43 protein-coding genes and 1 pseudogene (1 of these 44 running past the window's edge) are annotated in these 57,671 nt (G+C 69.2%); 21 read left to right on the forward strand and 23 right to left on the reverse strand.

Annotation, left to right across the window (positions count from 1 at the left end; translation table 11 throughout):
- A partial coding sequence (locus WEF05_01380) for a hypothetical protein (GenBank protein ID MEX1100551.1) occupies positions 1-296 on the forward strand: 296 nt, incomplete at its 5' end.
- Between the two features lie 124 nt (positions 297-420).
- Positions 421-2,385 (forward strand): PAS domain-containing protein, encoded by a 1,965-nt coding sequence (locus WEF05_01385; protein ID MEX1100552.1) that lies wholly within the window; start codon positions 421-423, stop codon positions 2,383-2,385.
- A gap of 6 nt (positions 2,386-2,391) precedes the next feature.
- Here WEF05_01385 and WEF05_01390 read toward each other — a convergent pair whose 3' ends face one another.
- Both WEF05_01390 and WEF05_01395 read right to left on the reverse strand, forming a co-directional pair.
- On the reverse strand, positions 2,392-3,453 hold the full coding sequence (locus WEF05_01390; GenBank protein MEX1100553.1) for a metallophosphoesterase: 1,062 nt from the start codon (positions 3,451-3,453) through the stop codon (positions 2,392-2,394).
- 19 nt (positions 3,454-3,472) lie between these two features.
- Complete coding sequence (locus WEF05_01395) at positions 3,473-5,002, reverse strand: phosphodiester glycosidase family protein (GenBank protein MEX1100554.1); 1,530 nt, start codon at positions 5,000-5,002, stop codon at positions 3,473-3,475.
- Positions 5,003-5,216: 214 nt separating this feature from the next.
- Here WEF05_01395 and WEF05_01400 point away from each other — a divergent pair, with 214 nt between their 5' ends.
- Both WEF05_01400 and WEF05_01405 read left to right on the forward strand, forming a co-directional pair.
- Complete coding sequence (locus WEF05_01400; protein ID MEX1100555.1) at positions 5,217-6,932, forward strand: PAS domain-containing protein; 1,716 nt, start codon at positions 5,217-5,219, stop codon at positions 6,930-6,932.
- Between the two features lie 124 nt (positions 6,933-7,056).
- On the forward strand, positions 7,057-8,526 hold the full coding sequence (locus WEF05_01405; protein MEX1100556.1) for a D-alanyl-D-alanine carboxypeptidase: 1,470 nt from the start codon (positions 7,057-7,059) through the stop codon (positions 8,524-8,526).
- Positions 8,527-8,586: 60 nt separating this feature from the next.
- Here WEF05_01405 and WEF05_01410 read toward each other — a convergent pair whose 3' ends face one another.
- The 7 genes and pseudogenes from WEF05_01410 to WEF05_01440 all read right to left on the reverse strand — a co-directional run bounded on the left by WEF05_01410 (position 8,587) and on the right by WEF05_01440 (position 16,834).
- Positions 8,587-9,072, reverse strand: a complete 486-nt coding sequence (locus WEF05_01410) for a pyridoxamine 5'-phosphate oxidase (GenBank protein MEX1100557.1) — start codon at positions 9,070-9,072, stop codon at positions 8,587-8,589.
- Between the two features lie 58 nt (positions 9,073-9,130).
- Entirely contained in the window at positions 9,131-10,756 is a 1,626-nt protein-coding gene (gene cimA / locus WEF05_01415) for a citramalate synthase (GenBank protein MEX1100558.1), read from the reverse strand.
- The gene (locus WEF05_01420) at positions 10,753-11,790 is read right to left on the reverse strand and encodes a 3-isopropylmalate dehydrogenase (protein MEX1100559.1); all 1,038 of its coding nucleotides are present in this window, start codon (positions 11,788-11,790) and stop codon (positions 10,753-10,755) included. Before WEF05_01420 ends, cimA begins: the two co-directional genes overlap by 4 nt.
- Positions 11,791-11,807: 17 nt before the next feature.
- Positions 11,808-13,439 carry a 2-isopropylmalate synthase gene (locus WEF05_01425; GenBank protein ID MEX1100560.1) on the reverse strand — a complete coding sequence of 544 codons (1,632 nt, stop codon included), beginning with the start codon at positions 13,437-13,439 and terminating at the stop codon, positions 11,808-11,810.
- Positions 13,426-14,448 carry a ketol-acid reductoisomerase gene (gene ilvC / locus WEF05_01430; protein MEX1100561.1) on the reverse strand — a complete coding sequence of 341 codons (1,023 nt, stop codon included), beginning with the start codon at positions 14,446-14,448 and terminating at the stop codon, positions 13,426-13,428. Before ilvC ends, WEF05_01425 begins: the two co-directional genes overlap by 14 nt.
- A gap of 62 nt (positions 14,449-14,510) precedes the next feature.
- Positions 14,511-15,074 carry an acetolactate synthase small subunit gene (gene ilvN, locus WEF05_01435; GenBank protein ID MEX1100562.1) on the reverse strand — a complete coding sequence of 188 codons (564 nt, stop codon included), beginning with the start codon at positions 15,072-15,074 and terminating at the stop codon, positions 14,511-14,513.
- Positions 15,071-16,834, reverse strand: a pseudogene (locus tag WEF05_01440) (acetolactate synthase large subunit). The gene ilvN and the pseudogene WEF05_01440 overlap by 4 nt, the downstream one beginning before the upstream one ends.
- Before the next feature lie 345 nt (positions 16,835-17,179).
- Between WEF05_01440 and WEF05_01445 the strand changes: the two are divergent.
- A complete protein-coding gene (locus tag WEF05_01445) occupies positions 17,180-18,397 on the forward strand; it encodes a saccharopine dehydrogenase C-terminal domain-containing protein (GenBank protein MEX1100563.1) in 1,218 nt (405 codons plus the stop codon).
- Between the two features lie 63 nt (positions 18,398-18,460).
- Here the strand turns inward: WEF05_01445 and thrC are convergent, their stop codons facing one another.
- Together thrC and ilvD are read right to left on the reverse strand one after the other, a co-directional pair.
- Complete coding sequence (gene thrC, locus WEF05_01450) at positions 18,461-19,708, reverse strand: threonine synthase (GenBank protein MEX1100564.1); 1,248 nt, start codon at positions 19,706-19,708, stop codon at positions 18,461-18,463.
- Positions 19,709-21,391 (reverse strand): dihydroxy-acid dehydratase, encoded by a 1,683-nt coding sequence (ilvD, locus tag WEF05_01455; protein ID MEX1100565.1) that lies wholly within the window; start codon positions 21,389-21,391, stop codon positions 19,709-19,711.
- 82 nt (positions 21,392-21,473) lie between these two features.
- Between ilvD and WEF05_01460 the strand changes: the two genes are divergently transcribed.
- Positions 21,474-22,895, forward strand: coding sequence for an FAD-binding oxidoreductase (locus tag WEF05_01460; protein ID MEX1100566.1), 1,422 nt, complete (start codon positions 21,474-21,476; stop codon positions 22,893-22,895).
- Between the two features lie 24 nt (positions 22,896-22,919).
- Here WEF05_01460 and WEF05_01465 read toward each other — a convergent pair whose 3' ends face one another.
- Complete coding sequence (locus WEF05_01465) at positions 22,920-24,317, reverse strand: amidase (GenBank protein MEX1100567.1); 1,398 nt, start codon at positions 24,315-24,317, stop codon at positions 22,920-22,922.
- 11 nt (positions 24,318-24,328) lie between these two features.
- Positions 24,329-25,972, reverse strand: a complete 1,644-nt coding sequence (locus WEF05_01470) for an NAD(P)/FAD-dependent oxidoreductase (protein ID MEX1100568.1) — start codon at positions 25,970-25,972, stop codon at positions 24,329-24,331.
- A gap of 73 nt (positions 25,973-26,045) precedes the next feature.
- Here WEF05_01470 and WEF05_01475 point away from each other — a divergent pair, with 73 nt between their 5' ends.
- The gene (locus WEF05_01475; GenBank protein MEX1100569.1) at positions 26,046-27,188 is read left to right on the forward strand and encodes a hypothetical protein; all 1,143 of its coding nucleotides are present in this window, start codon (positions 26,046-26,048) and stop codon (positions 27,186-27,188) included.
- 15 nt (positions 27,189-27,203) lie between these two features.
- Positions 27,204-28,382: an acyl-CoA dehydrogenase family protein gene (locus tag WEF05_01480; protein MEX1100570.1), complete on the forward strand. Its 1,179-nt coding sequence runs from the start codon at positions 27,204-27,206 to the stop codon at positions 28,380-28,382.
- A gap of 4 nt (positions 28,383-28,386) precedes the next feature.
- Here WEF05_01480 and WEF05_01485 read toward each other — a convergent pair whose 3' ends face one another.
- The gene (locus tag WEF05_01485) at positions 28,387-29,058 is read right to left on the reverse strand and encodes a hypothetical protein (protein ID MEX1100571.1); all 672 of its coding nucleotides are present in this window, start codon (positions 29,056-29,058) and stop codon (positions 28,387-28,389) included.
- A 70-nt stretch (positions 29,059-29,128) separates the two neighbouring features.
- Between WEF05_01485 and WEF05_01490 the strand changes: the two genes are divergently transcribed.
- A complete protein-coding gene (locus WEF05_01490; GenBank protein ID MEX1100572.1) occupies positions 29,129-30,559 on the forward strand; it encodes an alkaline phosphatase family protein in 1,431 nt (476 codons plus the stop codon).
- Between the two features lie 99 nt (positions 30,560-30,658).
- Entirely contained in the window at positions 30,659-31,621 is a 963-nt protein-coding gene (locus tag WEF05_01495) for an ROK family protein (protein MEX1100573.1), read from the forward strand.
- 9 nt (positions 31,622-31,630) lie between these two features.
- Here WEF05_01495 and WEF05_01500 read toward each other — a convergent pair whose 3' ends face one another.
- On the reverse strand, positions 31,631-33,781 hold the full coding sequence (locus tag WEF05_01500; GenBank protein ID MEX1100574.1) for an acetate--CoA ligase family protein: 2,151 nt from the start codon (positions 33,779-33,781) through the stop codon (positions 31,631-31,633).
- Between the two features lie 22 nt (positions 33,782-33,803).
- On the reverse strand, positions 33,804-35,423 hold the full coding sequence (locus WEF05_01505) for an NAD(P)/FAD-dependent oxidoreductase (protein ID MEX1100575.1): 1,620 nt from the start codon (positions 35,421-35,423) through the stop codon (positions 33,804-33,806).
- Between the two features lie 260 nt (positions 35,424-35,683).
- Between WEF05_01505 and WEF05_01510 the strand changes: the two genes are divergently transcribed.
- Positions 35,684-36,319: a TetR/AcrR family transcriptional regulator gene (locus WEF05_01510; GenBank protein MEX1100576.1), complete on the forward strand. Its 636-nt coding sequence runs from the start codon at positions 35,684-35,686 to the stop codon at positions 36,317-36,319.
- Positions 36,320-36,409: 90 nt separating this feature from the next.
- On the forward strand, positions 36,410-37,939 hold the full coding sequence (locus tag WEF05_01515; protein ID MEX1100577.1) for a serine/threonine-protein kinase: 1,530 nt from the start codon (positions 36,410-36,412) through the stop codon (positions 37,937-37,939).
- On the opposite strand, the gene WEF05_01520 is transcribed toward WEF05_01515, so the two are convergent.
- Positions 37,936-39,099 (reverse strand): acyl-CoA dehydrogenase family protein, encoded by a 1,164-nt coding sequence (locus WEF05_01520; protein ID MEX1100578.1) that lies wholly within the window; start codon positions 39,097-39,099, stop codon positions 37,936-37,938. The two genes, WEF05_01515 and WEF05_01520, sit on opposite strands and share 4 nt — an antisense overlap.
- A gap of 210 nt (positions 39,100-39,309) precedes the next feature.
- On the opposite strand from WEF05_01520, the gene WEF05_01525 reads away from it, so the two are divergent.
- The 4 genes from WEF05_01525 (at position 39,310) to WEF05_01540 (ending at position 43,923) form a co-directional block, all read left to right on the forward strand.
- A complete protein-coding gene (locus WEF05_01525) occupies positions 39,310-40,638 on the forward strand; it encodes a phosphodiester glycosidase family protein (GenBank protein ID MEX1100579.1) in 1,329 nt (442 codons plus the stop codon).
- A 126-nt stretch (positions 40,639-40,764) separates the two neighbouring features.
- Entirely contained in the window at positions 40,765-42,063 is a 1,299-nt protein-coding gene (locus WEF05_01530) for a substrate-binding domain-containing protein (protein MEX1100580.1), read from the forward strand.
- Between the two features lie 19 nt (positions 42,064-42,082).
- Complete coding sequence (locus WEF05_01535) at positions 42,083-42,997, forward strand: ABC transporter permease (GenBank protein MEX1100581.1); 915 nt, start codon at positions 42,083-42,085, stop codon at positions 42,995-42,997.
- On the forward strand, positions 42,994-43,923 hold the full coding sequence (locus WEF05_01540) for an ABC transporter permease (protein ID MEX1100582.1): 930 nt from the start codon (positions 42,994-42,996) through the stop codon (positions 43,921-43,923). Before WEF05_01535 ends, WEF05_01540 begins: the two co-directional genes overlap by 4 nt.
- 1 nt (position 43,924) lies before the next feature.
- Here WEF05_01540 and WEF05_01545 read toward each other — a convergent pair whose 3' ends face one another.
- Positions 43,925-44,962 carry a PLP-dependent cysteine synthase family protein gene (locus WEF05_01545; protein ID MEX1100583.1) on the reverse strand — a complete coding sequence of 346 codons (1,038 nt, stop codon included), beginning with the start codon at positions 44,960-44,962 and terminating at the stop codon, positions 43,925-43,927.
- A complete protein-coding gene (locus WEF05_01550; GenBank protein MEX1100584.1) occupies positions 44,959-45,747 on the reverse strand; it encodes an IclR family transcriptional regulator in 789 nt (262 codons plus the stop codon). Before WEF05_01550 ends, WEF05_01545 begins: the two co-directional genes overlap by 4 nt.
- 160 nt (positions 45,748-45,907) lie before the next feature.
- Here WEF05_01550 and WEF05_01555 point away from each other — a divergent pair, with 160 nt between their 5' ends.
- The 5 genes from WEF05_01555 (at position 45,908) to WEF05_01575 (ending at position 52,030) form a co-directional block, all read left to right on the forward strand.
- Positions 45,908-47,125 carry a sarcosine oxidase subunit beta family protein gene (locus WEF05_01555; GenBank protein MEX1100585.1) on the forward strand — a complete coding sequence of 406 codons (1,218 nt, stop codon included), beginning with the start codon at positions 45,908-45,910 and terminating at the stop codon, positions 47,123-47,125.
- Positions 47,126-47,138: 13 nt separating this feature from the next.
- On the forward strand, positions 47,139-47,399 hold the full coding sequence (locus WEF05_01560; protein MEX1100586.1) for a sarcosine oxidase subunit delta: 261 nt from the start codon (positions 47,139-47,141) through the stop codon (positions 47,397-47,399).
- Positions 47,396-50,065: a 2Fe-2S iron-sulfur cluster-binding protein gene (locus tag WEF05_01565; protein MEX1100587.1), complete on the forward strand. Its 2,670-nt coding sequence runs from the start codon at positions 47,396-47,398 to the stop codon at positions 50,063-50,065. The genes WEF05_01560 and WEF05_01565 overlap by 4 nt, the downstream gene beginning before the upstream one ends.
- Positions 50,055-50,603 (forward strand): sarcosine oxidase subunit gamma family protein, encoded by a 549-nt coding sequence (locus tag WEF05_01570; protein ID MEX1100588.1) that lies wholly within the window; start codon positions 50,055-50,057, stop codon positions 50,601-50,603. Before WEF05_01565 ends, WEF05_01570 begins: the two co-directional genes overlap by 11 nt.
- Before the next feature lie 62 nt (positions 50,604-50,665).
- Positions 50,666-52,030, forward strand: coding sequence for an ATP-binding protein (locus tag WEF05_01575; GenBank protein ID MEX1100589.1), 1,365 nt, complete (start codon positions 50,666-50,668; stop codon positions 52,028-52,030).
- Positions 52,031-52,321: 291 nt separating this feature from the next.
- On the opposite strand, the gene WEF05_01580 is transcribed toward WEF05_01575, so the two are convergent.
- The 4 genes in view from WEF05_01580 to WEF05_01595 are tightly spaced (each overlapping or abutting the next) and all read right to left on the reverse strand, a layout consistent with a single transcriptional unit that may run on beyond the window.
- The gene (locus tag WEF05_01580) at positions 52,322-53,200 is read right to left on the reverse strand and encodes a methylenetetrahydrofolate reductase (protein ID MEX1100590.1); all 879 of its coding nucleotides are present in this window, start codon (positions 53,198-53,200) and stop codon (positions 52,322-52,324) included.
- Positions 53,200-54,741 (reverse strand): trimethylamine methyltransferase family protein, encoded by a 1,542-nt coding sequence (locus WEF05_01585; protein MEX1100591.1) that lies wholly within the window; start codon positions 54,739-54,741, stop codon positions 53,200-53,202. The genes WEF05_01580 and WEF05_01585 overlap by 1 nt, the downstream gene beginning before the upstream one ends.
- The gene (locus WEF05_01590; protein ID MEX1100592.1) at positions 54,738-56,777 is read right to left on the reverse strand and encodes an ASKHA domain-containing protein; all 2,040 of its coding nucleotides are present in this window, start codon (positions 56,775-56,777) and stop codon (positions 54,738-54,740) included. The genes WEF05_01585 and WEF05_01590 overlap by 4 nt, the downstream gene beginning before the upstream one ends.
- A protein-coding gene (locus WEF05_01595) for a dihydropteroate synthase (protein MEX1100593.1) crosses the window boundary here: on the reverse strand, positions 56,774-57,671 show its 3' portion. It continues 26 nt past the right edge of the window; only the last 898 of its 924 coding nucleotides appear in the window; its start codon lies off the right edge, out of view; its stop codon occupies positions 56,774-56,776. Before WEF05_01595 ends, WEF05_01590 begins: the two co-directional genes overlap by 4 nt.

Raw genomic sequence — 57,671 nt, forward strand, 5'->3', positions numbered from 1 at the left:
ACTGCCCCGGCAACGGGGACGGGAACCACTCGGGCAACCCGCACTGCGACGACGATGACGACTGCCCCGGCAACGGGGACGGGAACCACTCGGGCAACCCGCACTGCGACGACGATGACGACTGCCCCGGCAACGGGGACGGGAACCACTCGGGCAACCCGCACTGCGACGACGAGGACGATGACGACGACGGCTACGATCGCCGGGTCCTGCCGGGGCTCGTGCTCGCGCTCCTCGGGACCGCGGTGATCCCGGTTCCGCTCCGGGTCCTCCGTCGTCGATCCCGGCGCAACTAGCCCATACCTGCGCACCTACGCGACGCGCGGGGCACGGAGAGACCACCCTCGCACCCCGCCCGGCCTGGAGGCACTTTCCACGGACATCAAGCGTCCCGGGCACCCGGCCGATGCCTCAGAGGTCATGGCGATCGATCCGGCCGGCGAGGCATCCGGCGCCGCTCCCACACCCCGGCACGCGGGGACCGAGGCGGCGGTCCTGTTCTCGCACCTGTTCCACGGAACCGCGGAGGGCCTCGCGGTCGTCCGCCACCGAGATGGGGTGTTCCTGGAGGCGAACGACGCGTTCCTGCGCCTGCTCGGACTCGACCGCGACGGCGTGGTGGGATCGTCATCCTTCGAGCTCGGCCTCTGGGCGGACCTGGGCGGCCAGGGAGCGGCGCGGGCGATCCTCTCCGAGCGCACCTGGGTCGAGGATCTGCTCGCCCATGTCGTCCACCCGAACGGCGAGGTCTCGACGCTGCGCGTCGCCGCCGAGATGCTCCGCACCACCGACGAACCGACGATCCTCGTCCGCGCGACCGAGGCCTCGACCCTGGTTGGATCCGACCGCTTCCGCGTGCTTCGCGAAGCCGAGGCACGGTATCGAGCGCTCGTCGAACAGCTCCCGGCGATCGTCTACAGCGAGGTGCCCGACGAGAACAGTCCCACCGGCTTCCGTGACGTCTACATCTCGCCACAGACCGTGGACAAGCTCGGGTACACCGCAGCGGAATGGCAGAACGATCCCACTCTGTGGCAGAAGGTCGCGCATCCCGACGATCTCCCCGACCTCCTGGTTGAGGAGGAACGCTCGAACGACACGGGCGACGCGTTCTCGAGCACCTACCGCATGGTCGCGCGCGATGGCGGTGTGCTCTGGTTCCACGACGATGCCGTGCGCGCGACCGATCCGGAGACCGGACTCGAGACGTGGAAGGGCATCATGCTCGACATCACCGAGCAGAAGCTGGCCGAGGAGCACCTGCGCGAGGCCGAGGCGCGGTACCGCACGCTGATCGAGCAGATCCCCTCGATCGTGTACCGCTCGGAGTTCACGACGAACGGAAGGTGGCTCTACGTCAGCCCCCAGATCGAACGGATCCTCGGCTTCACCCCGGAGGAGTGGCTGCTCCACCCCCATCCGTTCGCGACCTTCTGCCATCCCCACGACCTCGAGAGGATCAACGAGGCGGAGGAACGGTCCCACCTGACGGGCGAGCCCTTCAAGGCCGAGTACCGGCTCCGCGCCAACGACGATCGCTGGCGATGGATCCTCGACGAGGCCGACGTCGTGCGTGGACCGGAAGGGGAGCCGCTCCACATGCAGGGGCTGATGTTCGACATCACCGATCGCAAGGCGGCGGAGGAGCGCGTGCGCGAGGCCCTCGAACGCGAGCGCGCCGCGAACCAGCGGCTCGAAGCGCTCGACGTGCTCAAGAACACCCTGCTGCACACCGTTTCTCACGACCTGAAGAACCCGCTCACCGCGATCCACGCGGCGGCGAGCACGCTCCGCGACCTCGGCGACAAGCTCGCCGAGTCAGATCGCGGGGAGCTGATCGGCACCCTGATCTCCCGGTCCGAGCGGATGAACGAGCTGCTGAGCGATCTCCTCGACCTCGATCGGCTCGATCGCGGGGCGCTCGAGCCGAGACGCGCCCCCCTGGAGACCGCCGCGTTGATCGAACGGGTCGTGGCCGAGTGCGACGCCGCGAAGGGTCGCGCTGTCGAGATCGAGGCCTCCGTCGAACCGGTATCGCTCGACCGCACGAAGGTCGAGCGCATCGTCGACAACCTGCTCCGCAATGCCCTGCGCTACGCGCCCGCGAACACGCCGATCCGGATCGAGGCGACCGTCGAGGGCGACGCCCTCACGCTCGCGGTCGAGGACCGGGGACTCGGCGTGCCCGACGCAGAGAAGGACGAGATCTTCCGAGCGTTCCGGCGTGGTGCCGGTAGCCAGGCGTCACCGGAGGGAACGGGGATCGGCCTGTCGCTCGTGGATCGCTTCGCCGAGCTCCACGGCGGCCGGGCGTGGGTGGAAGACCGCGAGGGCGGCGGGGCGAGCTTCCGGGTGCTGCTCCCGGGGCACGAAACCTCGGCGTGAGCGGCGTCAGGCGAGACAGCCGGCCGAACCCGCGTCACGGACCCGCTCGGGCCCGATGCCACGGAAGCGCCACCCGTACGCGTCCGGTTCGAGGGTGAGTTCGAGCACCCCGAAGCTGCCCTCTCCCCGCACCTGACTGCCGGGCTGGGCGCGATCGAACTCGTAGAGCTGGTCCCCTCCCGTCCCCACGACGAACTGACGGACCCCCTCGGGATCTCGCCGCCCGCCGACGCCGAGCGGAGCGAACCGTTCGTAGGTTTCGTCGTGTGCGCTCAAGACCAACTCGACCCGGGCGTCGACGAGCAACCGCCACAACGGTTCGAGCCGGCCGTAGGGACCGTGCGGACCGGAGCTGAACCGGGGCTCGTGCCACATCGCGAGCTGGCACGTCGCCTCGCTGGTCCGAAGGCGATCGCGGAGCCACGTCCACTGCTCGCTCCCCGGTTCGCACGACGGCGAGCGGAAGAACGGATACGCGCAGTTCGCGTTCAGCGCGTAGATCTCCCACTCACCGACGCGGACCATGTACCAGCCCTTGTCGCGGGCGCCGGCTCGCTGCTTCCAGTAGTCGAAGTATCCGTCCGGCGACCCGGACCAGTACTCGTGGTTCCCGATCGCCGGGTAGGTGATGTCCTTGAACCGTCCCCAGCTGTCGTCGTAGACCTCCCGGAACTTCGCGAGCGTCCCGTCGTCGTTCTGCAGGTCTCCGAGACCGAGGACCGCGTCGGGGTTCAGTTCCTCGACGAGCTTGGCGGTGCGGTGCTGGGCGCAATGGCCGGCCGTGCCCCGACCATCGCGAAGGAACGGATCCTCCGTGTCGCACGCCACGTCGCCGGCGGCAACGACCGTCGCCGTCGTTCCGGCCGGCTCGGGGGCCGGGGAGTCCTCCGACGTCGGGCTCCCGGACGCAGAAGCCCCCGGGGCCGACGCAACGGTCGTCGGGACGGAGGTCGGGTCCGGCCCTGCCGCGGAACTCTGCACGCGCGAGGTGGGCCACAGAAGGATGCCGGCCACCACGAGCGCAACGAAGGTTGCGGAGGCGCCGGCGACCCGATGGGCGCGGGTCACGAGGGCCTCGGGGCGCCGATCAGGCGCCCGGCTCCGTCCCGGTCGCGGCTCGGTACGTGGCAAGGGCGTCCTGGAACTCGGTCGTCGTCGTCACGCCCGCCGGCACCGGACCGAAGACGCCACGGGCGAGCGCGTCGTAGTAGCCGCCCGTGGAACCGGGGTCGGTCAGGGCCTGCTGCTCGAGCACGCCGGCCATGTCCGGCGGCAGGAGGGTTGCCGAGCTCGTGGAAGCGGTCGTCCGTGCCGGTTCCTGGGGATCCGCGTGCGGCAGCACCATCAGGGCCGACACCGCCCACCGCTCGGGCGCGTCGGTCGGCCGGTTGACCAGGCAACCGGTCGAGCGGGGGACCTCACAGTACGGACCCCGAGGGCGGACCCACATCGTCGCCCCGCCCCCGCCGTCGAGGTTGATCGCCCAGGTGGCGCCGAGCTTGCGGAACTCGTTCGCGAACCGCTCGAGGTTGACGCCCACCGACCACCCCCGACGTCGTCCGTCGACGACCACGATGAAGGTCTTGCAGGTGTCGGTCGTGCGCTCGGTCGTGCAGCCGCGATTGATGCCGACGCCGGTGCGTGGGTTCTTGGCGCAGAAGTACGCGAGGGCGCATCCGCCCTTCGGAGCGACGTTCCGCGGCTTGCCGTCGCCGTCCGGATCGGTCAGCAGCTGCGGGGCGCCGCCGATCACGTCGGTGACCTTCGGGAAGCCCACGGTCCAACGCACGTCGGCCGTGTCGCCGACCTCGAGCGGCTTGATGAAGTTGTTCGCCTTCGTCGATCCGCGCTTGGTCCCGACCACGACAGCTCCGTCGCCGGCGAAATTCGTCGGGTTGCCGTCCGGGCAGGGGTCGTTCCACGTCTCGGCGACGCGCATCGTGCGCACGACACCCTCGGTCGTGACCCGTCGACGTCCCTCGGAGCCGTCCACGGGCACCAACCGCACGGAACACAGCCTCTTACCCGGATGTTGCTTCTGACCGCCCACGGGCGTCCAGCCCGCGACGTGCCCGCCTTTGCCGTCGCCGGAGTTCCATCGATCGACGATGAAGTTGACGCCGTCGCCGGTGAGGGGCTGCACGATCGCCTTCGCGCCGGGTCGCTTCGCGAACCCGCGCAGCTCGTCCTGCTGCATCGAGAAGGCGACCCCGGCCTGCCGTCCGGCGGTCCGAAGATCACCGTCCTCGGCGCTCACGTGGACGGGATAGCCGTCCTTGGCGAAGTCGCCGTTGACCGCGGCGAGCGCCCCGTAGGACGTGCCGATGTCGCTCGTCTTGCGGTAGCCGCCGAACACGTTGCTGGCCGCACCCACATCGAGCATCGCGTTCTGACGCTGCGGGTCGATGACCGTGAGGATCCGCATGCGGACGGGCCCCGACGAATAGGTCTTCGTCGAGAGAAAGACGCCCGGCTTCAGCTTGAACGAACGTTTGGAGACCCTTGCCGTCGCCCCGGTTGCCGGACCGAGCACGACCAGTGCCATAGCGAGCGCCAGACCAGCTCCCAGGATCGTTCGGGCCGCGGTCCGGCGTGGGAGGAACTCGTTTCGGCCCACGGGGTGATCCCTCCTGACTCCGGGGTCGACTGCCACACCAGATGGAAGCACCGAGGATAGCGATGATGGACTAGTCCGTGAACCCCGACCAAAGTCCTAGTCGCTGCGCCGGCCCACCTGCCCTGCCTGGCTCCCGCTCCGTCCGTTCCCTCAGGTCGAGCCGCGTGCCGCCGATATCCGGGGTACCGGAACGGTTTGGGGATCCTCTTCGTCGATGCCCGAGGGAAAGAAGGAAACTCTCGTGATCTCCGCCAGCAGACCGAACGGCGCCGGCCCTGCCGTGCCCAGGGGAACGAGCCCGATCCTGCCTGCCACGCCCGCCGCTGCTGCTGCGGCTCCCGGCGACACGGCCTCCCCCGGCGAGCGGCTCCTCGAGGCTGTTGCACGCACGGCGGAGCGGTTCCTGCGCGCCGAGGACTGGGCCGAACCGGTCCAGGAGGTCCTCGCGGACATCGGAGAAGCCACGGGCGTGGGCCGCGTGTACATCTTCGAGAACCACCGGGCTCGCGACGGCACGCTCCTGCACAGCATGCGGTGGGAATGGTGCGCGCCCGGCGTCCGAGCGACGTTCGGGGATCCCGATCTGCAGGATCGTCCCTACCCCCGGAGCGAGTGGAAGCGCTGGTTCGCGCGGATCGAGGCCGGAGAGACGGTGTTCGCCCACCACTCCGACGAGGCGAGCGAGGCGTCCAAGCGTGCGATGACGGGGTGGGGGATCGTGTCGATCGCGGTCGTGCCGATCCACGTCGGCGGGTCGTGGTGGGGATACATGGCCTACGACGACGTCGTGGAGGAACGGCCCTGGGCGGACGGTGAGCTCGAAGCCCTGCGGGCGGCGGCGGGGATCCTCGGCGCGGCGATCGAGCGCGACCGCGCCCGGTCGGAGGGCCGCGAGGCCGAAGCTCGGTACCGGGCGCTCGTCGAACAGATCCCCTCGGTCGTCTACACGGAGTACCTGGACGGCCCCGACGGCGAAGCGCAAGGCGTTTCGTACATGAGTCCGCAGGTGACGGCGCTGTTCGGATACACCCCCGAGGAATGGCTCAACCCGAGGGTCTACTGGGATCGCATCGTGCATCCGGACGATCGGACCCGGCTCGACGGGCTCGCGGACCGCTCGATCGACGAAGGCGTCCCGTGGCACGTCGAGTACCGCATCCGGACGGCGGACGGGGCCGAGCGCTGGGTGCTCGATGACTCGGTCATGCTCCGTGGCAAGGACGGAGAACCGCTCGTCTGGCAGGGAACCGTCACCGACATCAGCGCCGCGAAGGGGGCACAGGCCGAGCGCCGCAAGCTGCTCGCCCGCGTCGTCGAAGCGCAGGAAGAGGAACGACGCCGGATCGCCTCCGACGTCCACGACGACCAGATCCAGAAGCTCACCGCCGTCAGCCTGCGACTCCAGACCTTCCGCCGCCACGTCGAGGACCCGACGGCGCTCGAGGACCTCGACCGGCTGGAACGTACCGTCGGTCGTGCGATCGAAGGCTTGCGCCACCTCCTGTTCGAACTTCGGCCCAAGCTGCTCGACGATGCCGGACTCAGCGCGGCCCTCACGCAGTACTGCCGTCGCGCCGAGCTCGAATCCGGGATCGAGCACCTCGTCGACGGCGATCTGGAGTCCGAACCCTCCGCCCAGACCCGCGGCGTCGCCTACCGGATCGCCCAGGAGGCACTGACGAACGCGCGGCGCCACGCGAACCCGACGCGGATCACGGTACGGATCAACGGCAGCGAGGAGGCGATCGTCGTGCGGGTTATCGACGACGGCGACGGCTTCGAGGAGGGGCCCGGCCTCGCAGGAGAGGGCCACCTCGGACTGTCCTCGATGCGCGAGCGCGCCGAGCTGGCGGGCGGCACGTGGCAGCTTCGTTCGTCTCCCGGCCGCGGGACCACCGTCGAGTTCCGACTCCCGGTCCAACCGCGGTAGCCTGGCCCGACCCGTTCAGATCGGTGACCCACTGAACGCTCCTCCTCGATCCCTCACCCGGCAACCTCCTCGCCGCCCGCACCGTGCCCGCGGGCTCGTCGCGCTCGCGCTCGTCGCCTTCTGTGTGGCGTCGTCCCTCGCGTCCGCGGCATCGGCCGGCGTACCGGATCCGGCGACGGTCACGCTCGCACTCAGCACGCGGAAGCTGCCGGCCGGTTCCTGCCTCGACGCGACGATCACCGTCGGTCCGGACCGCACGGGCCAGGACGTCCAACTGCAGCGGGCCACCCGGGAGGGATGGAGAACGATCGCGCGGATCCCGCTCGGACCGGGTTCACAGGCCCTCGTCCGAACCTGCATGCACTGGAGCGACCTCGGAACGGTGCGGCTCCGATCCCGCTGGCCCCGGCAGGACGCCGACAACGAGACGGGCGTCAGCGCGATCAAGGACGTCAAGGTCGTGAAGGCACGATGGATGCGCAAGATCGATCGCCTCGTGCGGAAGCGCTCGATCGGGGTGTCGGTCGGCGCCGGAGCGGTGGGCGGCGATCCGGCGGCGCACACGTTCCTCTACCGGCGCGCCGATGCCACCCGGCGAGCCCCCGCCTCGAACGAGAAGCTCCTGCTGTCGATGGCGCTGCTCGACCGGCTGGGACCGGACGCGCGCTTCGCGACGAAAGCCGGCGTCACGCGATGGCGCAACGGGGTCTCCGGCGACCTGTGGATCACGGGGGCCGGCGACCCGGAGGTCGGCCCGGGCAAGATCCGCTCGCTCGCGACCCGCCTGGTCGACGCGGGCCTGCGGCGGGTCCGCGGGCGCGTCCTCGGCAACCGGGGCGGCTTCGCTCGCGACTGGTGGGCGCGAGGATGGAAGCGTTCCTACCGCGACCTCTACATCCCCCTGCCGACGGCGCTGACGTGGCAGGGCAATCGGGCCGGGGGGCGGCACATCCGCGACCCCGAGCGGCGCGCGGCGGCCTCGCTGCACGAGCAGCTCCGCCGCATGGGGGTGCGGATCGGAGGCCGCCCCGGGGACGGGCGCCCGAAGCGATCGCTCGACACGGTCGCTCAGGTGGGGTCGGCCCCGCTCGAGGACCTGTTGCGCCGTCAGAACGTGCACTCGAAGAACTTCTTCGCCGAGGTGCTCGGCAAGGCGCTCGGTGCGGCGCGAGCGGGCGCACCGGGAACGATCGCGAAGGGGGCACGATCGATCGAAGCCTTCACGAAGGGTCTGGAGGTGCGGGCGCGTGCGTACGACTCCTCGGGGCTGTCCTCGGCGAACCGGATCGCGCCCGGCGGGATCGTCCGGCTCCTGCTCGCGGCCGAAGACGCGAGCTGGTACGAGCCGCTCCGTACGAGCTTGCCTTCGGCGGGTCAGGGGACCTTGCGCGGCCGGCTGCGGGGCGTCGGGGTGCGGGCCAAGACCGGCACCCTGTCGGGCATCTCAGCATTGTCGGGGTGGGTCTGGCTCGAGCAGGAGGATCGCTGGGCCACGTTCTCGATCCTGTCGCGCGGCATGTCGAAGTCGACCGCGGTCGCGATCGAGGACCGCATCGTCCGTGCGATCTCGAACGGGGCCCGGATCCCCGACTGAGCGACGACGCTTGCGCTCGAGCGCCCCGCTCGCGGACACGCCTGATCGCCGGCACGCAACTCAAGGCGACGCGTCTGCGTGCCACACCGTGTGTCTCGGCTCCGGATCCCCATGACCTCGCGTCTGTGTGAGCAGACACCTACGGATGTCGAACGCGAACAGCATCTGAGGTTCGAGGTCCACGGGAGAAAGCTCGAGATCGGGGCGCTCCCGAACGTAGGTCGCAACGACCCCCTCCCGCACGGTCTGATCGTCGACGGCCAGAGCCTCGCCGGAGACGTAGAAGGCGTCCTCGTCCTTCTCCGCAGGGAAGGAATGCATCGAGAACAGCCGATTGCGAAGCAGGTCTGAACGCTTCGGCGAGGGGACGATCAGCGCGAAGAGCCCCTCATCGTGGATCACGGGACACATCGGATGGACGCGCGGGCCGCCATCGGCCCGTACGGTCGCGAGGAACGCCAGCCCGACGCCGTATTGGTACAGCAATGCCGCACCCGCATCGGCGAGATCGGGCCGCGCCGCCTTGAACGAGCCCCAATCAACCATGCACGGTGAGTGTCGGCGGCCGAAATCAGCAGGTCAAGGGCTCGAAGGAGGCCGAGCCTCAGCCGTCGGCGTGTTCGCGGGGATGGAGCAGACCGAACGTGTAGCCCTCGACCAGGGCCTCCCACGACGCCTCGATGATGTTGTCGCTGACCCCGACCGTGGTCCACTCGTGCTCGCCGTTGCTCATGTCGATCAGGACGCGCACGACGGCGCCCGTGCCGATCGTCTCGTCGAGCACGCGGACGCGGTAGTCCTCCAGCGTCATGTGGTCGAGCTCGGGATAGGCGTTCGCTAGCGCCTTGCGCAGGGCGTTGTCGAGTGCGCCGACGGGGCCGGCACCTTCGGCCGTCTCGATGTGCCGCTCCCCGTCGACGACGGCCTTCACCGTCGCCTCCGCGATCGCTCCAGCGTTGCCGCGCTCTTCGACCTCGGCCTTGTAGCTCTCGATCTCGAAGTAGGCCTGTGTCCATCCCTCGGCCGTGCGCATCAGCAGCTCCAGCGACGCATCGGCGAGATCGAAGGTGTAGCCCCTCGACTCCAGCTCCTTGAGACGGCCTACGAGCGTGCGCACCGCGTCGTCGTGCAGCTCGACCCCGTACTCGCCCGCCTTCATCTTGAGCGTGGAGCCACCACCGAGGTCGCTGGCCACGACGCCGCGATGGTTGCCGACGAGCTCGGGACGGACATGCTCGTAGGCCTCGGCGAAGCGAGCGATCCCGCTGGTGTGCAAGCCGGCCTTGTGGGTGAACGCGTACCGCCCGACGTAGGGCGCGTGCGACTGCGGCATCACGTTCGCGACCTCGGCGACGTAGTGCGAGAGCTCGGTGAGGCGCTCGACCGCGCCGTCCGGAAGACACTCGGCACCCAGCTTGAGGACGAGGTTCGCGCTGATCGGCACGATATCGGCGTTGCCGACACGCTCGCCGTATCCGTTGACGGTGCCCTGCACCTGGAACACGCCGTGTTCGACCGCGACCAGGGAGTTGGCGACCGCGCAGCCCGCGTCGTCGTGGACGTGGATCCCCAGCTCGACGGACGCCTGCTGCTTCACCTCGCCGACGATCCGCGCGATCTCGTGGGGAAGCATCCCGCCGTTCGTGTCGCACAGCACCAGGCGTTCGGCGCCTGCCTCCTCGGCCGCGGCGAGCACCGCCAGCGCGAAGTCGCGATCGCCGCGGTAGCCGTCGAAGAAGTGCTCCGCGTCGAAGAACACCCGCCGCCCCTGCCCGGCGAGGAAGGCGATCGAGTCCCCGACCATCCGGACGCCCTCGTCGAGGTCTGTCCGCAGCGCCTCGGTGACGTGCACGTCCCAGGACTTCCCGACCAGGCACACCACCTCGGTGCCGGTGTCGAGCAACTGGCGCAGTACGGCCGAGTCCTCGGCGCGCTCCCCGGCCTTGCGGGTCATGCCGAAGGAGGTCAGCGTCGCGTGCTTCAGCGGCTCCTTCGTGGCGACCTTGAAGAACTCGGTGTCGCGCGGGTTCGCGCCGGGCCAGCCGCCCTCGATGTAGGGGAACCCCACCTCGTCGAGCTTGTGGAGGATCCGCAAGCGGTCCTCGATCGTGTACGACAGGTCCGAGCGTTGCGCGCCGTCGCGCAGCGTCGTGTCGTACAGCTCGACCTTCAGCGTGTCGTCCGTGCGATCCCCAAGCGACTCAACCCCTTCTGTCTGCCTCGTGTTCATCCGGAAGCCCCGTCGACGACGAGGTCACCGACCTCGCTCGTCGAGTAGCCCATCTCACCCGCCCGCATCGACTTCATCTTGCCGGTCGCATGCCGGATGCCCCGGTCGACCTTCGCGGCGGCCTCGGTCTCACCGAGCTGGCCGAGGAGCATCTGCACCGCGCAGATCGCGGCCAGCGGGTTGATCGTTCCCTTCCCGATGTGATCGGGAGCGGTACCACCGATCGGCTCGAACATCGACACGCCGACCGGATTGATGTTCCCTCCCGCGGCGATCCCCATCCCGCCTTGGATCATCGCTCCGAGGTCGGTGATGATGTCGCCGAACATGTTGTCGGTGACGATCACGTCGAAGCGCGCGGGCCAGTCGAGGAAGTAGATGCATGCGGCGTCGACGTGTACGTAGTCGGTCTCGACCTCGGGGAACTCTGACGCGAGCTCGTCGACGACGCGTTGGTAGAGATCACCGGCGAAGGTCAGCACGTTCGTCTTGTGCACGAGGGTCAGCTTGCGTCGTCGATCGGGACGCATCGCGAGCTCGAACGCGTAGCGCACGATCCGTTCGACGCCGTGGCGCGTGTTGATGCTCTCCTGCACCGCGACCTCTTGCGGTGTTCCCTTCCGGTGGAAGCCGCCGGCACCCGAGTACAGGCCCTCGGAGTTCTCGCGCACCACGACCATGTCGACGTCGTCCTCCGTGTGGGACGGCACGAGTGTCTCGACCCCGGGGTAGCGCACGATCGGGCGCAGGTTCACGTACTGATCGAGCTCGAACCGCAGGCGCAGCAGCAGATCGCGTTCGAGGATGCCCGGCTTGACGTCGGTGTGCCCGACCGCGCCGAGGAACACGGCGTCCTTGTCCCGGATCCGGTCGAGATCGGCGTCGGGAAGCACCTCGCCGGTTCGCAGGAATCGTTCGCCGCCGAGATCGAACTCCTCCAGGCCGACCTCGAACCCGTCGCGAACCGCCTCGAGGACCTTGAGGCCCTCGCGGACGACCTCGGGGCCGGTGCCGTCACCGGGGAGCACGCCCATCCGGTAGGTGCGGTCACTCACGGCGTCACCTCGCTGCTCGGGTCGACCTGCGGAGTCGACTGCACCCGGAGGGCTCGGTTGATCGCGGCGAGGAACGCGCGCGCCGAGGCCTCGACGACATCGGTCGCCACCCCCCGGCCCGACACCCGCCGTCCGTCGACGTCGATCTGCACGACGACATCGCCGAGGGCGTCGGTTCCTCCGGTCACGCTCGAGACGTTGAAGCTCACGAGTCGGCCCTCGACGCCGGCGGCCCGTTGGATCGCGCCCATCGCGGCGTCGATCAAGCCGTCGCCCATCGCGGACTCCTCGATCACCTCCTCGCCCTTGCGCAGGTGCACGGTGGCGCGCGGTTCCAGATGCGTGCCGCCGCCGACCTGCAACGACTCGAGCACCAACAGATCGCTGTCGGCCGCCCCGAGCTCCTCGGCGACGATCGCCGCCAGGTCCTGATCGGTGATCTGCACCTTGCGGTCGGCGAGGTCTTTGAACCGCGAGAACGCGCGGTCGAGGTGTTCCCCGTCGACGTCGATCCCCATCTTGTCCAAGGCGTCGGCGAACGCGTGACGCCCGGAGTGCTTGCCCAGGACGATCTGGTTGCCCTCGAGGCCGATCTCGACGGGATCCATGATCTCGTAGGTCGCCCGGTTCGAGAGCACGCCGTGCTGATGGATCCCGCTCTCGTGGGCGAACGCGCTGGCGCCGACCACGGCCTTGTTCGCCTGCACCGAGTAGCCCGTGGTCATCGCGACGAGCCGCGACGTACGGACGATCTGGTTCAGGTTCAGCTGGTGGGTGACGCCGAGCGCAGCACCGCGGGTGCGAACGATCATCGCGATCTCCTCGCCGGCACAGTTCCCGGCGCGCTCGCCGATCCCGTTCACCGCGACCTCGATCTGCCGGGCCCCGTTGACCATGCCCGCCAGCGAGTTCGCCACCGCCAGGCCGAGATCGTTGTGGCAGTGCGTCGAGATCGTGACGCGCTCGGGAGCGTGCTCGCGGACGATCCGCACGAGCTCGCCGAACTCGTGCGGCATCGCGTACCCGACGGTGTCGGGCACGTTCAGGGTGGTCGCCCCCGCGTCGACCGCGACCCGGAAACACTCGAGCAGGAAGTCGAGGTCCGTGCGGGTTGCGTCCTGCGCGCTGAACTCGACGTCGTCGGTGTAGCCGACGGCGCGCTTGACCCCCTCGCGGATCGCCTCGAGCGCCTGGTCGTGCGACATCTTCAGCATCGCATCCAGCTGGATGTCGCTCGTCGAGATGAACGTGTGGATGCGCCAGCGATCGGCGCCCTTCAGCGCCTCGGCCGCGCGATCGATGTCGCCGGGCGTCACGCGAGCGAGCGCAGCGATCACGGGACCCTTCACGGTCTGCGCGATCTCTCGGACGGCGTCGAACTCGCCTTCGGAGCTGACCGGGAAACCCGCCTCGACGATGTCGACGTTCAGCCGCGCGAGCTGTTCGGCGATCTCGACCTTCTCGGCCTTCGTGAGCGCGATGCCGGGTGCCTGCTCCCCGTCGCGCAGGGTCGTGTCGAAGATACGGACGTGGTCGCCGCCGGCGGCGACACCTCCCGCGCCGACGCCGAACTCCGTCCCCTCGGGTACGTCTCCTACGTTTCCTACGTTTCCGTCATCGTTCGTCACCGGGAACCACCTTCTTGTCGGACTCCAACCAGGGCATCATCTGCCGCAGCTCGCGTCCCACCTGCTCCAACTGGGAGGAGCGAGCTGCGCTCCTAAGTCGGAGGAACTCCTCGAAGCCGGCGTCCGCCTCGCCGATCCAACGCTTCGCGAAGGTGCCGTCCTGGATCTCGGTCAGCACCTGCTGCATCTGGGCGCGCGTGTGGTCGTCCACGATCCGCGGGCCGCTCTGGTAGTCGCCCCACTCGGCCGTGTCGCTGACCGAGTAGCGCATCCACGACAGACCACCTTCGTAGATCAGATCGATGATCAACTTCAGCTCGTGCAGGCACTCGAAGTAGGCGATCTCGGGCTGGTAGCCCGCTCCGACGAGGGTGTCGAACCCGCTCTTGATCAGCTCGGAGATCCCGCCGCACAGGACGGTCTGCTCGCCGAACAGGTCGGTCTCGGTCTCCTCTTTGAACGAGGTCTCGATGATCCCCGGACGCGCGCAGCCGATCGCCGCTCCGTAGGCGAGCGCGCGGGCCTTCGCCTTGCCGGTGGCGTCCTGGTGGACGGCCACGAGTCCGGGCGTGCCGTTGCCTTCTTCGTAGGTCCGGCGCACCAGGTGCCCGGGGCCCTTCGGGGCGATCATCGTCACGTCGACGCCCGTCGGTGGCTGCACCGTTCCGAAATGGATCGAGAAACCGTGCGCGAACATCAGCATGTCGCCGTCGGACAGGTTGGGCTGGATGTCGGAGGTGTACACGGCTCCGTGGGAGGTGTCCGGCAACAGGCACATCACGACCTCGGCCTCGCGCACGGCCTCGGCCGTGTCCACGACGCGAAGTCCGGCGGCCTCGGCCTCGGCACGCGAACGAGATCCCGGACGCAGACCGACGCGCACGTCGAGGCCCGAGTCCTGCATGTTCAACGCGTGCGCGTGCCCCTGGCTGCCGTATCCGAGCACGGCGATCTTCTGGTCCGAGAGGACGGCGGGGTCGGTGTCCTTCTCGTGATAGATCGTCGCCATGGTCTCGTTCTCCCTCTCCGGGGCCCTCTATCGAGCCCCGGCTCGTGATGGTCTGTGTGCGGTCAGACTCCTCCACCGGTCCAATCCGGTGAGGAGCGGTCCTCGCCTGAGACGCGCGCCGCGCGGAGCACCCGTTCCCGGATGCCGCGGTCACCGCGGGTGAGCGCGATCCGTCCGGTACGCGACAGCTCGACGATCCCGAAGTCCGACAGCAGCTCGAGCAGCGCCTCGACCTTGTCGGGCGCGCCCGTCGCCTCGATCGTCAGCGTGCGTCGCGAGACGTCGATGATCTTCACGCGGAACACGTCGGCGATCTCCATGATGCGGGCCCGGGCGTCACCCTCGGCGCGCACCTTGACCAGGACGAGCTCGCGCTCGACCGAGTCGCGATCGGTGTGTTCGAGGATCTTGATGATGTTGATCAGCTTGTTCAGCTGTTTGGTGACCTGTTCGAGCGACTTCGACGCCACGTCGACGACGATCGTCATCCGGGACAGCCCACCCTCCTCGGTCGGGCCGACGGCGAGCGATTCGATGTTGTAGCCGCGGGCCGCGAACAGCCCCGCCACCCGGGTGAGCACACCCGGTTTGTCTTCCACCAGGACGGACAGCGTGTGTCTGCTCATGCGATCGGTGCCTCCGCGGGATCCTCGACGGGCTGGAGCTGCTCGGGGCCGGTGATGATCTCGTCGTTCGACGCTCCTGCCGGGATCATCGGGAAGCAGTTCTCCGACTCGTCCACGCGGAAGTCGATCACGACGGCTCGGTCGTCCACGGCCAGCGCCTTGTCGATCACGGTCTCGACCTCTTCAGGCCGCTCGGCCCGAAGACCCACGGCCCCGTACGCCTCGGCGAGCTTGACGTAGTCGGGCACGTCGTAGCCGAGGTGCACCTGCGAGTAGCGCTCGTCGTAGAACAGCTCTTGCCACTGCCGCACCATGCCCAGCGACGCGTTGTTGATGATCGCCGTGATGAACGGGATCTTCTCGGTCTGGGCGGTGGCGAGCTCCTGGCAGGTCATCTGGAAGCAGCCGTCGCCGTCGATCGCGACGACGCGCTTGTCGGGGACGCCGGCGGCCGCACCCAGCGCGGCGGGCACCGCGAATCCCATCGTTCCGAGCCCCCCGGAGTTGATCCAGGTGCGCGGATGGTCGAACTTCCAGAACTGCGAGGCCCACATCTGGTGCTGCCCCACCCCGGCCACGACCACCGTTTCGCTGCCGGCGGCCTCGTACAGCCGCTCGATCGCGAACTGCGGCTTGATCGGACCGTCGGGCTGCTGGTCGTAGCGCAGGGGCTCGTCCCGCTGCCAGCCGCGCAGCGTGTCGAACCAGGCCGAACGATCGGCGAGCTCGCCGCCCTCGGCGAGCTTGGCCTCGAGCTCGTGCGCCATGCGCCCGGTCACGTCCTTCGCGTCGCCCACGATCGGCACGTCGGCGTTGCGGACCTTGCCGATCTCGGCGGGATCGATGTCGGCGTGCACGATCTTCGCGTGCGGCGCGAACCCCGCCACCTTGCCGGTTACGCGGTCGTCGAAACGAGCACCCAGCGCCACGAGCAGATCGGCCTGCTGCAACGCCATCACGGCCGTGTAGTTACCGTGCATGCCGGGCATCGCCAAGCACAGCTCGTGGCTGTCCGGGAACGCTCCGCGCGCCATCAGCGTGGTGACGACGGGCGCGTTGGCGGCCGTTGCGAGCTGCATCAGCTCCTTCGTGGCGCCGGCCTTGATCACGCCGCCGCCCACGTACAGCACCGGCTTGCGCGCCTTCATCAGGAGCTTCACGGCCTCGCGGATCTGCCGCGCGTTGCCCTTGGTCGTGGGCCGGTAGCCGGGCAGATCGACGTGCTCGGGCCACTTCCACGTCGTCTCGCTGACCTGGACGTCCTTCGGCAGGTCGATCAGCACCGGCCCGGGGCGCCCCGTACGAGCGATGTGGAACGCCTCACGTACCACCTCGGCGACCTCGCCGGGGTGGGTGACCAGGAAGTTGTGCTTGGTGACCGGCATCGTGAGTCCGGTCATGTCCGCTTCTTGGAACGCGTCGTTGCCGACGACGGGCGTCGGCACCTGCCCGGTGATCGCCACGATCGGGACGGAATCCATCTTCGCGTCGGCCAGCGCCGTCACCAGGTTGCAGCCGCCCGGTCCGGAGGTCGCGATGCAGACCCCGACCTTCCCGGTGGCCCACGCGTAGCCCTCGGCGGCATGACCCGCGCCCTGCTCGTGGCGGCACAGCACGTGACGGACGCTCGACTCGATCAACGGGTCGTAGGCGGGCAGGATCGCACCGCCGGGGATACCGAACACGGTGTCGACGCCCTCCAGCTCGAGGGCCTTGAACATCGCCTGCGCTCCGGTCAGCTTCATCTCTCGCAACCTCCTCCACCTGCGATCCCCGTCGTCCGGCGGCGACGGTGTGTCGCTCGCCGGTCGGTTGCGGCGATCCCCCGACCGTTCGGGTTCCGCCGCTTCCGTCGATCCGCTCCCGGTCCGGTGGTGTGGTGTCGGACCCGGGAAGAGAAAACCCCCGCCGGTCGGCAGGGGCGTCTGGCGCGGTCCTCCGGGCCTTCACATGGCCCGGCCGCGCCTAGCGGATAAGTACGAGGGTCTGCTTGCTGCAGGGACTCGTGGTCGACATAGCCCACCGAGTGTACCGGCGTGACCTGCGGTGTCAACCCGAACCCGCAGGTCGTACGGGCCGCTCGCGTCCCCGGTACACTCGCCGCCATGAAGATCCTGGTGACCGGAACCGGGGGCGTGGGGTCCGCGTTCGCCGCCATCGCCGCCCGTCGTGACTTCTACGAACGCATCGTCCTGACCGACATCGACGAGGCTCGGGCCCGAGCGGTCGCCGACAAGCACGGCGAACGCTTCGAAGCCGCACGGCTCGACGCATCCGACTCAGCGGGGATCGCTGCGTTCTGCAAGGAACACGCGATCACCCACGTGCTGAACGCCGCCGACCCGCGGTTCGTGATGCCGATCTTCGACGGAGCCTTCGAGGCCGGCGTGACCTACGTCGACATGGCGATGTCGCTCTCGGAACCCGATCCCGCGCAGCCGCACGCGAAGGTCGGCGTGAAGCTCGGCGACGAGCAGTTCGCCAAGGCGGATCAGTGGGAGGAACGCGGCCAGCTTGCGCTGGTCGGCATCGGCGTCGAACCGGGCATGTCCGACGTGTTCGCGCGGTACGCGGCGGACGAGCTGTTCTCGCGGATCGACGAGATCGGGGTCCGCGACGGCGCCAACCTCGAGGTCGAGGGGTACGCGTTCGCGCCGACGTTCTCGATCTGGACGACGATCGAGGAGTGCTTGAACCCACCCGTGCTCTGGGAGAAAGAGCGGGGCTGGTACACCACCGCCCCGTTCTCCGAACCCGAGGTCTTCACGTTCCCCGAGGGGATCGGACCGGTGGAGTGCGTCAACGTCGAACACGAAGAGGTCGTTCTGATCCCCCGATGGATCGACAGCAACCGCGTCACGTTCAAGTACGGCCTGGGCGACGAGTTCATCAACGTCTTGCAGGTGCTGCACATGACCGGTCTCGACTCGACCCGGAAGGTGACCGTCCGCGGCGCGGAGGTCGCGCCACGCGACGTGGTGGCCGCGACGCTGCCCGATCCACTCACCCTCGGCGACAAGATGAAGGGCAAGACGTGCGCGGGGACCTGGGTGACGGGAACCGGCAAGGACGGCAAGCGACGCGAGGTCTACCTGTACCACGTGGTCGACAACGCCGAGACGATGGGGCGCGACGGATCACAAGCGGTCGTGTGGCAAACGGCGATCAACCCGGTCGTCGCGCTCGAGCTGCTCGCCAACGGCAGCTGGGAAGGAGCGGGCGTGCTCGGCCCGGAGGCGTTCGCTCCGACACCCTTCCTCGATCTGCTGAAGGGCGAGTACGACTCACCGTGGGGCATGGAGGAGCGCACGCCCGCTGTGTAAGAACCGACCGTGCTGGCTGAGCACGTCCTGAAAGAGGCCTTCCATCCGCGCGGGCGGAACCGCCTACCCGTTGAGCGCGGCGAGGAACTCGTCGAGGTCGGCAGCGACGTTGTAAGTGGCCTCGAGGTGGCCCTCGAGGGCCTCGATCGTCTTGTAGCCGTTGCCGGTGACGTAGGCGACGGTCTCCTCGTCCGAGCGGATCACGCCCTGCTCGACCAGACGCTTGAGGTTCGCGATCGTCACTCCTCCGGCGGTCTCGGTGAACACGCCCTCGGTCTCGGCGAGCAGCGTGATGCCCTCGACCACCTCGTCCTCGGTGCAGTACTCGATCGCTCCACCGGTCTCGCGGGCGGTCTGGATCGCGTACCACCCGTCCGCCGGGTTCCCGATCGCGAGCGAGCGGGCGATCGTGTTCGGCTTCACGGGGGTGACCTCGGAGGCGTTCTCCTTGAAGGCCTTGGCGACCGGGGAGCACCCTTCCGCCTGCGCGCCGGAGATCCGGTAGGTCGTATCGGCGACGGCACCGATCGCGGTCAGCTCACGGAACGCGCGGTGGATCTTCGTCATGAGTGCTCCCGAGGCGATCGGCACGACCACGTGGTCGGGCAGGCGCCATCCCAGCTGCTCCGCGGTCTCGAACCCGAGGCTCTTGGAACCCTCCGCGTAATACGGACGCATGTTCACGTTCACGAACGCCCACGGGAGGGCTTCGGCGACCTCCGAACAGAGGCGGTTCACATCGTCGTAGTTGCCCTTGACCGCGATCACCTTCGCGCCGTACGCCTCAGTCGCGAGGATCTTCGCGCGTTCGAGATCCTCGGGAACGAACACGTACGCCGGCATCCCGGCCTTCGCCGCGTGCGCGCCGGTCGCGTTCGCGAGGTTGCCGGTCGACGCGCAGCTGATCGCCTCGAACCCGAACGCGCGCGCCATCGTCGTCGCCACCGACACGACCCGGTCCTTGAACGAGTTGCTCGGATTGACCGAGTCGTCCTTGATCCACAGTCGCTCGAGCCCGAGCCGCGCGGCGAGGTTGTCGGCGCGGCGCAGCGGCGTGAATCCGGCGCCGAGGTCGATCCGGGGCACGTCGGGACCCCCGGGGAGCAGGGACTCGTAGCGCCAGAGGCTCGCGGGCCCGGCTTCGGCCTGCTTGCGGAAGTCGACGCCATCGACCGCGTCGAGATCGTAGGCGGGCTCGAGCGGGCCGAAGCACGCCTCGCAGATCGTGAGCGGCGCGACGGGGTAGCGGGCGCCGCACTCGCGACAGGCGAGCGCCGCAGGCGTCGTGATCGTCGTCTCGGGAGTGCTCATCTATCCGGTCACCGCCCCGTGGTCGGCACTTCCGACAAGCTTGGCGTACTTCGCGAGTGCTCCACGCTCGTAGCGCGGCGTCGGTGGCGTCCACCGGGAGCGGCGGTCGGCCAGCACGGTCTCGTCGACCGACACGTCGATCGTGCGCCGGTCGACGTCGATCACGATCTCGTCGCCCTCCTCGATCAGGCCGATCGGTCCACCGACGGCGGCCTCCGGGGCGATGTGGCCCACCGAGAAACCCTTCGTCGCTCCGCTGAAACGTCCGTCGGTGATCAGCGCGACGTCGTTGCCGAGGCCGGCCCCGGCCACGGCCGCCGTCACGGCGAGCATCTCGGGCATCCCGGGCGAGCCCTTCGGACCCTCGTAGCGGATAACGATCACGTCGCCGGCGACGATCGAGCCGCCGGTGAGCGCATCGAACGCCTCCTGCTCGGAATCGAACGGGCGCGCGCGTCCGCGGAAGACGGTTCCCTCCGCGCCGGCGGCCTTGACCACGGCGCCATCGGGCGCGACCGAGCCGCGCAGGATCGCGATGCCGCCCCACGGATGGATCGGGTCGGACATCGGGTGCACGACGACGCCGTCGGGCTGCGCAGGAACCAGGTCCGCGAGGTTATCCCCCAGCGACTTCCCCGTGACGGTGAGGCAGTCGCCGTCGATCAGATCGGCGTCGAGGAGCTCCTGCAGCACGACCTGAACGCCTCCGACCCGGTCGAGGTCGGTCATGACGAACTTGCCCGCCGGCCGGACGTCGACGAGGTGGGGAACCCGCCGGGCGATCCGATCGAAGTCGTCCAGCTGCAGGTCGACGTCGATCTCCCGTGCGATCGCGATCAGGTGCAGCACGGCGTTCGTCGACCCCGCGATCGCCATCACGACGGCGATCGCGTTCTCGAACGCCTGCTTGGTCAAGATCCGTCGCGGGGTCAGCTCCTGCTCGAGCGCGTACGTCAACGCGAGGCCGCTCTCGCGGGCGAGGATCTCGCGGCGCGCGTCGACCGCCGGTGGCGAGGCCGCCCCCGGCAGGGACATCCCGAGAGCCTCCGCCGCGGCCGCCATCGTGTTCGCCGTGTACATGCCGGCACACGAACCGTAGGTGGGGCATGCGTTGCGTTCGATCCCCTTCAGGGTCGCGTCGCTCATCGTCCCCTTCGCGTGCGCACCCACGGCCTCGAACACGTCCTGGATCGTGATGTCGCGATCCTCGTAGGTTCCGGGGAGGATCGTTCCGCCGTACAGGAACACCGACGGGAGATCGAGCCGTGCCATCGCCATCAGCATCCCCGGCTCGGACTTGTCGCACCCCGCGATCCCGAGCAGCCCGTCGAAACGCTCCGCGTGCATCACGATCTCGACGGAATCGGCGATCACCTCCCGGGAGACGAGCGAGGCCTTCATGCCCTCGTGGCCCATCGCGATGCCGTCGGAGATCGCCACGGTCGTGAACTCGATCGGGACGGCACCACCCTGACGGACGCCCTCCTTACCGAGCGCCGCGAGCTTGTCGAGGTGGTAGTTGCACGGCGTGACCTCGTTCCAGCTCGACGCAACCGCCAGCTGCGGCTTGCTGAAATCGTCTTCGGACAGGCCGACCGCGCGAAGCATCGCGCGGGCCGGGGCGCGTTCGGGCCCCTCGGTGACCTGCCAGCTCCTCGGTCGATTACCCTGCCTGCGACTCACGTGGGTCCCCCGGTGGTCGGACGCGCGTTGGACAGGCACGATACCAACTGCAGGTGAAGCGAAAGAAAGGCTCCTTCCTCCGATGCGTACATCGCCCGACCTCCCACCCGACCAGGGACGCAGTTGGTGGCTGCGTGAAGCGCTCGAGGACGATCCCGGAACGTCCTGTCCGCCGATCGAGGGCGACCACGAGGCGGATGTCGTCATCGTCGGCGGAGGCTACACGGGGATGTGGACGGCCTGGAACCTCCTGGAGCGCGACGCCGGTCTCGACATCGTGCTGCTCGAGCAGGACATCTGCGGTGGGGGGCCGAGCGGACGCAACGGCGGGTTCACCAACGGGTGGTGGACGAACCTGGAGAGCCTGATCGAACTGTTCGGACCCGAGCACGCGATCGCGCTGTGCGAGGCCGGCGACGAGAGCACGATCGAGATCGGGACCTGGTGCACATCCAACGGCGTCGATGCCTGGTACGAACGCAGCGGCGACCTCGGCGTTGCCACCTCACCCGCCCAGGAGGGCCGTTGGATCGAGCCGGTGGAGACCGCGCGGCGCCACGGGCACGGCGACAAGGTCGAGGAGCTGTCGGCGGCGCAGGTCGCGGAATGGATCTCGAGTCCTGTGTTCGGCGGCGGGTTACGCAACGTGGTCGCGGGAACCGTGCAGCCGGCGCGGCTCGCCCGCGGACTGCGCCGAGTGCTGCTCGACAAGGGTGTGCGGATCCACGAGGACTCTCCGGTCCGTCGGTTCTCACCCGGACCGCCGACGTTCGCCGAGACGCCCGCCGGGCGGGTCCGCGCCGGAGCGGCCGTGCTCGCCGTGAACGCATGGGCCGGTCACTGGAAGCAGTTCCACTCGCGGGTCACGGTGCGCGGCAGCTACATCGTGCTCAGTGCGCCCGCTCCCGATCTGCTGAAGGAGATCGGATGGACGGGCGGGGAGGGCCTGTGGAACTTCCGCGCGTCGGTCAACTACGTGTGCACGACGCCCGACGGGCGGATCGCGTTCGGTGCGGGTGGCATGCAGCCCGACATCGCGCGACGGATCGGTCCGCGCTTCTCCTTCGACCCGGGATTCGTGGCGCGGACGACCGAACACTTCCACCGGATGTTCCCGACGTTCCGCGACGTCCCGATCGATGCGGCGTGGGGTGGGCCGATCGACGTGTCCGGATCGCACATGCCCTCCTTCGGAACGCTGCCCGGCACGCGGACCCATTTCGGGTTCGGCTACACGGGCAACGGCGTCGCCCCCAGTCACCTCGGCGGCAAGATCCTCGCCTCGCTCGTGCTCGGCACCGACGACCGATGGAGCCGGCTCCCGCTTGCCGGTCATCGCCCCCGGCGCTTCCCGCCCGAACCGATCCGCTCCGCAGGGATGTTCGTCGCGAACAAGGCGATCCTGCACAAGGACGATGTCGAGGACGCCGGGCGCCACTCGAACCGGCTCGTCAACCTCGTCGCAACGCTCCCTCGGCGACTCGGCTACCACCTCGGTCCGTAACGCGAGGTTCGGACCGCCCGGCCTTCACCCGTCGAACGGCTCGTAGCCCGGTGCGACCGATCGCCAGGGGTTGGCCGACTCCCAACGCGCGCCGAACTCGAGGACGAGGCCGTCCCGGAATCGAGGTCCGGTGACCTGCAATCCGAACGGCAGGCCGTCGGGGAGTGTTCCGGCGGGGACCGACAGCGCCGGGTGACCGGTGATGTTGGCCGCCTGGGTGTTGTACGCGGTGGCCGATCCGGCGGCGGCGGGATCATCGGGCGTCGCCCCCGACGGATCCCACCCCTCGGTCGGCATCGTCGCCTGCAGCAGCAGGCCGTCCTCCCCGAGCAGATCGTCGAGCGCCCGACAGAACGCGAACCGGCGGCGGCGCGCGGCAAGGTAGGTCTCGCTGTTGATCGACAGGCCCTCCTGCATCGCCTCCAGGAACCCGGGATCGAGTCGGTAGGCGTTCTCCTCGATCGTCTCGCGCCCAAGGTAGTGCGCGTGTTCGGTGGCGACCGTCGTGAACCAGTCCTCGTCGATGTTGCCCGCGTCGAAGACGCGCTCGTGCGAGATCGCCTCGACCTCGATCCCGAGCTGGCTCTCCACGTGCCCCAGGGCGTCCGCGAACGCGTCGGCGACGGGAGCGGGCAGCGGACCGGCGGGCGAGTTGCGCTCCATCGCGTAGACGCGGTGCGGCAGCAGGGTGAGGCCCGGCATCGGGATCCACGAAGGCAACGCGCCGGGGTCGCCCGCCGCCGGTCCGGCGATCGTCGACAGCAGCAGGCGCACGTCCGCGATCGAGGTTGCAAGCGGGCCGGGCGTCGAGAAGTCGAGCCAGATCGGGATCGGATCACGGCCGACGATCCCTGCCGTCGGCTTCAGCCCCACGAGGCCGCAGAACGAAGCCGGGATCCGGACCGACCCCCCGCCGTCGGTAGCGGTCGCGATCGGCGCGAGTCCGGCGGCAAGCGCGGCGCCGGCGCCCCCGGAGGAACCACCCGGCGACCGGGTCGGCGCCCACGGGTTACTCGTCGCTCCGAACACCCGGTTCGCGGTGAAACCGTGGAAGGCGTACTCGGGGGTGTTCGTCTTGCCCACGACGATCGCGCCCTCGGCCCGCAGCCGCCGGACCGTCGCCTCGTCGGTCGCTGCCGGCGGATCGTCCGCGTGCAGCAACGATCCGTGCGTCGTCCGCATCCCGGCAACGTCTTCCACGTCCTTGACGAGCACCGGCAGACCGGCGAGCGCTCCGACCTCTTCCCCGGCGGCGATCCGCTCGGTGAGCTCGACCGCCTCAGCGAGGGCCTCGGTGTCGCGCCGGGCGACGACCGCTCCGATCGCGCCGTCGAGGGCGTCGATCCGGTCGAGGCTGCGGCGGACGAGCTCGGAGGCGGACACCCGCCGTTCTCGGACGTCGGTGGCGAGTTCGACGAGCATGAGGGCTCGTCCTAGCTTCCGTTGCGACGCGGCAGGAACGGAAGACCGCGGACGCGATCGACGAGGTCCTCGCGCTTGTGATCGCGGACGATGACGCTCGCGGCGTTCTTCCCGCTCACGCCCATCACGCCACCTCCCGGGTGGGTGCCGGCTCCGCAGAGGTAGAGGTTCTTCACAGGCGTCCGGTAGTCCCCGTAGCCCGGGACCGGGCGGAACGAGAACAACTGATCGGGGCTGAGCTCGCCCTGCATGATGTTCCCGCCGAGCAGGCCGTAGCGCTCTTCCATGTCCTTCGGGCTCAGCACCTCCACATGCTCGACGAGGGTGCGCAGTCCGGGGGCGTACTCCTCGATCCCGGCGAGCACGCGGTCGGCGTAGGCCGCGCGCTCGTCCTCCCATGTTCCGTCCCGCAGCTCGTAGGGGGCGTACTGCGAGAAGCCGAGCATCAGGTGCCTCCCGTCGGGAGCGAGGCCCGTCGGCTCGTGTGCCGTCGGGAAGACGACCTCGACGTAGGGATGCTCGGCCGCACGGCCGTACTTGCAGTCGTCCCAGGCTCGCTCGAGGAACTCGATCGACGGGGACACGGCCATGAGTCCCTTGTGGAGCTCCCCGGGCTGGTCCCACGCGGGGAAGGTCGGGAGCTCGGACAACGCGACGTTCACCTTCACCGAACCCGACCGCGTGCGGAACCGTTTGATGTCGCCGGCTACCTGCGGCGGCAGCCAGCCCTCACCGACGAGATCGAGGTACGTGGTCTTCGGGTGCGCGTTGGACACGATGCGTTTCGCGCGGATCTGCGATCCGTCCTCGAGCTCGACGCCGGTCGCACGGCCCTCGGAGTTGATCAGCACGCGGGCGACGGGCTCGGAGACACGAACGTCGGCGCCGTAGGCGCGTGCGGATGCAGCGAGCGCCTCCGACACCCCGCCCATGCCGCCCTTGACCCACCCCCACGCGCCGAAGTGACCGTCGATATCGCCGATCCAATGATGCATCAACACGTAGGCGGAGCCCGGGGACATCGGGCCGCCCCACGCGCCGACGACGGCCTGCGTCGCGAGCGCGCCCTTCACGCGATCGTCCTCGAACCACTCGTCGAGGAAGTCGGAGGCACTCATCGTGAACAGACGGACGAGCTCGAAGAGATCGCGGCCGCTCCAGCGACGGAACTTGCCACCCGCGGCAGCGAGCTTGGGCAGTTCCTTGATCGAGATGTTCGGCGGGATCACGAACAGCAGTTCCTTCACCTGCTCCGCGATCCGCTCGAAGTAGGCGTCGAACGCCGTGTAGGCATCCGCGTCGCGCTTGTTCAGCTTCGCGATGTTCGCGACGTCTCGCTCCAGATCGCCCCACAACGTCAGCGAGCTGCCATCCGGATACGGAACGAAGTAGTCGGGCGTGATCAACGAGACCTCGTAACCGAACCGCTTCAGCTCGAGATCGGACACGACCTGCGGCGGCATGAGGCTCACGACGTAGCTCGCCGACGACACACGGAAGCCCGGCCAGGGCTCCTCGGTGACGGGGGCCCCGCCGAGGACCTCACGCCGCTCGAGGACGAGGACGTCGAGTCCGGCCCGGGCGAGGTAGCCGGCGCACGCCAAGCCGTTGTGGCCTCCGCCGACGATGACCACGTCGCGTTCGAACCCGCTCACGAACGGGACCGTACCGATGCCTCCACCGAGCTGCAAGCGACCCGGTCCGCGACCTTGATAGGTTGCCGCCTCGATGGACGAACGCCACCGGCAAGCCCTGATCGCGGGCGCGGCGACTTCCCTCGTCGTCGCCGCGATGGGGTTGTTGTTCTTCGGTCCGAACCGAGACGCCGACCGGCCGAGCGCCGCTCCAACGGGCCCGGAGATCACCTGCGAGGACTGGCACGTCGTACCCGTGCACGTGCTCGGCCCCGGTGCGAGCGCGCTCCACGACGTCGACGGAACGCCGGGCGATGTCTGGGCGGTCGGGACTCAAGGCACCGGCCCGCTCGTGCTGCATGGGGTGGACGGTGCGTGGGAGCTCGTCGTCCCGGACCTGCGGGGCGTTCGCGGTCAGGTGGAGTTGAGCGGAGTGTCGGTCCTCGCACCTGACGATGTCTGGATCGTCGGTGCGGCCCGAACCGAGCGAGCGGGGCAGAGCCCCGTTCTCCTCCACTGGGACGGGAGAACCTTGCAACCGGACCCGGGTCCACGACGACCGCCCGACGACACTGCGCTGCTCGCCGTGGGCGCGACCGACGACCTCGTCGTCGCCGTCGGCGGGACGGGGGACATCGCGAAGGGCACAGGGACCCCGGTGATCTTCACCTCGCAGGGCCGCGCCTGGAGCGTCGAGCGGACCGACTCGGAGACGGGGGTCCTGCGCGACGTCGTCGTCGATGCTCGAGGATCGATCGTGGCCGTCGGGTTCCGGGGCGACCCGGTCGAGCGAGTGAGCATCCCCTTCGCCGAGGCTCGCAGCGGGCCGCGCTTCCGGGAGTTCCTCGCGGAGGAACGCGCGCGCAACGCCCTGTACGCGGCCGGTGAGGCGACGGGCGGAGACGTCTGGACTCTCGGAACGATGGCCGCCCTGTTCGACGGACGGAGGTTCCGGCGCGTGCCGGTCGCGCTCGCGGGAACGACGGTCCTCGGCGTGAGTCAGCCCTCGGCCAAGCGCGCGGATGCGGTCGGCGTGAAGCAGACGCAAGCAGGCCCGAGGCCGGTGTTCGCGCGCTGGAACGGACGCCGATGGCAACCGTTGAAGGTTCCGGCGACCAGCGAGTTCCCGGGCAGCCTCGAGGCGATCGTGACGGCCCGCAGCGGATCGGGCTGGGTCGTCGGTACGCGCGAGACGGCCGAGGGCGGCGAGGCGCTCGTGCTTCGCAAGGGCTGCTGAGGAGATGGGACGAAGATGGACCTACAGCTGACCGACGAGGATCTCGAACTCCAACAACGGGCGCGTGCCTTCACCGAGGAAGTCCTGTTCCCGCTCGAGGACGAGTGCGAGGAGCTCGACGGCCTCACTCCCGAGAGCGCGAGCGGCGCGAAGCAGGCCGTGCTCGACTGGAACTTCAACGGGATCAACCACGCGGTCGCCGACGGTGGGCAGGGGCATGACCTGTTCCGCCAGCTCCTGATCGAGGAGCAGTGGGGGAAGGCGACGGGGGCGCTGTGGGACATCCCCTGGCGTCCCTCGATCCCGCTTTCGCTGGGAACGGAGGCCCAGAAAGAACGGTTCCTGCGTCCGGCGATCCGGGGAGAGAGGCGCGACGCGTACGCGATCACCGAGTCCGGAGCCGGTTCGGACCCGTCGATGGTGCAGACCTCGGCGGTCCGCGACGGCGAGGATTGGGTGCTCAACGGCACGAAATGGCACGTGACCTCCGGCGACGTCGCGGACTTCTTCCTGGTCCACGCGCACGTGGACGGCGATCCCGCAAAGGCGACCGTGTTCCTGGTCGACAAGGACACGCCGGGGGTCGAGCTCGTCCGAACGCCGAAGTACATGCACACCTTCGTGTTCGAGCACCCGATCTTCGCCTTCCACGACGTGCGCGTCGGGGACGACCGGGTCCTCGGCGAGGTCGGCGGCGGCTATGACCTCACGAAGGACTGGTTCGTCGAGGAGCGGCTGATGATCGGCGCGCGGACGATGGGAGCATCGACGCGCGCGCTCGACCTCGCGCTCGCGTTCGCGTCGCGCCGGGAGCAGTTCGGAACGCCGATCGTCGCGTTCCAGGCGATCGAGTTCATGCTCGCCGACATGGCCGCGGAGATCATGGCCGCGAAGTCGATGCTGTACCGGGTCGTGTGGCAAGCCGCGCGCGGCGATGCCGCACGCAAGGAGATCCATGCGATGTCGAGCGCGGTCAAGCTCGTCTGCTCGGAGACCGCGGGGCGCGTGATCGACAAGGCCGTGCAGATCTTCGGCGGCCGAGGCTATATGCGCGAGTACACGGTCGAGCGCCTCTACCGGGAACTGCGCGTCGACCGGATCTGGGAGGGCACCTCGGAGATCCAGCGGCTCGTGATCGGCAACGAGCTCCGCAAGCGCGGCGCGGACGTGTACACGGGATGGCCCTCGCGCTGACCGGCTACGAGTCGGAAACGCAGCCCACGACCTCGGGGGGCATGCCGGGGAGCGTCAGGTCTTCCCCGCCCTCGACGAAGTCGTAGGGGATGCCGGGCCACTCGCCGGGAAGTCCCGGATAGACCTTCGCCTGGGGGTCGCTCGTGTCGAGCTGGAACCCGATCCAGTCCGGCGATCGCCACCCTTCCGAGTCGTAGGGAGCCACGGCGGACACGCCGGAGCCGAACACGCGGTTCTCGATCAGGAACCGTCCCTGGAGCTCGGGGGCGCGGCGCTGGTAGCCCTTCACGTACCAACGCTCGACCACCCGCAGGTACCCCTTGTCCGGATCGGGAGGGGACTCCGGCCCCGAGAAGAACCGAAGGTCGTGCACCACGAAGGGGCCCTTCCAGGCGGTCTCGCGCCGGAGCACCCGCAGGGCCTCGCCGTACTCGGGGTCGCGGGGGTCGGGGGTGACCCACCCCTCGACGCAGTCCTGGGAGACCTTCCCGCGGGTCGGCGGTCTCGGTTGCGGCTCGTCGGGTGGCTGGGCGTCAACGGGGATCGCTGCTGTGGAGTCCGCGGTGATGACGGGAGCCGGGGCCGGGGTGGTCGCGGTCTCGTCCCCGTCGCAGGCGGCGAGCACGAGGACGAGCGAACCCGTCGCGAGCATGAGTCGAAGGGATGTATGCACCATGTGTGGAGATGTGTCGGAAACGACGCCGGGAGGATACCGTCCTCGAACACCGTTGGTAGGGTCCTGACGCATGACGCAACGCGAAACACATATCGAAGATCTGCACGAACGCAGCGTCCACAAGCCCGTCTCTCGCAGGGAGTTCCTGAGCACCTCCGCGATGGCGTTCGCCGGTGGAGTGCTCTACGCGTGCACCGGCGACGAGCCGCGCGGCGCGCGCGTCACGCCGTCGCCCAGCGCCACCGTCGCCGCGACGCAGACCCGGTGGCCGATCAAGCGCGTCGTGTACGTGATGCTCGAGAACCGCAGCTTCGACAACATCTTCGGTCGCTACCCCGGTGCGAACGGAGCGCGATCGGGCGACAACCTCGGAACCGAGGTGCCGTTGATCGATTGTCCCCAATGGCTTCCCGGCGATCTTCCCCACGATCACTCGGCGGCGTTGAACTGCTTCAACGACGGCAAGATGGACGGGTTCGGCGGCGGCGCGTTCAATTTCGGCTACGGGTACTCCTCATTCTCGCGGGGTGATCTGCCCAACTACTGGCAGTGGGCCGACGACTACGTGCTGTCGGACAACTTCTTCGCGAGCGCGTTCGGACCCAGCTACCCCAACCACATGTACTTCGCGGCGGGAACGGCGGCCGGCGTGATCGACAACCCGGAGAACATCCTCGTCCGCCGCGAGGACGGCAGGGCGATCAAGAGCTGGGGATGCGACGCGTTCGGCGAGGACGTCTACGTGTTCACGATGGACGAGCGGGGAAACCTCGGGAAGCACTCCACCTGCTTCCCGAACCGAACGGTTCCCGAACAGCTCAGCGAGGCGGGCGTGGACTGGGCCTACTACGCGCCGGAGCCGGCGCAGTCGGGCTACATCTGGTCGGCGCTGTCGGCCTTCGAAGGCGTCTACCACACCGACCTGTGGCCACGACACGTCAAGCCGGTCGACGACCTGGTGCGCGACATCGAGGACGACCGGCTCCCGGCGGTCACCTGGGTCGTCCCGCGGTTCGAGCTGTCCGATCACCCGCCCTGGAACTCGCGATACTCGATGAACTGGGTGACCGACCTGGTGAACGGGCTGATGGCGAGCCCGGCATGGGAACACACGGCCGTGTTCGTCACGTGGGACGAATGGGGCGGCTTCTTCGACCATGTGGAACCGCCGATGGCCGACAAGCACACGCGGCTCGGGTTCCGCGTTCCCCTGCTGACGATCTCGCCCTGGGCGCGTAAGGGCATGGTCGATAGTGAGCCGACCGAGTTCACGAGCCCGCTGAAGTTCGTCTCCGACAACTGGGGCCTGGACTACCTCACGCCGCGGATCGCGGACACGAGCAACCTCGAGCATCTCTTCGATTTCAAGGGCAAGCCTCGCCGTGACGCCCGTCCGCTCCGGAAGGTCAAGGCCGAGGGAAAGCCGTTCACGTTCCCCTCCGACTACGAGGGCTGGGGTACGGACGTCGTGCCGGACGAACAGTTCATACCCGACAACTGACGCTTCCGATCCCGGGCCACGCACCGTCTCCGCGTGCGACGCGGACGCGGATACGGCATAGTCCGTCACACGGTGCGTCGCACGGGGGAGGAACGGCGCGTGGCGAAGCTGACGGCGGGGATCGACCTGGGGGGCACGAAGATCCAGGTGGTCGTCCTTCGCGCGCGGAAGGTCGCCGGGCAGGCCCGTATCCCGACCCCGCACTCGGGGGTCGACGACGTCGCCACGGCGATGGCCGAGACCGTGCGGGACGCCCTGGCCGAGGGTGGACTCGCGGCGTCCGACCTCGCGGCGGTGGGGGTCGGAAGCCCGGGCGAGATCGGCCAGGAGAAGGGAACCGTGGCGCGTTCGCCCAACGTTCCCGGCTTCGAGGGGGCCGACCCCGTGCCGCTGGCCGGCACGCTCTCGCGCAAGCTCCGGCGGGTACCGGTGAAGATAGACAATGACGTGCGCGTCGGCATGCTCGGTGAATGGAAACGTGGCGCGGCCCGCCCGTACCAGGACGTGATCGGCGTGTTCGTCGGCACCGGCGTCGGCGGTGGGCTCGTGCTCGAGAACCGCATGCGTCGTGGACGCGGTTCGGCGGGCGAGATCGGACACACGATCGTCAAAGAGGGCGGACGGACATGCTCGTGCGGCCGTCCCGGCCACCTCGAGTCGTACGCGGGTCGCGCCCGTATCGAGGCGCACGCGCGCGACCTCGTGAACAAGGGCAAGAAGACCGACCTGTTCGACATCATGGCCAAGCGGGGCCGTGACCGGGTGACCAGTGGCGTGATCGCGCGCGCGATCGATCACGGCGACAAGCTCACGATCAAGCTGATCGACGAGGCCGTCTGGGCGCTCGGCATAGCGCTCTCGAACGCCCAGAACCTGCTCGACGTCGAGGCGGTCCTGATCGGTGGGGGTCTCGGCGACCGGCTCGGCGCGCCCTTCGTTCAACGGATCGCCGACGCGATGGCGCCGCAGCTGTTCGCTCCGGACCGCGCGCCGGCGATGCTCACGACCGAGCTCGGCGACCTCGGCGGCGCCGTCGGAGCAGCGGTCCTCGCCGGCGGATAGGCCTCAGCATCATCCGCGCGGGATCACGAGCGCGTCGACGGCGACGCAGCCGTCGGGACCGGCGATGATCGGGTTCACATCGAGGGCGGCCAGACGGTCCCCGAGGTCCGCGGCGAGCACCGAGAGCGCGGCGACGGCGCGCGCGACGGCGTCGACATCGGCGGCCGGAGCCCCGCGGAACCCGTCGAGCAGCGCGCGGGAGCGCAGGCCGTCGATCATCCGCCGCGCGCCGGCCTGGTCCAGCGGCGGCAACCCCAGACGGCGGTCCTTCAGCAGCTCGACGAGCACCCCGCCGGCCGCGACGAGCACGAGCGGCCCGAACTGCGGGTCGCCGACCACGCCGAGGGCGAGCTCGACGCCTGCGGGCGCCATCGCTGCGACCGACACCTGCGGGCCGAGGCGCGCGGCGAGATCGTCGTAGGCGCCGCCGACCGCATCCTCGTCGACGAGACCGAGCTTGACGCCGCCCACGTCAGACTTGTGCGCGACCCCGGGGGCGGCGGTCTTCACCACGACGGGGTACCCGATCTTCGCCGCGGCAGTCAGCGCCCCCTCGCGCGTCTCGGCCCGCTCGGCGCCGATCACCGGCACGCCGTAGTCGGCGAGGAGCTCGAGCCCTTCGAGCTCGTCGAACCCCGTTCCAGACGCGAGCCGCGCACGCCAGCGCTCGCGGACCTGCGCGTTCGGTGGCGAGGGAGGCCGAACAGGAGCGCGTTCGCGGATCGCGTGATCGTCGAGCAGGTGGCGCAGCGCACGGAGGGAGGACTCCGCCCCCTCCAGGACCGGGATGCCGAGCTCGCGCAGGTACCGCGCCTCGTCGTTGTCGACGGCGCTCGCGAGGTTCGACTGCACGCAGAACGGTTTGTCGGTCTGCTCCCAGACCTGCTTCGCGACTTCGAGGTACCCGGCCTCGTACGGCTGGCCCTGGCGCGTCATATCGACCGAGAACACGAGCACGGCGACGTCCGGATCGTCGTGCAGCGCCCGCAGGCAGTCGACGAAGATCGCGTCCGCGTCGATCCCCGTTCCCCATGCGTCGAGCGGGTTCGCGGCGATCAAGCCGGGGTCGAGCCGCTCCTGGATCACGGCGGTCGTCGCACCCGAGATCTTCGCGAACGGGACCCCCGCGTCCGCAGCGAGATCGACGAGCAGCACGCGCTCCCCGCCGGAGTCGTGGAGCGAGGCGATCCCGCTGCCCGATCGCACCCGTCGCGGGGAGCTGAATAGCTCGAGCGTGTCGGCCATCTCATCGAGGCTCGCGACGCGATGAACGCCAGAGGCGTCGAAGAGCGCCTCGTACGCGCCGTCCTCGCCGGCGAGCGCTCCCGAGTGCGCGGCCACCATGGCCTGGGCGCCCTCAGCTCTGCCGACCTTGCACACGATCACCGGGATCCCGCGTTCCGCCGCGCGTTCGAGCGCAGAACGGAAGTGCTCGGGCCGGCGGATCGTCTCGAGGAACAGCCCGATCACACGCGTGGAGTCCTGGTCGAGCGCGTAGTCGAGGTAGTCGGGGACGCCGGTGACGATCTCCTGTCCGCTGGAGACCAGGATGTTGAAACCGATCCCGCGATCGTTGAACGCGACCGCCGCGAACGCCGAGCCCGAGTGGGAGACGAACGCGACGGGTCCCGGACGCATCGCGTCCGGCGTCGGGAACCCGGTCGCGCGAAGCTTCGTCTCGAGGTTCAGGAACCCCATACCGTTCCCACCGCAGAACGCCATGCCGTTCGCGTCGGCGATCGCCGCGAGCCGCTCGGTCAGGGGCGGCGCTCCTGGCTCGGGGTCCTCCTCATGGAGGCTCGAGAAGGTCGCCCCGGATCTGGCACCGGCCTCTGCGACGTCCGCCAGCGCCCGCTCGATCCGGTGGTTCGCAACGCCGAGGATCGCGAGGTCGACCGGTTCGGGCACCTCGGCGATGCTCGGATAGCACCGGTAGCCGTCGATCTCGTCGTAGCCGGGATTCACCGGATACACCGCCCCGGCGTACCCACCGCGACGGAGCTCGAGCATCATCGACTCGCCGAGGGATCCGGGTTTCACGCTCGCACCGACGACCGCGACCGAGCCCGCCTGCAGCATCGTTGCCACCGCCCGCCGGCGCGGATCGGCCACGGCGGGGGTCGGGGTGGCTCCGCTCTGCGTGCTTCCGGAACTGCTCACGGCGAGATGTCCGGCGGCCGGATCAGGTGCCGGACTTCACCATCCGGTCCTTCTTGGCCTGTCGGAACGCCTGCCAGCCGGGGATCCCGCAGACACCTCCCCCGCCGTGGGTCGCCGACGAGCCGTGGTACAGCCCCTTGATCGGCGTGCGGAAGTCCGCGTAGCCCGGTGCCGGACGCATGTGGAACAGCTGCTCGACCGACAGCTCGCCGTGGAAGATGTTCCCGCCGATCAACCCGAGATCCTGTTCCATGTCGTATGGCCCGATCACCTGACGGTCGATCACCGCACCCTTGAAGTTCGGCGCGAGCGAGGTGTACATGTCGATCGCGCGGTCGGCGTAGGCCTCGAGCTCGTCGCGATGCGGCTCGGTGTTCCAGTCGTCGGGCACCCACTGGCTGAACATCGAGAAGATGTGCACGCCCTCGGGGGCCAGCTCCTTGTCGAGCGACGTCGGGATCGTTCCGTCGACGAAGGGGCGCGTCGCTCCCTTGCGCCCCATGTGGGCGTCCTGGAACGCCTCCTCCGCGTAGCCCGGCGAGAAGCACAGCTCGACCGAACCCGTGTGATGGTCCTGGAGGTCCTTACCGGGGTCGGCGGTGAAGTCGGGGAGCTCGGAGAGCGCCACGTTGATCTTCACCACACCAGAGCGCGTCTTCCACCGTTCGATGTCCTGGACGAAGTCCGCGGGCAGCTCGTGACGGTCGAGCAGCTCGAGGAACGACAGCTGCGGGTGGATCGTCGTGACGACGACCGGCGCTCGCAGCTCGTCGCCGTTCTCGAGCACCACACCGACCGAGCGCCCGTTCTGCACGAGGATCTTCTTGACCTTGGCTTCGGTGCGGATCTCCGCGCCGAACGACTCCGCCGCACGTCGGCAGGCGTCGGACACGCCGCCCATGCCCCCTTGTTGGAACCCCCACGACCCCAGGTGCCCGTCGCCGACGTCGCCGATCGAGTGATGGAGCATCACGTAGGCTGTGCCGGGCTCGTCCGGCCCCGCCCAGGTCCCGATCACACCGTTGACCGCGAGCATGCCCTTGATCTCATCGGACTCGAACCAGTCGTTCAACAGGTCCGAGACACTCATCGTGAACAGGCGGGTGACGTCCGCCACACCGCGGACCCCGAGCTTGCGCATCTTCCAGCCCGTCCGCGCCTGGTCGAGGAGGTCGCCGAACTGCATCGAGCCGACCTTGGGCGGCACGTTGAGCAGGAGCGGACCGAGCACGTCCGCGACGCCCTTCAGCCACTGCTCCCACTCGGGCAGGGTGTCGGCATCCTTCTTGGAGAACTGGGAGATCGACTCGTAGCTCTTCTTCGCGTCGTCCGCGTAGACCTTGATCGAACGACCGTCCGGGTAGGCCTGGTAGTACGGGCCGAACGGCGTGACGTTGTAGCCGTGCTGCTCCAGGTTGAGCTCCCGGATGATCGTGGGGGGCATCAAGGACATGACGTAGGAGTAGGTCGTGACGTTGATGTCCGGGTTATCGGGGAACGGAGCGCTCGTGTCGGCCGCGCCGCCGGTCTTGTTCCGGGCCTCGAGGACGACGGTCTTCGCACCGTTCTTGGCGAAGAATCCCGCGCTTATCAACCCGTTGTGCCCGCCGCCGATCACGATCGCGTCGTACACGTTCGCCATGTCTCGCACACACCCTTCCCTCTCGCGGTCCCGCTCCGGACCTGGCACCCTCTCGCGTCGCGGTCGACGTGACCACGCGGCATACCGCCCGGGATGCTGCCACATGGTTGAACCGTCAGTCAAGTCGAGATCCTGGGCGTCCGGCGGTTGACACCGCAGGTAGAGGCCGTAAAGTCTCCTGAACGGATATTCAGTTCGGGCGGCCCCGCCGGCCGCCCTCTGAGCGGCGTTCAGGGCGCAGCGCCCTCGCGGAGGTGGCGGTGGCCAGCAACCGGCAGAAGCCAACGAAGGACCGGCACACCGAGATCCTCGATGCCGCGGCGAAGGTGATCACCGACCGCGGTCTGGCCGAGACACGGATCTCCGACATCGCCGAGCGCGCCGGTGTGTCGCCCGGCCTGATCCTCTACTACTTCGAGTCGAAGGATCGCCTGCTCTCGGACGCGCTCACGCACGTGAACGATCGCTACTACCTGCAGATGTCTCGCGAGCTGCGTCGGATCGACTCGGCCCGCGAGCAGCTCGAGCGTCTGATCGGCCTGTCGGTGCCGGGGCTGCTCCCCGAGTTCGACCGGCTCGAGGAGTGGGCCCTCTGGATCGAGGTCTGGGTCCGGGCCCTGCGCGACCCGGAGATGGCCAAGGAGCGGGAGGTCCTCGACCGCCGCTGGCGGGACGCGATCAGCGACATCATCCGCCACGGGCAACAAGCCGGAGAGTTCCCGGCCGAAGGAGATGCCGATGAGCTCGCCCTGCGACTAAGCTGCATGATGGACGGGCTGGCCATCCAAGTGATCATGAACGACTCGGCCGTTCCGCCCGACCGTATGAAGCGCACCTGCATGGAGGTCGCTGCAAACGAGATCGGAGTCGCCTTCGATCGCGCCGAGGCTCCCTGAGGGGAGCCACGGAGCCACCCCCCCATCTGGACCCCTCCCCTCGTCCGGCCCGATGAGGCCTGCCCCTCGCCGGCCAGAAGCGACATCGCGATGGTGACCCAGCAGCACACGATCGGCGGCCGCTACGAACTCGGCGCGCTGATCGCTCGTGGTGCGGGCGTGGATGTCTACGAGGCCCGCGACCTCCAGCTCGACCGCGATGTCGCCGTGCGGGTGCTCCATGCGGACGTCGCCGCCGACCCTACCCAGCAACAGCGGCTGCGGGCCGGCACGCGCCGGGCCGCTCGACTGCTCCACCCGAACGTCGTCACGACCTTCGACGGCGGTATCGCGGACGGGCAGACCTTCTTGATCACCGAACGCGTCCGCGGATCGAGCCTGGCCGAACTGCTCCACGGGTCACCGATGCCGCGCGACGAGCTGCTCCGGCTCGGACTCGATGTCCTCGCGGGGCTCGAAGCGGGTCACGACGGGGGCATCGTCCACGGGGATCTGGGACCCCACAGCGTGATGCGATCCACGGACGACGCGCGCTGGAAGATCTCGGGATTCGAGAGCGCCGGTGTTCCCGACTCGATGTCGACTCCGGCGGCGGGCACCTCCTTCCGGGCTCCGGAGCTCGAGGTGACCGGACCCACGAGACGGAGCGATCTGTACTCGGTCGGTGCGATCCTGTTCACCGCGGCGATCGGGCGCGGCGGAGGCGAACGGTCCGAAGGGGAGACAGCGAGCATCCGGCAGCTGCGTCCCGACATCGACCCTCACCTGGCCGACGTGATCGAACGGGCGATGGCGCCCGAACCCGAGGCGCGATTCGATACCGCGGGTCTCATGAGCGACGCCCTGCGCGCGAGCAAGCGGGCCCTGGCCCGGTCGGCTCCCGTGATCGACCTCGCCGCACCGGCGGTGCCCGCCACGCCGTTGGTCGATCTGACGTCGGCGACCCCGGTCGTGGACCTGACCCCACCGCGCCAGCCATACGAACACGCGGACGATCGCGCGGCGGCGATCGGCGAGACGAACGAGAGATGGGAGATCGCCGACGAGCAACCGCACGATCCGTCGCAGGCTCCGGGGACACGCCGACGTCGAGCGGTCGTCGTCGCCGCTGCAGGCTCGGTCGTCGCGGTCGCCCTCGCGTTCGGCGCCACCCGATTCGCCGACGACGACCCAACACAGGCCGCACCCGCGCGACAGCAGCCGGTCGTCCAGCTCGAACCTGCCGGTTCGGCCGACCCACTCGACCGGCTCGACGTGATCGTTCCCACGGACGAGCCGGCGAACGACCGGCCCGACACCGACAAGGATCGGCGGAAGGAACGGGGCGACCGCAAGGACGACCGGCGCCGCAACGATGAGGGCGATCGGAACGGAACCGACGGCGGCGGCCGGGGTGGGGCGGGGAACACCGCCGACGACGGCGGGACGGGCAGCACGACGGACGGGGGAGGCGGCACCTCCGGCGGAGGCGGCTCGTCCGGTGGCGGTGGCGACGGTGGCGATGGCGGCTCGACGACGCCCGGCGGCGATGATGGTGGCACGGCCCCCGGGGACGGCGGCGGTGCCCCCGACGGTGGCGGAAGCCCCGGGGACGGAACCGATCCGCCGCCGACCGGCTAGCCGACCAAGGGGTCGACGCCGCGCTTGAAGAGCTGCGCGGCGATGATCGAGCGCTGGATCTCCGAGGTTCCCTCCCAGATGCGGTCGACGCGAACCTCCCGGTAGAACCGCTCCGCGACGTTCTCCCGCATGTATCCGCGCCCGCCGAAGATCTGTACCGCGCGGTCGGCCACACGGCCCGCCATCTCGCTCGCGTAGAGCTTCGCCATCGAGCAGTACGCGTGTTGCACCTTCACGTCGACGCCCTCGTCGATCGCCTGCGCGGTCCGGTAGGTCATGAGGCGGGCGGCCCAGAGCTCGGTGAGGGAGTCGGCGAGCATGAACTGCAGAGCCTGGAACTGTGCGATCGGCTGTCCGAACTGCTCACGCTCCTGTGCGAATGCGCTCGCCTCGGTGATGAGTCGATCCGCCGCGCCGCAGCAGCGGGCGGCGATCATCAACCGCTCGTAGCGGAACCATGCGTGGGTGAACGACATCCCGTCTCCCTCGGAGCCGACGAGGTTCGCGGCAGGGACCCGGACCTCTTCGAACGCAACGAGCGGATGGTGATCCGCGTACGTGTGGGAGTAGGCGGGGTTGCGGACGACCCGGATGCCCGGCGTATCGAGGTCGACGAAGAACAGGACGTGCTCGCCCGCGTGCGGTCCGTCCGTCAGCTTCGCCTGGAAGAAGCAGTAGTCGGCATGGTTGAAGCTCGTCACGTGCATCTTGACGCCGTTCAGCACGTACTCCTCGCCATCGCGGCGCGCCGTCGCGGCGAGCGCGTCGACGTCCGAGCCCGCTCCTTCCTCGGTGATCGCGTAGCACTCGTGCCGGTCCCCCACGATCGAGGGCTTGATCCACGTGTCGAGCTGATGGTCGGAGACGACTCCCGGCGCCCACCCCGGCGGCGTGTGCACGACCCACCCGAGCGCATTGGTCACACGGCCGATCTGCTCGGACACCAGCGCCTGCTGGAACATCGTGAATCCGCCGCCACCGAGCTCGGTGGGCATGTTCATCGCGTAGAAGCCGAGTTCCTTCACGAGGCGGTCGTGTCGCTGCTTCACCTCTGCGGGAAGCTCGCCGGCGTTCAGCTCCGCCTCGACCTCGTGCGGGATCAGCTCTTCGTCGACGAACCCGCGGGCCGCGTCCTGGATCCGCCTGTCGTCGTCGCTCATCGGGTACATCGGTCGGCTCCCGTTCTGGTGGGCGTCCGTCGCCGAGCCTACCCTCGCCTTGAACGACGGTTCAACCCTCGTCTCAGCTGGTCCACCCCCGCCGGCCGGGGCGGTAGCATGCGGCGCAGTCTCGATCCCGACCCAAGCACGGAGGGAGCCATCCGGAACCGCCCGCACCCGCGGCGCGTCACACGCGCAGGCGCCGGCCTGGTGCTGCTCGCGTGTGTAACGGCTTCGGTCGGAGCGTCCCTCGCGCTCGCGGGCGAGGTTGGGTCCAGCCGATCCGACGGGCCCGTCCCTGCGCGTGCCGAAGCGATCGCGCCGGGCGTCTCCCTGCTGAAGTACAGGGTCAGCGGTCCCAACCGGGTTCGGGTCCTTCGGATCGACCCGACGCGCGCATCCGTCGACGTTGGACTCGCGGGCAGCGTGTGGCCCGCGTATGCGACCACCTCCGAGATCGCCCGCGCCCATCGCGCCGTCGGTGCGATCAACGGCGACTTCGCCATCGACGGGCATCCCTTCCATCCCTACGCGGAAGACGGCGCGGTCGCGACGACCGGTCGCAAGACGGGGTTCGGCTTCAACGTGCGGCTGGACGGCACCGACCCGGGCGCCGGCAAGTTCCCGTTCCGGATGTCCGCGACCGACGAGGCGGCCGGGGCCTCGCGGTCGGTGGAACGCTTGAATGACGGTCCGCCGCCGGCCGGGGCGCTCGGAGGATACACACGGACGGGCGGCAGCGTGGAACGACCGCCGACGAACACGTGCGCGGCGCGGCTCGTACCCGCGGCCGCCCCGGCGTGGGAACCGGGAGGCAACGGGGTGGTCCGCTCCTATTCGGTCGACGCGCGACGCTGCGCGAAGGACCGTCTCAAGCCGGGTACCGCGAAGCAGGTCGTCCTCGCCGCCCCGTCCTCGAGCGGGGGCTCGGCCGGCTGGGTCCGTGCCCTGGCGGTCGGCGGCGAGGTGACACTCTCCTGGCGCGTCCCGGATCGACCGTACGTGACCGACCAACAGGGCGGATCCCCCTTGCTGCTCGATGACGGCGACATCGTGGCTCCTGCGACCTGCGGTTCGTACTTCTGCGGCAAGAACCCGCGCTCGGGGGTCGGGTACGCGCCCGACGGCACGGTGTTCTTCGTGACCGTCGACGGACGGCAGACGGGCTCGGTCGGCATGACCCTTCCGCGGTTCGCGGAGGTGTTCCTCGATCTCGGCGCGACCTGGGCGGTCAACATGGACGGCGGCGCATCGACCACGATGGTCGTCAAGGACGGCGCCGGCTACGACGTCGTGAACTCGCCTGCGACCTCGAACGGCGCCCAGCGGCTGATCGTCAGCGCCTATCTCGTGCACGCCGGCACCGACGGCGGCGAACCCCCGTCACTCGCGAACGGGCTCGCGGCACGGACCCTGTCCTCGCCGCCGGCCGACCCGATCGAAGCCGCATCCCACGCGGCGATCGCGGCCGCCGAGCGCTCCGCGCTGGGCGATCCGGGTTCGACCGGCGGCCTGCTGGAGGCCCGCCTGCGGGGCTGAACGCGGCCCCAGAACCACCCCCGGCCGACCCGGGGTCACGGCGATTCACCCGAACGTGCCTTCCCTTCCGGCCTCCGACCCGCTACAAGGGGGACGATCGAGAGAGGGCGACCCGCAGGAGGAGCCATGTTCGGCCACCCGAAGGAACGACCGACCGCAGACCAACTCAGCCGACGGGAGTTCCTCCGGCGCGCAGCCGCCGCGGGCATCGCCCTGCCGAGCGCCGCCGCGATCCTCGCCGCGTGCGGCAGCTCGGACGAGGGAGGCGGAGGCCCGGGCGGCGGGGACGGCGAGGGCACGGAGCCGTTCCCCCTGGCACGGAAGGACAACCCTGTCTCGCTCCCGCTCTACGACGACAACCCGGCGATCGCGGACGGCATGCAGCCCGAGTCCGGACCGCTGAAGATCTTCGGCTACAACGACTACATCTGGAAGAAGGTCCGCAACCGGTTCGAGGACCAGACCGGAGCCGCGGTCGAGTACACCGTGTTCGACACCCCCGAGGAGATGGTCTCCAAACTGCGCAGCGGCGCCTCGGACTTCGATCTGATCGTGACCGTGACGCTCGACAACGTCAGCAAGCTCGCCTACAGCAAGCTGGTCCAGCCGCTGAACCACACCTACCTGGGGAACGTCACCTCGAACGTGTGGCAGACGCTGCAGGATCCCTTCTACGACCAAGGGCTGCGCTACACCGTTCCGTACGTGATCTACTCCACGGGCATCGGATGGCGCAACGATCTCGTCGACGTCGACATCGCCGCGATGGACAACCCCTACGAGGTCCTGTGGGATACGAAGTACGCGGGGAAGACCCACGTGCAGAACAACAGCCGTGACCTCATCGCCCTCGCCCTGCTGAGGAACGGCATCGACGACGTGAACACGGCGAACACCTCCGACCTGGACGCCGCCAAGGCCGACCTGCTCGAAGGCGTGGAGTCGATGAACTGGAAGTTCGACCACACCGACTACACGGAGCTGCCCGAGGGCAGCGCGTGGCTGCACCAGTCCTGGTCGGGCAACATGGCCTATGCGCAGTACTACATGCCGAAGGACGTCTCGATCGACACGATCTCCTACGTCTGGCCGCCGGATGCTCCGTCGGGAACGGCCGGGGTCGCGCAGAACGACGTGTTCATGATCCCGACGGGAGCGCAGAACCCGGTGCTGGCGCACACCATGATCGACATGCTCTCGGACACCGAGATCGCGATCGAGAACTACAGTTACGAGGGGTTCCAGCCGACGATCGACGGCGTTACCCCCGAGCGGATCCTCGCCGACGGCCTCGTGCCCGAGAACCTCGAGTCGATCCTGCTCACCGAGGACGCCGCGATCAACGGCCTCCAGACCCTCGAGCTCGAACCGCAGGTCGATCAGCTCTACCAGCAGATCTACCAGGAGGTCTCGGGCGGCGCGTAGCCGCGGGAGAACCGGAGCCGTGGCACGCGCCGACGACTCGGGAGTCTGGTACCCGCGCTGGTTCTGGCCCGCGTTCGCCGCGCCCGCGGTGATCTGGGTGTCCGCGTTCTTCGTCGTGCCGTTCTACGTGATCGTGTCGGTCGCGTTCGGCGGCCTCGATCCGATCTTCCTGTCGCCCCTGCCCGAGTACAACCCCGTGCAGTGGGACACCGCGGCGTTCTCCGACGTCGTCGGTCAGCTGTTCACCGCGGGAAGCGTCACGCAGACGGCGTTCATCCGAACGTTCGTGTACGTGGCGGCGGCGACCGTCCTCTGCCTGCTGATCGGATATCCCGTCGCGTACTTCATCGCGCGACACGCGGGCCGGTTCAAGGCGTGGTTCCTCGTTGCCCTGCTCGCACCGTTCTGGATCAGCTACATGATGCGGATGCTCGCCTGGACGAACCTGCTGCAGAACGACGGCTACGTGAACCGCATCCTCGAGGCTCTCGGCGTGCTCAGCGAACCGCGGGCCTGGCTCGAGGGTAAACCGTCGACGGTGATCCTCGGGCTCGTCTACGGCTACATCCCGTACATGATCCTGCCCCTGTACGCGGCCCTGGATCGGATCGACTCCTCGGCGCTCGAGGCCGCGCGCGATCTGGGAGCGGGACAGACCTCGACGTTCCTGCGCGTCACCGTTCCGCAGTCGATCCCCGCGATCGTCGCGGGTGTGGTGATCGTGACGCTGCCGATGTCGGGTGACTACTACACCCAGGACCTGCTCTCCGCCTCGCGGAACACGGCGATGCTCGGCAACGTGATCGACGGATCGATCCAGAGCTCTCTCGTGCAGACCGGCGCCTCGCTCGTGTTGATCCTGCTCGTCGTGTTGCTCGTCCCGATGCTCTCCTACCTGCGGAGCACCTCCCGCGCATCGGCGGCGTCGCTGTGAGCGCGGTGGAGGGAACCGTCATCCCACGCCCGAACCGGCCTGCCGGCCGAGGGCCGATCGCCCGGCTGTGGGGCTGGGCGAAGAACCCGTGGGCCCGGGCCCGGTTCCTGTGGGTGGTCGCCCTCGGCTACGTGGCGTGGACGCTCCTGCCCGTCGCGATCGCCGTGATCTTCTCGTTCAACGATGGGCGATCCCTGAGCGCCTGGCAGGGATTCTCGACGCGCTGGTACGTGGGGGACGTGAACTCGGTGTGGCAGAACACCGAGCTCCGCTCCGCGCTCGCGCACACGTTCCTGCTGTCGGGACTCGTGATGGCGATCTCGGTCCCGATCGGCACGGCCTTCGCGATCGCCCTCAGCCGCTGGCGCGGCCGTCCGGCGAAGGCCGCGAACTTCTTCGTGCTGTTCGCCTTCGTGACGCCGGAGCTCGCCCTGGCGATCGCGCTGTTCCTGTTCTTCACGAACCTGTTCGACGCGGTCGGCCTCGGGACGGGGGCGCAGGTGCTGGGACTGTCGGTCTTCGAGCTGGCTTATCCCGTCATCATCGTGCGGGCGAGGCTACTCTCGCTCGGCCGTCAGTACGAGGAGGCGGCGATGGACCTGGGAGCATCCGCCGTACGCGCGCTCGTCCGCGTGACGCTGCCCCTCCTCGCGCCGGCGATCCTCGCGAGCTTCGCGATCGTGTTCGCTTCGACCGTCGACAACTTCATCATCACGCGGCAGCTCTCGATCGACGCGTCGACCCAGACGATCGCGATCAAGATCTACTCGTCGGCGCGGACCGGACCGCTCCCGTCGTTGAACGCGCTCGCGAGCATCACCCTCGTTTCGTCGACGATCGCGATCGCGCTGGCGGCCGGCTTCTACCGCCGGCTGTCCCGGGGCTCTCGGGACTCGCGACCCGTGGTGCTGCCTCCCGGCGTGTAGCTCAGAGCTGCTCGAGATCGGCGCGCCGGGCGCGCAGGTGCTCGGCGATCGCGGGATCGATCGCTCGGCGCCGCTGTGGGATGTCGACCCGCGGTGTCTCCCCGAACAGCTCTCCCGACAGGTACCGCTGTCCCGTGTCGCAGATCGCGGTCACGATGCGTCCGAGGTCGGGGTGGGCCTGCGCGACGCGGAGTGCGGCGGCGACGTTGATCCCCGACGACGGCCCGCACAACATGCCCTCGGTGCGCGCGAGCCGGCGGGCGGTCTCGAGCGCGGTCGCGGTCGGGATCGTGACGATGCCGTCGAGCAGGTCGAGGTCGAGGTTGGCCGGGACGATGCCGTCGGAAATCCCCGGTACGCCGTGGACCCCCCAACGCTCCTCGGTCAGCAACGGGCACTCGGCGGGCTCCACGGCGTACACGCGGACGTCCGAGAGGCGCTGCTTCAGCACGCGCGCGACGCCGCTGATCCATCCTCCCGTCCCCTGCGCGGCGACGACGGCGTCGACGCGTCCACCGGTCTGGTCGAGGATCTCCTCGCCCGAGATGCTCTGCGCCGCGGGGTTGTCGGGGTTGGAGAACTCGCCCGGGAAATAGTAGCGATCGGGGTCGGCGTCGACGATCTCACGCATCCGCTCGAACGCGAGCTCGATGTCGGTCCCCGCCCCCGGCGTCAGGACGAGCTGCGCTCCGTACGCCTCGATCATCAACTTACGCTCCCGGCTCATGCCCTCGGGCATCACGATCGTGCACCCGTAGCCCTTGATCGCCGAGACCGCCGCGCACGCGATCCCCGCGTTGCCGGTCGTGCACTCGATCACCGTCATCCCGGGACGCAGGTCCCCGCGCCGTTCGGCGGCCTCGAGCATCGCGCCGTAGATCCGGTCCTTCACCGATCCCGTCGGTCCGTACCATTCGATCTTCGCGAGCAGCTCGGGTCCCTCGGGGGCGATCCGCTCCAGCCGCACGAGTGGGGTTCGGCCGAGCGCTTCCAGCAACGATCCGGCGGGGGTTCGCGCGGCGCCCCAGTCGATGCTCACCCGACCGTCCCCGCCCGGCGCTCGACGTAGCCGAGCCGGCGCGACACCGCGGTCGCCGCGTCGATCGTCATCCGGGCGATCCGCGGCAGGTCGACGGCCCGCATCCGGAATGCGGGACCCGACACGCTGAGTGCAGCGATCGCCGTTCCGTCTGCCTGGAACACGGGGGCGGCAACGGCGTTCAGACCCTCCTCGAGCTCTTCGAGGGTCTGGGCGTAGCCGCGGCGGCGGGTCTCGGCGAGCTGGGCGCGGAGGGCGTTCGGGTCGACGACCGTGTCGGGGGTGGCGCGCTCGAGCGGCCGTTCGAGCAGCTTGTCGCGTTCGGCACGATCCATGTAGGCGAGCAGCACCTTGCCGTTGGACGTGCAGTGCAGTGGCGTGCGGCGACCGACCCAGCTCACGCTCACGATCGATCGGGCGCCGGTCACCTGGTCGATGTAGACGACTCCCTCGCTCGAGAAGACCCCGAGGTTCACCGTCTCGCGGGTGCGCTCGGCGAGCTCCTCGAGGATCGATCGCGAAGTGCTGACGAGGTCGAGCCCCGCCATCGCGGCGCCGGCGAGGCGGATCAAGCCGAACCCGAGCCGGTACTTGTCCGTCATCGGGTCGCGTTCCACGAGACCGCGCTCGGCCAGGGTTGCGGCCAGCCGAGACGCCGTCGCCTTGTGGACCTGCAGACGCCGTCCCAGCTCGGTGACCCCGAGCTCGCCTTGCTCGGCGATCAGCTCGAGAGCCCGGATCGCGCGGGAGACCGACCGCAGGTTCCCCGTCTCTCCGCTACCCATCACCGCACCATCCTGTTCCGCCCTCCGCAACGGCGAGACGCTACGTGCCGGGGCTCTGAGCTGTCAAGACAGATGAACGACGACTGTTGCGTCGAAGATGGTTGCGTGAGGCGCATCCCTCGCGTTGACGCCGCTCGGGCCCTCGCCGACCCTGGGCGTCGTGGATCCGACCGACACCGCTCGCCCCGACCGCTACTGGCGCGCGGCGGAGCCGAAGCCGTCCTACGAGGCGGTGGTCGTGGGCGGCGGCGGCCACGGGCTCGCCACGGCGTACGAGCTGGCAGCGCGGCACGGCATCACCGATGTCGCCGTGCTCGAGAAGGGCTGGCTCGCCGGCGGGAACATGGCCCGCAACACGACGATCATCCGCTCGAACTACCTGTGGGACGAATCCGCCGCGATCTACGAGCACGCGCTGAAGCTGTGGGAAGGACTCGAGGAGGAGCTCGGGACCGAGCTCCAGTTCTCCCAGCGCGGCGTGATGAACCTCTCGCACGACGTGGGCGATGTTCGAGCCAGCAAGCGGCGCCTGCACGCGAATCGGCTGAACGGGATCGACGCCGAGTGGCTCGAGCCAGACGACATCGTAGAGATCTGCCCGATCGTGAACATCTCCCCCGATCTGCGCTACCCGGTGCTGGGCGCCACGTTCCAGCGGCGGGGCGGAACGGCGCGCCACGACAAGGTCGCGTGGGGGTATGCGACCGGCGCGGATCGGCTCGGCGTCGACATCGTGGAGCACTGCGAGGTCACCGGGTTCGATCTGGACGGCGGCCGGGTCCACGGCGTCGAGACGACCCGCGGCACGATCCACGCGGAGAAGGTCGCACTCGTCGCGGCGGGACATACCTCCGCGCTCACCGACATGGTCGGGCTGCGGCTCCCGCTGCAGAGCCACCCGCTGCAGGCGCTCGTGTCGGTATTGCTCGAGCCGGTGATCGACACGGTCGTGATGTCGAACAAGGTGCACGTCTACGTGAGCCAGGCCGACAAGGGCGAGCTGGTGATGGGTGCGGGCATCGATCCCTACATCGGGTACGGCCAGCGCGGCTCGTTCCACGTGATCGAACATCAGATGGCGGCCGCGGTGGAGCTGTTCCCGATCTTCGCGCACGCGAAGCTGCTCCGGACCTGGGGCGGCATCGTGGACGTCTCGCCCGATGCGTCGCCGATCCTCGGTCTGACCCCGATCGACGGACTGTTCCTGAACTGCGGCTGGGGAACGGGTGGCTTCAAGGCGACGCCCGCGTCGGGCGCGGTGTTCGCGGCCACGATCGCGCGGGATGAGCCCCACCCCCTCGCCCGGCCCTACGCGCTGGAGCGATTCACGACCGGCGCCCTGATCGACGAGCACGGCGCGGCGGCGGTGGCCCACTGAACGGCCGGTCGACGTGCTGCTGATCGACTGCCCGTGGTGCGGGCCGCGCGCGGAGGTCGAGTTCCGCTACGGCGGACAGGCACACATCGCCTATCCCGAGGATCCGGCCGCGCTGACCGATCAGGAGTGGGCCGACTTCCTGTTCATGCGCGACAACCCGAAGGGGGAATTCCACGAGCGATGGTTCCATACCGCAGGGTGCCGCCGGTGGTTCGATGTCGTCCGCGACACCGCGACCTACGTGCTGCGCCCCGACCCGGAGCACGACGCATGAGGCGTCTGGAGAGCGGCGGCCGGATCGACCGATCGAGCCCCGTGCGGTTCTCCTTCGACGGCGTCGTGCTCTCCGGGTTCGCTGGCGACACGCTGGCATCCGCCCTGCTAGCGAACGGCGTGCACATCGTGTGCCCGAGCCCGATCCTCGGACGTCCGCGCGGCGTGATGACCGCCGGCGTCGAGGAACCAGCCGCGTTCGTCGAGGTCTCGGCTCCGTCGTTCGACGCGATCGCGCCGGCTCCGACGGTCGAGCTCGTCGACGGACTGATCGCGCGGGGGCTGCCCGGGGTCGGACGACTCCCGGGACCCGATGCGCAGACCGCTCCGTGTCTGCCGAGGTACGCACACGTGGAAACGCTCGTGATCGGCGGCGGCCGATCGGGTCTGCGAGCCGCGCTCGAGGCGGTCGCGCGGGGGGATCGCGTGCTGCTCGCCGACGAACGCACGTGGCTCGGTGGCGTCTCGTCCCACGAGGGGGCGCCGCGGGCCGACGCCCCGACCGAGCCCGACGGCTTGATCGACGACGTGGCCGATGCACCCGACACGACGCTGCTGACGCGCACGACGGCGCTCGGCATCTACGACGCCGGCTACGTCGTGCTCTACGAGCGGAGCCGTCCCGTCGAGCGCCTGTGGCACGTACGCGCCGGTCGCGTCGTGCTCGCGTCCGGGGCGCATGAACGCCCGATCGCCTTCGCCGACGACGACCGGCCCGGCGTGATGCTGGCGGGAGCCGTCCGTCTGTACCTCGAGCGGTTCGCCGTGGTTCCCGGCTCCCGCGCGGTGCTGTTCGCCACGAACGACCCCGCGTACGCGACGGCATGGGAGCTGCTCCGTGCGGGTGCGCACGTCGAGGCGATCGTCGACGTCCGTGAGAGCTCTCCCGCACAGGCAGACGCACGACGCGAAGGGGTCAAGGTGCTCTCCGGCGCCTCCGTCACCGGCACCGACGGCGATCCGCGGGTGTCGGCGGTTCGGGTGAGGAGCGCCGGCGGCGAGCCGCGATCGATCGAGGCCGATCTGCTCGCCGTCTCCGGAGGGTGGAACCCGGTCACGCAGCTCGCTCGGACGATCGGGTGTGGGTCCCGCTACGACGAGGAGCGGGCGTGCTTCGTTCCCGACGGGTCCGGTCCCGACTGGCTCGAGATCGTCGGCCGGGCGGCGGGAGAGGTCCCGGCCTCGGCGGCGTGCTGGTCGGTCCCGGCCGACGACCGCTCGCGCCACTTCGTCGACTTCCAGCGCGACCAGACCGTCGCCGACATCGAGGCGGCGGTCGGCGGCGGATTGCGTTCGGTCGAGCACGTGAAGCGCGCCACCTATATCGGGACGGCCGTCGATCAGGGTCGCACGTCGGGGGTGGTGACCGCCGAGGTCGTGAACGGACTCCTCGGCGGCGACCCCGGTGCGCAGGGACCGTCGAACCCCCGCCCCCCGTACACGCCCGTTCCGTTCTCGGTGCTCGCGGGCCGCCATCAGGGCGATCTGCTCGATCCGATCCGTCGCACCCCGATCCACCGGTGGCACGAGGAGCACGGTGCCGTCTGGGAGGACGTCGGTCAGTGGAAACGGGCCCGCTACTACCCGGGCGACGGCGAGGACATGAACGCCGCCGTCGCGCGCGAGTGCCTCGCGGTCCGCACGGCAGTCGGGATCCTCGACGCCTCGACGCTGGGCAAGATCGAGGTGGTCGGTCCGGACGCGGGAGCGTTCCTCGACCGGATGTACACCAACACGATGTCGACGCTGAAGGTCGGAAGGATCCGCTACGGCCTGATGCTCGGCCTCGACGGGATGGTGTTCGACGACGGCGTCGCGATGCGGCTGGCCGAGGATCGGTTCCTCGTCACGACCACGAGTGGCGGCGCGGCCGCGGTGCTCGACCGGTTCGAGGAGTGGCTCCAGACCGAGTGGCCCCAGCTGCGCGTGTACTGCACGAGCGTCACCGAGCAGTGGGCCACGATCGGCATCGCCGGCCCGCGCGCCCGCGAGGTCATCGCGGCGGTGGGCACCGACATCGACCTGTCGGCGGACGCGTTCGGCTTCATGAGGTTCCGCGACGGCGCGGTGGACGGCGTTCCCGCGCGGATCGCCCGCGTGAGCTTCTCGGGCGAGCTGTCCTACGAGATCAACGTCGACGGTCGCTACGCACAGAGCCTCTGGGAACACGTGATCGAGGCAGGCACTCCCCTCGGGCTCGAGCCGTACGGCACCGAGGCGATGCATGTGCTGCGCGCCGAGAAGGGTTTCATCATCGTCGGCCAGGACACCGACGGAACGGTGACCCCCGGCGACCTCGGGATGGACCGGATCGTGTCCGGCGAGGGCGACTTCGTCGGCAAGCGCTCGCTGTCACGCCCCGACACGGTTCGCAACGACCGCAAGCAGCTCGTCGGTCTGCTGGCGGTCGATCGTGCGCAGGTGCTCCCCGAAGGAGCGCAGCTCGTCCTCGAAGACACGGGATCGATCCCGATGCCCATGGCCGGCCACGTCACGTCCAGCTACCGCAGCCCGATCCTCGAGCGAACCTTCGCACTCGCCGTGCTCGAACACGGCCGCGAGCTCCGGGGGGCGTCGGTCTTCGCCCCGCTCCCCGAGGGAACGATCGCGGCGACGGTGACCGATCCCGTGTTCTACGACCCGGAAGGAGCCCGCCGTGACGGCTGAGCTCCGGGATGCACTCGCTCACCGGTCCCCTGCGCCCGCCACGGACGGCCTCGAGCTCACCGAGGTGTCCGGGTTGGCGCAGGTGAGCCTCCGCAGCGATCCGCGATCGATCGCCGGCTCCCTCGAGCTCCCGCTCGAGCCGAACACGTTCCTGGAGCGCGACGGTCGGGTGACACTGTGGCTAGGCCCCGACGAGTGGCTCGTCGTAGCGCCTCACGAACGGTTCCCCTCGCTCGCCACCGACCTGGATCGGGCACTGGCACCACGCCACCGCTCGGTCGTCGACGTGTCCGCCAACCGCGTGGTGTTGCAGCTCCGCGGCCCGGACGCGCTCGACGCGCTCGCGACCGGCTGCCCGATCGACCTGCATCCGCGAGCGTGGACGGCGGGTCAGTGTGCCCAAACACTCGCCATGGACACGCAGGCGATCCTGGTGCATCTCGGTCACGAGACGAGCTGGGTACTGGTTCGACCTTCCTTCGCCGAACACCTCGTAACCCGATGGGTCGATGGCGCATCATTGCTGATGGCTCGGTGAGCTAACTGACACTCCATGTAACTTACCTTGACTGTAACTTACAGGTGGTGTAACTTCGTCTCATGTCATTCGTCAACCGGACAGGGGAACTCGCCGCCCTCGACCGCTGGTGGTCGACCTCCACGGGGATCGCCCTCGTGTGGGGACGGCGAAGGGTCGGTAAGACGGCCTTGATCCAACGCTTCGCGCGCGGCAAGCCCACGGTATTCCACACGGGCGCGGGACGCCCGCTTGCCGATGAGCTCAGGATCCTCACAGACGAGGCAACCAAGGTGGCCGATCTCGAACGGCGAAACGCGCGAATCCGGCCTTTCACCGACTGGGATGACGCCCTTGCCGGGCTCGCCGACGTCCGAAGCCCTTCGCTGCTCATCCTTGACGAGTTCCCGGAGCTCACGCGAACGTATCCAGCCCTTCCGTCCGTGTTGCGCGCCTGGCTCGATCGCGAAAGGGGGCGCACAGCCTTGCGCATCCTCGTGTGCGGATCTGCCGTTCGCACGATGGAGGCGATGCAGGACGAGCGTTCACCCTTGTTCGGGCGGATCGATCTCCCGCTCCTCGTGCATCCGTTCCGACCACGAGAGGCGTCGACGATGCTCCGCGTCCTGGATCCCGCGAGTCGTGCGTTGGTGTGGGGCGTCGCCGGCGGGATGCCCCTGTACCTGAGCTGGTGGGATCAGACGGAACCGGTCCGTTCGAACCTCGATCGCCTGGTCTGTGCCCCTGGGGCCCCCATGCTCACGGAGGGCCAACTCGTGCTCGCTACAGAGGGAGAATCGGGAGAGCTCGGGGGCCTCGTGCTGCGAGCGATTGCGGCGGGTCGCACGAAACACCACGAGATCGAACAGGCGGTGCGTGCGGAGCCAGCACGAACGCTCGATCGTCTGGCCGAGCTGCGTCTCGTGGAACGAGTGGTTCCGATCACAGAGAACCCGCGGCGAACCAAACGGACGGTGTACCGGATCGCCGACAACTTCCTCCGATTCTGGCTCACGCTGGTGGAACGACATCGCGGAGAGATCGAGCGAGGCTTGGGAGGTTCGATCGTCGGATCGATCGAACGGGGCCTCGATGATCACATGGGGGCTGCGTGGGAGGAGGCGTTCCGGGATCACCTTCGGCACCTCGCGGTCACCGGGCAGATGCCCGAGGAAGTCGAAGCCATCGGACCCTGGTGGGATCGGGACGGAGAGAACGAGATCGACGCGGTGGCGCTGGCCGGCGTCGATCAAGCGGCGATTCTCGTCGGTGAGGCGAAGTGGGCGCGCGGCGTGAACGGGGCGCGCATCGTGAGTTCCCTAACGGCGAAGGCGGGACAACTGCCTGCTGTTCGCAAGCATCTCGAGTTGGCGGTGTGTGCTCGAGAAGAGATCAAGAAACCGCCCCCAGGAGCGCGGACGTACTCGGCTGTGGACCTCTTCCCCTAGCTGAAACAGTCGCTACAGAGGATTCGAACATGAGCATCAGCGAGCGGGCGCCTGCCAGGGGGACACCCTCGTCGGCGGGCGTGGCTCGGACAGAGTGATAGGCATGCGAGGCGCTGACCGGGCGACCGGCGGTCGCGGATCAGACCTCGTGTCTGGCGGGGCGGGTAAAGATCTCTGCCTCGATTCTCAGGACGGCGTCGCCGGTAACGACAGCATTCGCGGCGGGTCCGGTCGGGATGGGTTCTCCGCGGACCCGCGAGACAGCGTGAAGGATGCGGAACTGACCGGTTGTTAGCGTGCCTGGATCGACAGCTCCTCCAGCATCCGGCGCTGCCAGTCGACGGTGCGCTCGACCTGGTTGAAGGTGAACAGGTGGAGCGCCCGCACGTCGGCGTTCGCGTCGGCCAAGACCGGAGCGAGATCCTCCAGCAGACCGTCGGGGCGGTAGCCACCTTTCCGAACGAGGCGGCCGACCGCCCGACGGTTCTTGGACAGGTACCGGGCCGAGCCTCCGACGCCGATCTTCGTCGCGATCGACAGCAGCTTCGTCAGGTCGGCGACACCGGGCGTCCCCAGGTGCACGGGGAGCGCGATGCCCGAGGCCCGCAACCACTGGACCCACGACGCGATCGCGGTCGGATCCAAACAGAGCTGGGTGGCGATGTAGTCCGCGTGCACCGACTTGTCGCGCAGCGCGGTGCCGAGCACGACCGCATCGATGTCCACGTGCCCCTCGGGATAGCCGGGGATCCCGATCTCGCTCGGTCGCGGACCGGTCTCCTCGATCGCGCGCAGCAGGGCCAGCCCGTCGGGGAACCCGTCGGCGTCGATCGGGTCCCCGCCGACGACGAAGACCGACGTGAGGCCGGCGACCGCGAGTCGCTGCAGCAGCTCGGCCAGATGCGCGCGATCGCGGATCATCCGGGCGGACAGGTGCGGGATCGCGGGGTGGCCGACGGCGGCCATCTTCTCGGCCAGCTCGATCGTGGCCTCGATCCCTTTCGCCGGCGAGGCCGTCACCGTGACCGTGACGCCCGGGGGAAGGAACGCCGCCTGCTCACCGACGTCGGAGAGCGGGATCAGCTCGAACTTCGGATCCTCGATCAGGCGTCGCAGCGCCACACGTTCGACCTCGGAGAGCTTCGCGATCCGGGAGCGGCGCAGAGCCATCAGACGTTCGAGTCCGGGAAGCTCGCCTTCTTCTTCTCGATCCACTCGAGCAGCTCGCCGTCCTTCGCTTCGTCGATCGGCGGCGGCTCGTACTCGGCAAGCGTCTTCTTCCACAGTGCATTGGCACGCTCGGCGGCGTCCTTGGAGCCCTCGGCCTCCCACTGCTCGAAGGAGTTGTTGTCGGCCACCCCCGAGCGGAAGAAAGCCGACTCGAAGTTCGCGAGCGTGTGCGCCGTCCCGAGGAAGTGCTGCCCGGGCCCGTTCTCGAGGATCGCGTCGATCGCCTGACCGTTCGGCGACAGGTCGACGCCGTTGGCGAACGCCGCCGCCATCCCGCACTGATCGTGGTCGAGCACGAACTTCTCGTACCCCATCGCGAGCCCGCCCTCGAGCCACCCGGCGGCGTGCAGCACGAAGTTCACCCCGCCGAGCATCGTGGGCTGAAACGTGTTCGCCGACTCGTAGGCAGCCTGCGCGTCGGGGAGCTTGGAGGCCGTGAGCGACCCTCCGCTGCGGAACGGTACGCCGAGGCGTCGGGCGAGCGCCGCCAGCGAATAGAGCACGAGCGCGGGCTCGGGCGTTCCGAACGTCGGCGCGCCCGATTGCATCGACATCGACGACGCGAACGAGCCCATCACGACCGGCGCCCCCGGACGGAGGAGTTGGACGTAGGTCATCCCGGCCATCGCCTCGGCGAGCGTCTGGGCGACCGCGCCCGCGACGGTCGCGGGACTCATCGCGCCGGCGAGGATGAACGGGGTCATGATCAGCGCCTGGTTCGCCTCGGCGTACGCCTTCGCCGCGCCGAGCATCGTCGAGTCCCACACGAGTGGCGAGTTCGCGTTCACCAGGCTCATGACGACCGGATGATCCTCGAGGTACGCCGCGCCGAACAGGATCCTGCACATCTCCACGGTGTCCTGCGCGCGAAGGGGGTGGGTCACCGAGCCCATGAACGCCTTGTCCGAGTAGCGCATGTGCGCGTACACCATGTCGTAGTGGCGCTTGTTGACGGGCAGGTCCACGGGCTCGCAGACCGTCCCGCCCGAGTGGTGCAGGAACGGCGCGGCGTACGCGAGCTTCACGAAGTTGCCGAAGTCCTCGATCGTTCCGTACCGGCGTCCCTGGTCAAGATCGTGCACGAACGGCGAGCCGTAGGCCGGAGCGAGCACGGTGTGCCTCCCGCCGACCTCCACGTTGTGCTCGGGGTTGCGCGCGTACTGCGTGAAGCTCGACGGTGCCGACGCCCGGATCGTCTCCCGGCACATCCCGGACGGGAAGCGGACACGTTCCCCGTCGACGTCGGCTCCCGCGCCCTTCAGCAGCTCCAGCGCATCGGGCGACTCACGGAACTCGATCCCCACCTGTTCCAGGATCGTGTCGGCGTTGTGCTCCATCAGCTCGAGGCCCTCGGTGTCGAGCACCTCGAGCGGCTTGAGCGTTCGCGTGATGTAGGGGATCCGCTCGGCGGTGGTCGCCGCCCGCGCCGCTTGCCGTGCCGCCCGTCCTCCGCCGCGCCTTCGTCCGGTCGTCTCGCTCATGCGGTCTCGTCCTTTCCAGAGGTCGCATCGTCGGAGGCGGCGCGGCGCCGGGAGCGCCCACGTCGACCTCGGTCCGTCGTGGCACCCGTTGCGGTCCGCTCGGGCAAGGACACCGCGGTCCCCAAGCGCGCGTACGGATCGGTCGCGTGCGGGATGCCCATCGCGTTCACGAAATGCTCCTGGAACCTTGGTTCCACCGCCGTCTCGATCTTCTCGATCCGGCGGACGACGTCTTCGATCTCGGTCCGCGCCGAGCGGTTGAGCAACGCGATCCGCGCTCCCGTCCCGGCGGCGTTCCCCGCGGCGGTGACCCCGGACGGGTCGCAATCCGGAACCATCCCGAGGACCAGCGCATGCACCGGATCGATGTGCGCTCCGAACGCGCCCGCCAGCCGGATCCGGTCGACGGTTTCGATCTGCAGATGATCCATCAGCAGGCGGCACCCGGCCTCGAGCGCGGCCTTCGCGAGCTGGATCGCGCGCACGTCGTTCTGGGTGATCACCAACCGCGGCTCGCCGTCGTGGAGCACGTAGGAGAACGTCCGTCCGTCCGGGACGATCCGCTCCGAACGCCCGGCGAGCGCGCCGTCGATCGTCCCGTCCGCGGTGAGGATCCGCGCGAGGAACATCTCGGCCATCACCTCGATGATCCCCGACCCGCACACGCCGGTCACCGACGCGCCCTTGAAGCCCGGCTCGTCCGACCAAGCGTTGCGACCGATCACGCGGAACCGCGGCTCGAGCGTCTCGGGATCGATCCGGACCCGCTCGACCGCGCCGGGCGCGGCGCGCTGGCCGCAGCTGATCTGCGCTCCTTCGAACGCGGGACCGGTCGGGCTCGATGCGGCGAGCAGTCGGTCGCGGTTGCCGAGCACGATCTCGGCGTTCGTCCCGACGTCGACGAGCAGCTCGACCCCCGCCCGGAGGTACGGACCTTCGGAGAGCACCATGCCCGCCGTGTCCGCGCCCACGTGCCCGGCGATGCACGGCAGGACGTAGACGCGGGCGCCGGGGTGGACCGCAAGGTCGAGCTCCTCGGCCCGCAGCCGCACCGCCTCGTCGACGGCGAGCGCGAACGGCGCTCCGCCCAGCTCGGTCGGATCGAGGCCGAGCAGCAGATGGTGCATGATCGGGTTCCCGACGATCGTGAGCTCCAGGATGTCGGTCCCGTCGATCTCCGCGGTGGCCGCGAGCTCGGCGAGGAGCTGGTTGAGGCACTCCCGGACGACGGCCGTCAGGTCGGCCTCCGAACCGGGGTTCATCATCACGTACGACACCCGGCTCATCAGATCCTCGCCGAAGCGGATCTGCGGGTTCATCGATCCCGCCGATGCGAGCACCTCGCCGGTCGTCAGGTCGCACAGGTGCCCCGCAACCGTCGTCGAACCGACGTCGAACGCGACGCCGACCGCACGGTCGTGGAAACCCGGCCAGATCCCGGTGATCGTCGCCCCGTCGTGGACGGCGACCGTCACGGCCCACTTCCCCTCGCGCAGCGTGCGTTGGAGGTCGCGGAGCACCTGGAGATCGGCGGTGAGCCCGGTGAGCGCCCACTCCGTCTCGAGCGCCTCCTCGAGCCGCCGCAGATCGCCGGAGGACTCTCCGAGGTCGGGTTCCCGGACCTCGACGTAGTACAGGCGCACGACCGGGTCGATCTCGATCGGGTGCGCGTCCGCCTCCTTGCGCACGACCTGGCGATGGACCTGGCTGTCGGCGGGAACGTCGACCACGACGTCGCCGAGCACCTCGCAGGCGCACCCGAGCCGGCGGCCGGACGCGAGCCCCTGCTCCCGCGCGTAGGTCTCCTCGGTCCGCGTGAACGCGTTCAAGTGATCGGCGGCGGAGGTGATCTGGTGCTTCGCGTGCTCCCCTTCGCTCACCGTGATCTGGCACCGGCCGCAGATCCCCCGTCCGCCGCACACCGAGTCGAGGTCGACCCCGAGCGAACGGGCCGCATCGAGGAGGTTCGTCCCCGCCGGGAACCGGCCCCGCTTGCCCGACGGGGTGAAGACGACGAGCGGCTCGGCCGTGCTCACGGTGGCGCCGGGTCGGTACCCGCTCCCCGGGCGCGCCGGCGAGCGCCGCGCTCCCGACGACCGCCGCCGTCCGCCGAGGGCTCCCGGTAGGTGCGGATCCACGCGATGCAGTCGGCGTCGTTGCCCATCATCACGTCGGCGGCCATCACGGCCTGGCGGATCTCTGGATGCAGGGGACTCGTGATCGCCGAGGTCAGCCCCGAAGCGATCGCCATCGACAGGAACGCCGCGTTCAGACCACCACGGTTCGGCAGGCCGAAGCTGACGTTCGACGCACCGCAGGTGGAGTTCACGCCGAGCTCGGTCCGCAACCGCCGGACGAGCTCGAACACCTGCCGGCCCGCGGTGCGCATCGCCCCGATCGGCATCACGAGAGGGTCGACGACGATGTCCTCGCGGCCGATGCCGTGATCGGCGGCACGCTCGACGATCCGCTTCGCGACGGCGAATCGCTCGTTCGGGTCCTGGGAGATGCCGGTCTCGTCGTTCGTGATCGCGACGACGGCCGCCCCGTGTCTCGCCACGAGCGGCAGGACGGCCTCGAGACGCTCTTCCTCGCCCGTCACCGAGTTCACGAGCGCCTTGCCCTGATAGGCGGACAGGCCGGCCTCGAGCGCAGCGACGATCGACGAGTCGATCGAGAGCGGGACGTCGGTCAGGGACTGCACGAGCTTGATCGTCTCCGCCAGGATCGCCGGCTCGTCCGCGAGCGGGATCCCCGCGTTGACGTCGAGCATCTGCGCGCCCGCCTCGACCTGGGCGTTCGTGTCGACGATCACGGTGGAGAAGTCGCCGGCCTTCATCTGCTCGGCGAGCGTCTTGCGGCCGGTCGGGTTGATCCGCTCCCCGATCACCACGAACGGACGGTCGAACCCCAGGACGACCTCCTTCGTC

It is taken from the genome of Actinomycetota bacterium (assembly GCA_040881665.1).
Lineage (GTDB): Bacteria > Actinomycetota > UBA4738 > UBA4738 > HRBIN12 > JBBDWR01.

What these genes read in the sequence shown, in the direction of transcription:
- WEF05_01385 (MEX1100552.1), top strand. Translation starts at nt 421, where the DNA reads ATGGCGATCGATCCGGCCGGCGAGGCATCCGGCGCCGCTCCCACACCC.
- WEF05_01400 (MEX1100555.1), top strand. Translation starts at nt 5,217, where the DNA reads ATGCCCGAGGGAAAGAAGGAAACTCTCGTGATCTCCGCCAGCAGACCG.
- WEF05_01410 (MEX1100557.1), bottom strand. Translation starts at nt 9,072, where the DNA reads ATGGTTGATTGGGGCTCGTTCAAGGCGGCGCGGCCCGATCTCGCCGAT.
- cimA (MEX1100558.1), bottom strand. Translation starts at nt 10,756, where the DNA reads ATGAACACGAGGCAGACAGAAGGGGTTGAGTCGCTTGGGGATCGCACG.
- WEF05_01420 (MEX1100559.1), bottom strand. Translation starts at nt 11,790, where the DNA reads ATGGGCGTGCTCCCCGGTGACGGCACCGGCCCCGAGGTCGTCCGCGAG.
- ilvC (MEX1100561.1), bottom strand. Translation starts at nt 14,448, where the DNA reads ATGGCGACGATCTATCACGAGAAGGACACCGACCCCGCCGTCCTCTCG.
- ilvN (MEX1100562.1), bottom strand. Translation starts at nt 15,074, where the DNA reads ATGAGCAGACACACGCTGTCCGTCCTGGTGGAAGACAAACCGGGTGTG.
- WEF05_01445 (MEX1100563.1), top strand. Translation starts at nt 17,180, where the DNA reads ATGAAGATCCTGGTGACCGGAACCGGGGGCGTGGGGTCCGCGTTCGCC.
- thrC (MEX1100564.1), bottom strand. Translation starts at nt 19,708, where the DNA reads ATGAGCACTCCCGAGACGACGATCACGACGCCTGCGGCGCTCGCCTGT.
- WEF05_01460 (MEX1100566.1), top strand. Translation starts at nt 21,474, where the DNA reads ATGCGTACATCGCCCGACCTCCCACCCGACCAGGGACGCAGTTGGTGG.
- WEF05_01465 (MEX1100567.1), bottom strand. Translation starts at nt 24,317, where the DNA reads ATGCTCGTCGAACTCGCCACCGACGTCCGAGAACGGCGGGTGTCCGCC.
- WEF05_01475 (MEX1100569.1), top strand. Translation starts at nt 26,046, where the DNA reads ATGGACGAACGCCACCGGCAAGCCCTGATCGCGGGCGCGGCGACTTCC.
- WEF05_01480 (MEX1100570.1), top strand. Translation starts at nt 27,204, where the DNA reads ATGGACCTACAGCTGACCGACGAGGATCTCGAACTCCAACAACGGGCG.
- WEF05_01485 (MEX1100571.1), bottom strand. Translation starts at nt 29,058, where the DNA reads ATGGTGCATACATCCCTTCGACTCATGCTCGCGACGGGTTCGCTCGTC.
- WEF05_01490 (MEX1100572.1), top strand. Translation starts at nt 29,129, where the DNA reads ATGACGCAACGCGAAACACATATCGAAGATCTGCACGAACGCAGCGTC.
- WEF05_01505 (MEX1100575.1), bottom strand. Translation starts at nt 35,423, where the DNA reads ATGGCGAACGTGTACGACGCGATCGTGATCGGCGGCGGGCACAACGGG.
- WEF05_01515 (MEX1100577.1), top strand. Translation starts at nt 36,410, where the DNA reads ATGGTGACCCAGCAGCACACGATCGGCGGCCGCTACGAACTCGGCGCG.
- WEF05_01520 (MEX1100578.1), bottom strand. Translation starts at nt 39,099, where the DNA reads ATGAGCGACGACGACAGGCGGATCCAGGACGCGGCCCGCGGGTTCGTC.
- WEF05_01530 (MEX1100580.1), top strand. Translation starts at nt 40,765, where the DNA reads ATGTTCGGCCACCCGAAGGAACGACCGACCGCAGACCAACTCAGCCGA.
- WEF05_01550 (MEX1100584.1), bottom strand. Translation starts at nt 45,747, where the DNA reads ATGGGTAGCGGAGAGACGGGGAACCTGCGGTCGGTCTCCCGCGCGATC.
- WEF05_01565 (MEX1100587.1), top strand. Translation starts at nt 47,396, where the DNA reads ATGAGGCGTCTGGAGAGCGGCGGCCGGATCGACCGATCGAGCCCCGTG.
- WEF05_01575 (MEX1100589.1), top strand. Translation starts at nt 50,666, where the DNA reads ATGTCATTCGTCAACCGGACAGGGGAACTCGCCGCCCTCGACCGCTGG.
- WEF05_01580 (MEX1100590.1), bottom strand. Translation starts at nt 53,200, where the DNA reads ATGGCTCTGCGCCGCTCCCGGATCGCGAAGCTCTCCGAGGTCGAACGT.
- WEF05_01585 (MEX1100591.1), bottom strand. Translation starts at nt 54,741, where the DNA reads ATGAGCGAGACGACCGGACGAAGGCGCGGCGGAGGACGGGCGGCACGG.